We start from the raw sequence: 57671 nt of genomic DNA, 5'->3' as shown, positions 1-57671 counted from the left end.
AGCTGGTTTAGTTGCAGAAGGCGAGACCGTTGTTGGTAAATTAACCCACTTGGACCGAGGTTACTATCGTTTTCATGAGAAATTAGCTGCTTTAGGTGCAACGATTGAACGTGTGAGTGGAGAAGATGAAAATGGATAAGGATAATCTTAGCTATGTTGGTAAAAATTTAATCTTAGTAGCAGTTGTTTTGTTGATTGCTATTTTGGTGTTTATTTTAGGATTAATGGTTGGTTACGGTGTCATAGGAGATGGAGACAATGTATTTGCGGTGTTGTCACCAGCTAAGTGGCAAGAACTAATCGGTAAATTTACAGGAAAGTAGGCTGGACCTGCTTTTTTGATGGAGAGAAAATGGCGAAGAAAAATGTAAAAAAACAAGCGATGAGTCTGCTCAGCTTATTGGCTACGATTGTTGTAGTAGCGGGTGGTTATCTTTTAAGTGATAACAAGAGCAGTAACGTTGCTAATTATTCCTATTATGTCAATCAGTCTAAGGCAAGCGAGAGCACACCTAGTCAGGAACTGGCTAGTTCTGTATTGACAGAAGATGTAAAAAAGCAACTGGGGAATTCGATTGACTGGAATGGAGCGGGTGCTTTTATCATCAACGGAAATAAGACTGATTTAGATGCTTCAGTCTCTAGTAAGCTCTATGCGGATAATAAGACAAAGACTGTGCAGGGAGAAACGGTTCCAACAGTGGCAAATGCCCTTTTAGCCAAATCAACGCGACAGTATAAGAGTCGTGAAGAAACAGGAAATGGTTCGACTTCATGGACTCCACCTGGCTGGCATCAGGTACAGGATTTGGATGGATCCTATGATCATGCGATTGATAGGGGGCATCTGCTGGGCTATGCCTTGATTGGTGGTTTAAAAGGCTTTGATGCTTCAACCAGCAATCCTAAGAATATTGCAGTTCAAACAGCTTGGTCCAATCAGGCAAGGGCTGAGGATTCGACGGGGCAAAACTATTTTGAGAGTCAAGTTCGTAAAGCTTTGGATAAGAACAAACGTGTTCGTTACCGCGTGACCTTGATTTATGCTGATGAGGATGATTTGGTTCCAGTCGGAAGCCATCTAGAGGCAAAAGCAGCAGATGGTAGCCTAGAGTTCAATGTGTTCGTTCCAAATGTGCAGAGCGGTCTCAGTATCAACTATCATAGTGGAGAAATTGCAGTAAATCAATAAATAGTCAGACGAATTCTCTCTCGCCAAATCAAATATATCAGACGATTTTCACGTAAAATCGTCTTTTTTTGCGTATAATTAAAAATATTTACAAAAACTGTTGACAAATCATCAGACGAATATTAGAATATAATTATAGAAAACGCTTACGACTTTGTCGTAGAAAAATTTAGGAGGACTTTCCGATGGAAAAACATGTTGAGAAACGTGTCGAAGACGTTACGTATAACAAAGCCAAGCTATGGCAGATTATATTGTTTGCGATGAATAATTCATCAACCAACATTTACCTAGTTGCCTTCACTTTCGTGACTTATTTATCGACAGGTGTACTTGGACTGGCAGCCCTATTTGTTAGTCAGCTCATGGGATATATTCGTATCTTCGATGGATTCATCGATCCGTCAATTGGAGTTATCATTGATAAAACGGATACTAAGTTTGGTAAATATCGTCCTATCTTGGTTTTGGGGAATATCATTACAGCAGCTTCTCTTTTTATGATGTTAGGTTTAAGTGGAGTTAGCGAGAGTCTCCGTCTTCCTCTATTCATCCTTGTTTTGATTATCCATAAAATTGGATATTCACTTCAACAGACGATTACAAAAGCAGGACAAGTTGCGCTTACTAATGATCCAAAGCAACGTCCAATCTTTAACATTGTTGATGGTATAGCCACAACTGTATTGATGACAGGTAGCCAAGTGGTCGTGTCAGGAACCTTGGTTCCAAAACATGGTGGGTTTACCCCGGGATTCTTTCAAGAGTTATTCCTTGGTGTAGTAATAATTTCAGCTGTACTGGGTATTCTTGCTATTATCGGTATTTGGGAGAAAGACAATAAGAAATACTTTGGTCTTGGTGAGAAGACACAAGAAACGAAGTTGAAGGATTACTGGAAAGTCATCAAAGGAAACAAACCTTTGCAGGTTCTTTCAATTTCTGCAGCCTTTGTAAAATTTGTTGCCCAACTGTTTGGTGATTCCGTTATCGGGGTTATGCTGTATGGTATTATCTTCGGTGACTATGCTCTTTCTGGAAAAATGTCTATGCTTTTGATTTTGCCAGGTATTCTTGTAACAGTTGGTGCAGCGCAATTGGCTCGTCGGAAAGGTTTGCGATTTGCATATGTAACGGCCCTTCAACTGGGAATTACAGGTTTGATTATTCTTGCTGTTATGCTTCTTTCTGCTGAACCTGGAATGTTGAATTTGACAAATTGGAATCTCTACACAATCGGTTTCTTTGTAGTTTATATCATTGCTCGCTACGCATCTAGTGCTCCATCTGGTTTGGTATTGACCATGGGTGCAGATATTACAGACTATGAAACTTCAGTATCTGGTCGTTACTTGTCAGGAATGATTGGGACTATCTTCTCATTGACGGACTCGATTGCTTCTTCATTTGCTCCGATGGTGGTTGGTTTTGTATTAGCAGCTATTGGATTTGGCAAAGAATACCCAACCGTTGAAACAGCCTTCTCTATAGATTTGAGAATGGCATTGATTGTCCTATTGACAGTGATTCCAGTAGTAGTTTTGAGTCTATCCTTGTTCTTGATGAAATTCTACAAACTAGACCGTGAAGAAATGGCACGTATTCAAGAGAAAATCCATGTTATGAAAGCGGCAAAAGATGAAGAACGTGTGCGTGCAATCGCGAAAAATGTTCCATTATCTGATATGGATTATGTAGATGTAACTCAATATAAGGTTGACCAGTACGATGAGTAACTAATATCGAAAAACTGACCTAGTTGGAGGATTCCAGCTGGGTCTTTCATCTAGGAGGCGGTATGAAAAAAATATTAGCGTTTGGAGAAGTTTTATTGCGGCTATCTCCTCCTCAATATCAGACCTTAACACAGGCTACCAGTTTAGATTGTCAATTTGGTGGCTCAGAGTTGAATGTCTTGGCCAGTTTAGCACAGCTGGGGCATTCAGTTGAGTTGGTGACGGCACTTCCTGAAAATGAAGTGGGAAAGATGGCAGAACACTTTCTTTTTGCACGGCAGATTGGACAGAAGCATCTGATTCGAAAAAAAGGAAGGCTTGGACTTTATTACTACCAAAAAGGTTTTTCGCTCAGGCCTAGTCAGGTGACCTACGACCGTGATTATTCTGCCTTTAGCTTATCCAAGGAAGAAGATTATGATTTGGAAGGCATGTTTGACGGTGTCGATTGGTTTCATGTCAGTGGTATAACGGTCGCTTTGAATCCAGATATTTATCGACTGGCCTTTCGCTTAATGGAGATGGCAAAGGAGCAGGGTGTAAAGGTTTCCTTTGACTTGAATTATCGCGAAAGTTTGTGGTCTTCTTTTGAAGAAGCAAGGGAGAAATTATCTCCTTTTGTAGGTTTAGCAGATATTTGCTTTGGTCTAGAGCCTATTCAACTCTTCAATGAATCTGGAAAAGATGTGAAGGATGAATTGGGTCTGAAGCGCCCTTATGAAAATAAAGAAGTCTTGTTGACGGTGGTTAAAGGTCTGGCGGAGACTTATTCTTTGCAAAGTCTTGCTTTTACCCAGAGGGAAATGACCTACAATAATGAATATTTATTGAAGGCATACTTGTATCAAGATGGTATTCTATATGAAACGGAAAAAGAATCCATTCAAGTTTTGGACCGAGTTGGGACAGGAGATGCCTTTACAGCAGGAATTATTTTGGGTTATTTGCAGGAAAAAATGCCACAGGAAATAGTAGATTTGGGGATGGCTAGTTTTCAATTCAAACATACCATTGAAGGGGATGTCAATATAATCAGTCAATCAGATATTGATTTGTTATTGAAAAAAGGGTCACGTGAAATAAAACGATAGAAAGAAGGAAGAAATATGTTATATCCAATTCAAACAAAAACACGTTCAGTTTATTCTTTAAATGGAATATGGAAATTTAAGCAAGGGAACAATGATGTTCATACTCTGTTAGATACAGATGAAGTAATGGTTGTACCAAGTTCATTTAATGATCTTGTTGTTGATAAGGACAAACGTCGTTTTGTCGGAGATAATTGGTATGAACTGATGGTAGCTCTTCCAGTAGTAGCTGATGATGAGGAGTTGATTGTGCGCTTTGGTTCGGTGACACATCAGGCCAAAGTCTATGCAGATGGTCATTTAATCGGGGAGCACAAGGGTGGTTTCACGCCTTTTGAATGCTTGATTCCATCAAACTTATACGACGCTGAGCAATTCCGTTTGACAGTCTGTGCCAATAATGAGTTGAATTACACAACCCTCCCTGTAGGGAATTATAGTGAAGAAGTGGATGAGAATGGCCAAATTGTGAAGACCGTCAAGGAAAACTTTGACTTTTTCAACTATGCTGGTATCCAGCGGACGGTTCATCTCTATAAACGTCCCAAAAATAGGATTGAAGATATTGTTATTCGGACGGAACTAAATCAAGATTTGACTCAGGCGGTAGTGAATGTTGATGTGAAGACAGTTGGGCAATATGATTCCATCCGTATGTCTATTTTAGATCAAGAGGGACAGGAAGTGGGTCTTCTCGACAATGGACAAATGGTCATTGAACATCCACGCCTTTGGGAGGTCTTGGATGCCTATCTCTATACTGCAAAAGTTGAATTATTTGACGGAGAAAACTTACTAGATACCTACTCAGAACAATTCGGCATTCGTAGTGTTGCGGTTGAAAATGGGCAGTTTTTCATCAATGGAAAACCTTTCTATTTCAAGGGATTTGGTAAACATGAAGATACCTTCATCAATGGGCGTGGTTTCAATGAAGCAGCCAATCTGATGGATTTGAATTTGCTTAAAGATATTGGAGCAAATTCCTTTAGGACATCCCATTATCCCTATTCTGAGGAAATGATGCGACTGGCAGATCGTTTGGGAATTGTCATCCTTGATGAAGTGCCAGCAGTTGGCCTGTTCCAGCTTTTCAATGCAGCCTTGAATTTGACAGGGGATTCTGAAGAGGTAAAAAGCACCTGGGAAGTTATGCAAACCGAGGAGGCTCATGAATTGGTGATTGATGAATTGATAGCACGTGACAAAAATCACCCATCTGTAGTGATGTGGGTTGTCGCCAATGAGCCAGCAGGGCATGAAAAAGGCGCGCGTGCTTACTTTGAACCTTTGATTCAGCGCATGAGGGACAGAGATCCTTCTAAGCGTCCTGTGACCTTGGTCAATATCATGATGGCAACGCCTGATAAGGATGAGGTTATGGATTTGGTCGATGTTGTCTGTCTCAATCGATATTATGGCTGGTATGTTGCTCATGGTGACTTGAAGATGGCAGAAAAGGGACTTCGTAAGGAATTAGAGACTTGGCAAGAGCTATATCCAAACAAGCCGATTTTGATTACAGAATATGGTGCAGATACTCTTCTAGGTTTGCATTCGATGTGGGATATTCCTTATACAGAGGAATTTCAGGTGGACTACTACGATATGAACCATCGAGTCTTTGACACTATTCCGAATTTAGTTGGTGAACAGGTTTGGAATTTTGCTGATTTTGAAACTACAGTTGGTATCATTCGCATTCAAGGAAATCACAAAGGATTATTCTCAAGAAATCGACAACCCAAGCAAATTGTAAGAGAAATCAAGAAACGTTGGACTGCCATTCCAAACTACCATTATAAGAGGAAATGAGCTATAATAGTAGCAAATAGAAAGTTGTAATGGAGGACCAAGCACATGGCGAAACCCTTGGTAGAAAAAGCATCAGAACGCTTATTGGAATTGATTTTGGAAAGAGGATATGAAGTTGGTGATAAGCTTCCAAATGAGTATGAATTGGCCCAAGATTTAGAAGTTGGACGTTCGACTGTTCGTGAAGCTGTTCGGAGTTTGGCTACTCGAAATATTCTGGAGGTACGCCAAGGGTCGGGAACCTATATCAGCTCTAAAAAAGGAGTATCAGAGGATCCCCTAGGTTTTTCTTTGGTCAGAGACCGTGTGAAGTTGACGACAGATTTGTTTGAAGTGCGGTATTTGCTTGAACCGAGAATTGCGGAGCGTGTTGCACAGTTTGCCTCGGATGAAGATATTGCAAGGTTGGAAGATATTGTCGTAGCTATTGAAGAGGCGGTAGCTGCTGGAGATTCGAAGCATCTGGAATTGGATGTACAATTCCACTGTATGTTAGCTGAGATGAGTGGGAATCTGGCTATGACTAGTCTCATGCCTGTCATTAATCAATCTATTCATCTGATCAATGAAAATTATTCAAATCGTCAGATGAAATCGGATAGTTTACAGGCCCATAGGAATATCTTAATGGCTATCAAACAACGTCACCCTGTTGCAGCATATGATAGCATGTTAGCACATATTATATCAGTAAGACAGGTTGTTTTAAGCGAATGGTTCGATAAAGATATGACCTTGCATGGTCTCAACGATCATAAATAGAAATATGAAATAGACAGCCTGGAAGAATTCTTCTGGGTATTTTTTGCTTTTTTATTGACAAATCATCTGACGAATTGTATACTATAGCTATAAATGACAACGCTTTCTAATTGGAGGTCAAGATGTTAAAGCAATTAAAAGAAAATTACTTTTTCGCAGTAATTCGCGGAAAAGATGAAGAAGATGCAAAAGAAATCGCTCGCCATGCGATTTTGGGAGGTATTCGAAATATTGAAATTACATTTTCGACTCCAAATGCAGCGACAGTTATTAAAGAATTACAGGAAGAGTTCTCAGATGATTCTTCTGTAGTCATCGGGGCGGGAACAGTAATGAATCTTAAGTTGGCACAAGAGGCAATTGACGCTGGTGCTAGTTTCCTGGTTAGTCCCCATTTTGATAGGGAGATTCAAGACTTAGCGAAAAAGGTTGGAGTACTCTACTTCCCAGGCTGTGCAACTGCAACAGAGATTGTCACAGCTAGTCAGGCGGGATGTCCAATTATCAAGCTTTTCCCTGGTGGTGTCTTGGGTCCTGGATTTATCAAGGATATTCACGGGCCAGTGCCCCAAGTGGATTTGATGCCTTCTGGCGGAGTTTCGGTTGAAAATGTTGCAGATTGGAAGAAGGCAGGTGCTTGTGCTGTTGGAGTCGGTTCGGCTTTGGCAAGTCGAGTACAGGCTGAAGGCTATGAAAGTGTAACGACGATTGCTCGCAGTTTTGTTGCAGCTTTGGAGGGATGAAATGAGTTTTAATGACAAAAACTTTATGCTAAAAAACGAGCCTGCTAAGGAGCTTTACGGGAAAATAGCAGAGCTTCCTATCTATGATTTCCATTGCCACTTGGACCCTAAGGAAATTTTTGAAGATAAGGTTTATGAAGATATTGTTGATCTGTGGCTGGGGGGGGACCATTATAAGTGGCGCTTGATGCGGGCTAATGGTATCTCAGAAGAAGAAATCACAGGTTCAGCAGGTAAACTAGATAAGTTTAAGGCCTGGGCAAGAACCTTGGAACGGGCTTTCGGAAATCCTCTCTATCATTGGAGTCACTTGGAATTGCGACAGGTTTTCGGTGTTGAGGAATTGTTGACCGAAGAAAATGCAGAGCGACTCTATCATCAGCTCAATGCTTATTTGCAAGAACATCAAGTTAGTCCACGTAAGCTGATTGCGGATGCTAGGGTGACCTTTATTGGGACAACTGACCATCCTCTTGATAGCTTGGAATGGCATAAGCGCTTGGCTGAGGACTCAACTATAGATACTGTAGTGGCACCGACTTTCCGCCCAGATGAAGCCTTTATCGAGCATCGAAATTTCAATCCATTTATTAAACGCTTGGAGGAGGTAACAGGGGTAGCAGTAAGAGACTTTGCAAGTTTTGTAGAGGCACTAGGTCAGCGCGTTTCCTATTTTGCTCAACACGGTTGCCGAGCAAGTGACATCAGTTTTACGGCTGTTTCCTATGAAGAGGCTACCCTCGAAGAGCTTGATGATATTTTACTAGCAAGACTTGCAGGTAAAGAGGCTGGCCAATCCAGTATCAATAAATGGCAGACTGCCATCTTTAGAGAATTGTGCCGATTGTACAAGAAATATGGCTTTGTGACACAAGTTCACTTTGGTGCCTTACGGAATAACCATACCGGACTGTTTGAAAAACTAGGAGCAGATGTAGGTGTGGATTCGATTGGAGACCAGACATGTCTGACTGTGAATTTGAATCGTTTGTTAGATAACTTGGTCAAGGAAAATGCCCTTCCAAAAATGATTTGGTACAATCTCAATCCAAGTTACAACATTGCTCTAGCCAATACTTTGGCGAATTTCCAGTCCAATGAGGAAGGGCTTCGTAGTCAGTTACAATTTGGTGCCGGTTGGTGGTTCAATGACACCAAGTTGGGCATGATTGACCAGATGAATGCCTATGCAGAACAAGGTATGCTTGCTAATTTTGTTGGTATGTTGACAGATTCGCGTAGCTTTTTATCTTATCAACGGCATGATTATTTTAGACGGATTTTAGCGACTTATGTCGGCCAATGGATTGTTGATGAAGAAGTGCCTGAAGATTACAATCGTTTAGGGCAGTTTGTAGAAGCCATATCCTATTACAATGCCAAAGAATTTTTTGAACAATAAAGGAGAGTAAATCATGAAAATGTCATTTCGATGGTACGGGAAAAAAGATCCTGTGACACTGGAAGAGATTAAAGCAATCCCTGGTATGCAGGGAATCGTAACGGCAGTCTACGATGTACCAGTTGGTCAGGCATGGCCCCTTGAAAACATTCTAGAGCTGAAAAAAATGGTCGAAGAGGCAGGACTTGAAATTACTGTTATTGAATCCATTCCTGTCCATGAAGACATCAAACAAGGGAAGCCAAATCGTGATGAGTTAATTGAAAACTATAAAACTTCCATCCGTAATGTTGGGGCTGCAGGTATTCCAGTTGTATGCTATAATTTCATGCCTGTGTTTGACTGGACCCGTTCAGACTTGCACCACCCACTTCCAGATGGTTCAACTTCTTTAGCTTTTCTTAAATCTGATTTAGCAGGTGTTGATCCTGTGGCGGATGATTTGAACTTACCAGGTTGGGACTCGTCCTATTCCAAGGAAGAAATGAAGGCTATTATTGAAAATTATCGTCAGAATATCTCTGAAGAAGATTTATGGGCGAATTTGGAGTATTTTATCAAAGCGATTCTGCCAACGGCTGAGGAGGCTGGCGTCAAAATGGCCATTCACCCTGATGACCCTCCGTATGGAATTTTCGGATTGCCACGTATTATTACTGGTCAAGAAGCCGTTGAACGATTTTTGAATCTCTATGATTCAGAGCACAATGGAATTACCATGTGTGTCGGATCCTATGCTTCTGATCCGAAAAATGATGTCCTTGCCATGACGGAATATGCTCTCAAACGCAATCGTATCAATTTTATGCATACGCGCAATGTGACGGCAGGTGCTTGGGGATTCCAAGAAACTGCACATTTGTCACAAGCTGGTGACATTGATATGAATGCTGTTGTTAAATTATTGGTAGACTATGACTGGACTGGTGCCTTGCGTCCAGACCACGGTCGTCGTATCTGGGGAGACCAGACCAAGACACCTGGTTATGGTTTGTATGACCGAGCCCTTGGAGCAACCTACTTTAACGGTCTCTATGAAGCCAATATGCGAGCAGCGGGTAAGACACCAGATTTTGGAATTAAAGTAAAAACAGTCGGAAATAAGGAGAGCTAGTATGACACGTGTTATTGAGTTTAAGGATAAGGTTGTTGTTATTACAGGTGCAGGAGGCGTTCTTTGTGGCTATTTGGCAAAAGAATTTGCTAAGGCAGGCGCAAAGGTTGCGCTTTTGGACTTAAATGAAGCTGCGGCTCAGGTCTTCGTTGATGAGATTGCAGCAGCAGGAGGCGTAGCAAAAGCCTATAAATCTAACGTTCTTTCTAAGGAAAATTTGGAAGAAGTTCGCCAGCAAGTCCTAGCAAATTTTGGTCCTGTAGATATTTTAATCAATGGTGCAGGAGGCAATAATCCCAAAGCGACAACGGACAATGAATTCCATGAGATTGGACTGCCAGCTGATACCAAAACTTTCTTCGACTTGGATGAGGCCGGTATCAACTTTGTATTCAATTTGAACTATTTGGGAACCTTATTGCCAACACAGGTCTTTGCGCAGGATATGCTTGGTCGTCCAGGTGCCAATATTATCAATATTTCCAGCATGAATGCCTTTACTCCTTTGACAAAAATTCCAGCCTATTCAGGTGCCAAGGCTGCTATTAGTAATTTTACCCAATGGTTAGCAGTCCATTTTTCAAAAGTTGGCATCCGTTGTAATGCCATTGCGCCTGGATTCTTGGTTACCAACCAAAACCGTGGCTTGTTGTTTGACGAGTCAGGTCAACCGACCGCACGTGCCAATAAGATTTTGAACAATACGCCAATGGGACGGTTTGGTGAAGCGGAAGAGTTGGTCGGCGGAGTCTTCTTCTTGGCAGATGAGAATTTGGCAAGTTTTGTCAACGGTGTTGTTTTACCGATTGACGGTGGTTTCTCAGCCTATTCAGGAGTTTAATGATGAAAACGGATTACGTATTTTGTGTGGACTCTGATGGCTGCGCCATGGACACCATGACCTACAAACATAAACGCTTTTTCGGCCCCTTGGCTGCGGAAGTTTTTGGTGTTGAAGATAAAGAACCATTTTTAACTGAATGGAACCGAGTTAATCTCTACTCACGAGAACGTGGCATTAACCGCTTTGTAGGCTTGGTTAAAGGTCTAGAATTTGCAGGTGTAACTGGTATAGATAACTTGAAAAATTGGGTTGCTACAACAGATTCTTTGTCAAATGCTTCTCTAGAAAAGTTGATAGAGGAGACGCCATCAAAGGACTTGGAATTAGCCTTAAAATGGTCCAATCAAGTCAATCAAGCCATTAAGAAGTATAGTGGACCAGTTTTAGCCTTTATCGGCGTTCACAAGGGTTTGGAAAAACTGAGCCAGTTAGGAAAAGTCTACGTAGTTTCTTCAGCGAATAAGGAAGCAGTAGAAGAAGAGTGGACAGACCAGGGTTTGATGGAGTTTGTTACAGAATTGTACTGTCAAGACCGTGGCAAGAAAGAAGATGTCATCAAACTGTTAATAGAGGAAGGGTATTGTCCTGATAAGATTATGATGATTGGTGACTCGCCAGGTGATTTGAAGGCGGTGGAACTCAATAATGTCCACTTCTATCCTATTTTAGTAGGACAAGAGATGCAATCTTGGGCGGATTTGACAGAAACGATTGCAGATGAATTTGCTCATCAAACATTCACAGGTGAGAAAGAAACAGAATTGACACAGGCATTTTGGAATAATTTAGACGACTAGAGAAGGGCTAGAGGCGCTATGCCCTCTAGCTTTTTTGGAGGCAAACATGACACATTTAGTAGATTTACGGAAGAAACCTTACAGCCTTGATGAAGAGGCTATTTCTTGGATTGAAGAAACCATTGCTCAGATGACCTTGGATGAAAAAATCGGTCACCTCTTTGTCAACATGGGGAGCCAGCGGACAGAAGACTATCTGACTGGAGTATTAAATGATTATAAGATTGCTGCTGTTCGTTACAATCCTGGCCCTGCTGCAGATATTTGGGAGCAAAACTATATTTTGCAGACCAAGTCTAAGATTCCCCTTTTGATTGCAGCCAATACCGAATCTGGTGGGAATGGCGCCGTTACGGACGGAACGAAAATTGGGGATGAAATCAAGATTGCTGCGACAGCCAATCCCCGCTATGCTTATGAAATGGGGAAAGTTGCAGGACTTGAAGCAGCTGCAGTAGGCTGCAATGCCTCCTTTGCACCGATTATGGACCTCAGCCGTAATTGGCGCAATCCAATCATTGCAAACCGAACATGGGGAGCAAATGTAGACCAAGTCATTGAATTATCCAAAGAATACATGCGTGGGATTATGGAACACGGCATTGTGCCGTTTGCTAAGCATTTCCCAGGCGATGGTATTGATGAACGTGACCATCATCTCTCTTTTGCTTCGAATCCCATGACCAAGTCTGAATGGATGGAAACATTTGGACGGATTTACGGTGAGATGGCTGATGCAGGTCTTCCAGGTATCATGGCTGGACACATTCATTTGCCAAATGTTGAGAAAGAAATGCATCCAGAACGTGAATTGGATGACATGTTGCCAGCTTCGCTGAATAAAACCCTCTTGGATGAATTGCTTCGTGGAGAGTTAGGTTACAATGGAGCCATCGTCACAGATGCCAGTCACATGATCGGTATGACAGCCTCTATGCCACGTCGTGAGCTATTGCCTACAGCTATTGAGGCGGGATGTGATCTGTTCCTTTTCTTCAACGATCCAGAAGAAGATTTGCAATGGATGAAAGATGGATTGGAAAATGGTCTGCTTTCTGAGGAACGTCTACATGATGCCCTTCGTCGTACCTTGGGCTTGAAAGCTAAACTCGGTCTTCACTTGTTTGAAGGTCGTCGTCAGGAAATCATGTTGCCAAAAGAAGAAGCACTGGCTTTGATTGGTAGAGATGAGGCGAAACAGCTTGCAAAAGAAGTAGCTGACAAGGCGATTACCTTGGTAAAAGCCAAACAAGAAGGAATTTTCCCAGTCAGTCCAGAACGCTACGAACGGATTTTATTGGTCGAAGTGGATGGCTATAAGGGTGGTTTTGGTGCCATGATCAATGCTGGCAAGAAGAGAGCAGCCGATACGCTGAAAGAACTATTAGAAGCTCGAGGTCACCAAGTATCTATCTGGGAAAATACAGAAGCACGGATTGCCAAATTGCCAGAAGAAGAAAGACCAGCTGCGATTGCAAATGTCTATGCTTCCAAGCGTCCAATTGCCGAAATCACAGATAACTATGATTTGATTATCAATTTAGTTGATGTCAACTCAGGGGGAACAACTCAGCGGATTATTTGGCCAGCTGCCAAGGGAACACCAGACCAGCCTTTCTATGTTCACGAAATTCCAACCATAGTTGTCTCTGTTCAGCACCCATTTGCACTTGCAGATATGCCACAGGTTGCAACCTATATCAATGCCTACGATGGCTTACCTGTCACTTTAGAAGCCTTGGTTGCTAAACTAGCAGGAGAGTCAGACTTTACAGGAGTATCGCCTGTTGATGCCTACTGTGGTTTGCTAGATACACAGATTTGGCGCGGAAAATAAGGAGGAAAGAATGCCTAAATTGGTTGATTTGCGGAAGAAACCCTATTGTTTGAATGATGAGCAGATTACCTGGGTAGAAGATACCTTGGCTCATCTGACTGATGAAGAAAAAATCGGTCAATTGTTTGTTAATCTATTCTTCTTCGGAGGGGATGCCTTTAGTGGAAATAATCTGAGTAATCAGGAATTGATGAACCGATACCATATAGGTGGTGCTCGTTATATGAACGGCAGTCCAGAACAGGTACAAGGACTGATTAACGAGTTGCAAAGCTATTCAAAAGTACCACTTTTGGTTGCAGCGAACTGTGACTCAGGAGGAGATGGAGCTGTAAAAGGAGGAACCTACATTTCCTCAGGGGCTCAATCGGAAGCCAGTCGGGATCCTCGTATTCCCTACTTAGCAGGTCTCGTATCTGCGCGCGAGGAGACTGCATTAGGTGTAAATGTCAACTTTGACCCTTGTGTGGATATTGTTCAGAACTGGCGCAATACGATTGTCAATACCAGAGCCTACGGCACAAATGCGGATGATGTGATTACCTATACCAGTGCCTATCTAGAAGGATTGACTGCTGAAAGAGATGTTATTCAATGCATCAAGCATTTCCCAGGAGATGGTACAGAAGAACGTGATCAGCATCTAGTCCTCGGTGTCAATGAGCTCTCTCCAGAAGAATGGGACAAGAGTTTTGGTCGTGTCTATCGTCATCATATTGAAGCTGGTGTTGAGATGATTATGGCGGGTCATATAGCCTTGCCATATTATCAACAACGACTCAATCCAACTTTGAAGGACGAAGACATTTTGCCTGCAACACTGGCTCCTGAATTGATTCAAGATTTATTGAAAGAAAAACTGGAATTCAATGGTTTGGTCATAACAGATGCCAGCCACATGTTGGGGATGACAGCAGCCATGCGTCGTGAAGACTACGTACCTGCAGCCATTGCTGCGGGTTGTGATATGTTCTTATTCTTCAATAACTTAGAAGAAGATTTTGAATTTATGCTCAATGGCTACCGCAAGGGAGTGATTACTGAAGAACGCCTTCATGATGCTCTCCGTCGCATTTTAGGTCTGAAAGCCAAACTCAATCTGCATATCAAGCAAGCGGAAGGAACCTTACTAAAATCAGCTGATGAATTGGCTATTATTGGCTGTGAAGAACACTTGGCTTGGCAACGTGAAGCAGCAGATAAAGCAATTACGTTGTTGAAGGATACCCAGAAAAATCTTCCAATTAGTCCAGAAACCCACCGCAGAATCCGTTTGTATTACCTAGAAGGTGAAAAAGAAGGGATTATGGCGGCAAGTACAGAAGTGGTTGATAACCTTAAAGCTGCCCTAGAGGCGCGTGGTTATGAAGTGACCGTCAATGATGGTACGACTCGTATCAAAGGAAAAACGCTGCAATACAGAGAAGAAGTTGATTTAGCCTTGACTGTTGCCAATGTCATTGGATATGGAGCGCAGAATAATTACCGTATCCAGTGGAAAACGGCTATGTCCAATGAAGTTCCTTGGTATGTACATGAAGTTCCAACCATTTTCGTTTCACTAAACTATACGACCCATCTTCACGATGTTACCATGGTCAAAACTGCTATCAATGCCTACCATCATAATAAAAACACGATTGAATCTCTCCTTGATAAATTGGAAGGAAAAGATGACTTCTATGGTGTGCCAAATGAGAATGTTTGGGCCAATAAATGGCAGGCAAAACTATAAAACTAAACTCCTTTCTATCCTAGATAGAGGGAGTTTTTCTAGCACGCCAAACGCATGAAGAAAATTTCGTTTTCGGAAATCATATTTTCAATATTTACATCAGTTTTTTATTAAAAAAAGTGATATAATAGCTTTGAAAATGAGGGATTACCCCCGTTAAAGTGTAAGTTTTATGGAAATATTTTGAAAAAATGCATGTAACTAGAAAATAGTTGCATGCATTTTCTTCATGCGTACGGCGTGTTTTTCTAGGGATATTTATTGCCAAACTTTCTTATTTTTGATAGAATATTCTTAATTGAATAGAAGTCTGTGAGACTAGTACACCTATGGAAACTGTCCAGGGAGTTGAGCCGTGACTGCAAGCTCAATCAGTGAAAGTTGGTCGAATTCACTCACACAAGGACTTAGAAACAAGGTCTGCCTTGCAGATGAAAACGGATGGTACCGCGTGACAACGCTCCGATACGAGTGGTGTCATGCGTTTTTTTTTTTTTTGGAGGAATTATGTCAAACATTGAACAACAGTTGGTGGAATTACGCCAAACAACACTTGAAAAGCTAAAAGAAATCCAGCACCAAGGCGAAAAAGAATTGCAAGATTTGCGTGTTGCGGTTTTGGGTAAAAAAGGGTCCTTGACTGACTTGTTGAAAGGTTTGAAAGACCTATCTAATGAAATGAAACCAATCGTTGGTAAACAGGTCAATGAAGTGCGCGATGTGCTGACAGCTGCCTTTGAAGAGACAGCTCAGAAGGTTGCAGCCGCAAAAATTCAACAGCAATTAGCATCCGAAACTATTGATGTGACCTTGCCAGGTCGTCAGGTTAAGGTCGGAAAACGTCATGTCTTGACCCAAACTTCTGAGGAAATCGAAGATATTTTCTTGGGCATGGGCTTCCAAATCGTTGACGGATTTGAAGTGGAAAAAGACTACTACAACTTTGAGCGCATGAATTTGCCAAAAGATCATCCAGCGCGTGATATGCAGGATACCTTCTACATCACAGAAGAAATCCTTATGCGGACCCATACGTCGCCTGTTCAAGCACGGACTATGGACCAGCATGATTTTTCTAAAGGTGCCTTGAAGATGATTTCACCAGGACGTGTTTTCCGTCGTGATACGGACGATGCGACACACAGCCACCAGTTCCACCAGATTGAAGGTTTGGTTGTTGGTGAAAATGTATCCATGGGCGATCTCAAAGGTACGCTTGAAATGATTATTAAGAAAATGTTTGGTGAAGAGCGTCAGATTCGCCTGCGCCCATCATACTTCCCATTCACTGAGCCTTCTGTTGAGGTGGATGTTTCCTGCTTCAAGTGCGGTGGTGACGGCTGTAACGTATGTAAGAAAACAGGCTGGATTGAAATCCTCGGTGCCGGCATGGTCCACCCACAAGTATTGGAAATGAGTGGTATTGATGCGACCAAGTATTCAGGCTTCGCCTTCGGTCTTGGTCAAGAACGCATTGCCATGCTCCGTTACGGTATCAACGATATTCGTGGATTCTATCAAGGCGATGTACGATTCTCGGAGCAGTTTTAACGTAGCACTACTTAAGGCTGACAAAGCCAGCTCTTAAGTAGACGGGAATCGCTATTCTGCGACTTCCCTAGCTACCTTACTAGGATTTCAAGCAAAAAATATCGTTTTGCTTGAAATCCGTCGTGATTTAGTAAGTTTGTCAGGTTGTTTAAGGTGAAAAACGGTAGCCACTATGGCGGTCTACCTACTCCCCTCACTAGTTCTAAGGTTGAAAAAGTATCGTTTTCAACTCTAAAACGTCGTAATCCGATACTCATAAATGGTGCTAAAGCACCTATTTATGAGACGACAGTCGCTATGGCGAACTGTCTAATCGTCTCACTAGCTCTAAGGTTGAAAAAATGTCGTTTTCAACCTTAGAGCGTCGTAACTCCGCACGAGTAAGTGAAGGGGAATCGCTATTGAGCGATTTTCCTAGCTACCTTACTAAGATTTCAAGCGAAAAATATCGTTTCGCTTGAAATACTGTCGTAATACGATAAAATTAGTAGATTGTTGATTGAGAGAAAGGGTAGCCGCTATGGCGGTCTACCTACTCCCCTCACTAGTTCTAAGGTTGAAAAAATGTCGTTTTCAACCTTAGAACGTCGTAACCATGGACGAATAAAGTGAGGGGGAAATCGCTATTCTGCGACTTTCCTAGCCCAGTTAGAAATGAGAGGTAATGAAATGCAGATTGACCCTATACGTTTAGAGGAGGTTTCTGTTTTGCAGGAGCTGGCTAAGCAGACTTTTGCAGAGACCTTCGCTCACGATAATGACCCGAAGGAACTGGAGGCATTCTTTGAGGAGTCTTATTCCTTGGAGGTCTTGACTAGTGAGTTGTCGGACCCCAATTGCCAGCACTATTTTTTAAGAGTTGATAAACAGATAGCTGGTTACCTCAAACTCAACCAAGGTCCTGCCCAGACAGAACAGGAATTGGAAAATGCCTTTGAGATCCAGCGGGTCTATCTCTTGCAGGCCTATCAGGGTCGTGGTCTTGGGAAGGTCTTGTTTGAATTTGCTTTGGAAAAAGCAGAGCAGTCTAGTTGTGACTGGGTCTGGCTGGGAGTCTGGGAACATAATTACAAAGCTCAGCAATTCTATGCAAAATACGGATTTGAAAAATTTGGCCAGCATGAATTTGCGGTCGGTGATAAGATTGATGTGGATTGGCTACTGAAACGGCCTTTGCACCAGAAAGGATAATATGTTAGTAAGTTACAAATGGTTAAAAGAACTGGTTGACTTTGAAGCGACAAGCCATGACTTGTCTGAAAAAATGTCAACAACAGGAATTGAAGTAGAAGGTGTTGAGCAAAAGAGTGCTGGCCTTTCTAAGTTGGTTGTCGGTCAGGTTGTGTCTGCTGAGCCAATTCCAGATACCCACCTCAACATCTGCCAGGTCAATGTCGGTGACGAAATCACGCAAATCGTTTGCGGTGCTCCAAATGTCAAGCCAGGTATCAAGGTGATCGTTGCTCTGCCAGGTGCTCGTATCGCTGGCAACTACAAGATCAAGAAAGGCAAAATCCGCGGGGTTGAGTCCTTGGGCATGCTCTGCTCATTGAGCGAAATCGGCGTGTCCGACTCTGTGGTGCCAAAGGTCTATGCGGATGGAATCTACCATTTGCCGGAAGATGCAGTCGTGGGTGAGCCAGTCTTTTCATATCTTGACCTCGACGACGAGATTATTGAGTTGTCCATCACACCAAACCGTGCCGACGCCCTCTCTATGCGTGGTGTGGCTCACGAAGTGGCAGCTATCTATGACAGCAAGGTCAACTTCAAGCCTGTTGTCTTGGAAGAAAGCGACAAGAAAGCCAGCGAAGTGATTGAAGTGGCCATTGAGTCAGACAAGGTGACTGCCTACACGGCCCGTGTCATCGAAAATGTGACTATCGCACCAAGTCCACAGTGGTTGCAAAACCTGCTCATGAACGCAGGTATTCGCCCGCTCAACAATGTGGTGGACATCACCAACTACATCTTGCTCTACTTCGGTCAGCCAATGCACGCCTTTGACTTTGACAAGTTTGATGGCAAGAAAATCGTGGCTCGTCAGGCAAAAGAGGGTGAGAACTTGGTAACTCTTGACGGTGAAGAGCGTGACTTGATTACCGATGACATCGTCATTTCCGTTGGGGACAAGGCAGTTGCCCTCGGTGGTGTCATGGGTGGTGCCAACACAGAGATTGACAACAACTCTAAGACCGTTGTGCTGGAAGCTGCCCTCTTTGACGGCAAGTCTATCCGCAAGACCTCAGGTCGCCTCAATCTTCGCTCTGAGTCTTCTTCTCGCTTTGAAAAAGGCATCAACGTAGCAACTTTGACGGAGGCTATGGACACAGCGGCTGCTATGATTGCGGAACTGGCTGGCGGTCAGGTCCTGTCTGGTATCGTTGCTGCGGGTAGCGTGGATACTTCGGACATCCCAGTCACAGCAACCATTGATTACGTTAACCGCTCGCTTGGGACCAACCTCGACTATGCCCAAATCGCAGATATTTTCCGTCGTTTAGGTATGGAAACAACTGGCGATGCAAGTCAGTTTACAGTAGCAGTACCGCGTCGTCGTTGGGACATTCGCATTCCAGCAGACTTGGTAGAGGAAATCGCTCGTATCTATGGTTACAATAATCTGCCGACCACTCTTCCGAAAGAGGACGGAACAGCAGGCGAGTTGACCCTGACCCAGAACATCCGTCGCCAAGTACGTAGCCTGGCTGAAGGTGCAGGTCTGACAGAAATCATTTCCTATGCCTTGACAACGCCTGACAAGGCTGTGGAGTTTGTGGCTCGTCCAACCACAGTCACCGAACTCATGTGGCCGATGACAGTTGACCGCTCTGCCCTCCGTCAGAACATGGTGTCTGGTATGTTAGACACAGTGGCCTACAACGTGGCTCGTAAGAACAAGAATTTGGCTCTTTACGAAATCGGTAAGATCTTTGAACAGTCTGGCAATCCAAAAGAGGACCTGCCACAAGAAATCAACAAGTTTGCCCTTGTTTTGACTGGTTTGGTTGCTGAGAAAGACTTCCAGACACCAGCTGTACCAGTTGATTTCTTCCATGCCAAAGGGATTTTGGAAGCTATCTTTGGTCATTACAAGTTAGCAGTTGACTTTGTGGCGACTAGTGAGATTGCTGCCCTGCACCCAGGTCGTACAGCTGAAATCCATTTGAATGGGGCTGTGATCGGCTTTGTCGGTCAGGTACACCCTCAAACGGCTAAGGACTACGGTATTCCTGAAACTTATGTGGCTGAAATCAATCTGGATGCGATTGAAGAAGCCCTCCAGCCTGCTCAGCCATTTACCGACATCTCTAAATTCCCAGCGGTTAGCCGTGATATTGCCCTGCTTTTGAACAGCGATGTCAAACATCAGGATGTCCTGGATGCCATTGCTGGTGCTGGCGTGAAACGCTTGACTAAAGTGACACTCTTTGATGTCTATGCGGGCAGCAATATTGAGGCTGGTAAGAAGTCTATGGCTTACAACCTGACCTTCCAAAATCCTACGGATAGCCTGACAGATGAAGAAGTGGCTAAGTACATGGAGAAAATCAGTAAGGCTTTGGTTGAGCTTGGTGCTGAAATTCGTTAAACTTTTGTCTTTCATTTTATCTTTTATTACTTAGACGTATGAGGAAACTCCGTTTCCTTATCTCCAAGTTCAAATAATTTCAGATTATTTGAACTCGCTTTGTCGCACTCGACAGCTGTGACTTGCTATCGCAAGTAATATTTCCAGCCTTGCACAGACTGTTGGTCTGTGCAAGCTATCTGCAGCTTGAGATGCGAACTTTATTCGCTCTATTTCCGACCTCCAAAGGTTTCCCAAACCTTTGGAGCTAGTACAAAAGCAAACTGAAAGACTATACTACTAAATCCTAGTCAGCGGGCTAGGATTTTTTGGAGGGAAGTATGAACACTCAAGATATTCAAGAAAAATTTTTCCGAGATGGGAAGTTACTTGTTATTCCTAAGAAGTTGAAAAGTAAGCAAGTTTTATTTGCCTACTTACAAGAAGAATTAGCTAAGAAAGGCTCGACATTCACCGAAAAAGAGGTTAATGCCTTTCTAGCTGAGATTTATGATGACTATGCTATATTGAGACGATACTTGGTGGATTATGGCTACTTATCGCGTGATCAGTATGGTTTGGAATACAGAATAGAAGAAAAGAGATGATTGCGGTCATCTCTTTTGTCTTACAAAATAAAGGGTTCAATCTTCAACTCCACCCTATCGCTGTACTTGGCTAGTAAATCGTCTGCCAGGGGATGATAGAGTTCTCGTAGTTGTTCGATCTTGTCAGGGAATTGTTTCCCGATATAGTCAAACTTGCATTCGATTGTTAAGAAAAGTTGGTGGAAGAGTTCGTTAATCTCATTCAAGCGGGTAATCATTTCTTTATCCTCTTTGAGAAAATCAGGGATTTCTGAGCGATTGTTGACAAAACCGTCAATGAGTTTTACAGGGAATGAGCCGTATTCTAGGACAAATTCATACATGGGGTTCTCCTTGCCTTACTATTGATAGGACTATTGTAGCATAGATTAGAATGTGACAAAAGAATTTCAACTTTATTGCAGTTTAAGTTTTGTTTAATTTTATTTTCAGTTTCATTTAAAGCTTGGTCGGTAGACTATATCTTGTAAACAAGACAGGGACCTGTCAAAATTTAGGATAGAAGAGGCACAATAATGAAAACAAGAATCGTACAAAAACAATTTAAGCGTAAAGAGACTAAATATATCGTTGATAAAAAAACATTTGAACTTTTAGAAAAGGAACTTCGTCAGTACATGATGGCAGATGAGTTTGCGACATCAACGATTACCAATATCTACTTTGATAATGAAGATTTTGATATGATTCAAGATTCACTTGCCAAAAAGAATGGACGTGAGAAAATTCGTATGCGTGTCTACGATTCTAAACCTTCTGAATCGAGTCAAGCCTTTCTTGAAATTAAGAAAAAAGAAAATAAAATTGGCTATAAATACCGTTTAACTTCAAACCCTGTTTCTGTAACAAACTATATCGAAAATGGAGTGATTGATTCCACAATTAAGGATGATAAGGTAACCTCAGAACTCGAAATGTTGAGAGAACGCTATGGTACTATTAAGCCGAAGATGTATATCTACTACGATCGCGTATCCTACAAAGGAATCGAAGACAAAAAGGTTCGTCTCACAATTGATAAGAACTTACTTTATCGAGACTACGATGTGGATGCAATGGAAGGTAAATTTGGTAAGGACCTTTTGGATCCAACAAAAGTCATCATGGAAGTAAAAGTTCCAGAAGAACGACCAGACTGGTTGGTAGCCCTGCTCGAAAAATACCAGATCGAAAAGCAATCATTTTCAAAATATGGCAATGCCTATAAGCTTGCCCACAACATTACTGGAGAGGAAGTAAGCAAACATGCAGTTGTTTAATAGTATCTTTTCAACGGCCAATAGCAGTATCACCTTAGCGCAAATGTCCATGGTTTTTGGAGTTAGTCTGTCTATGGGGGTGCTCTTAGCAGCTGTTTATAAATATAAATCCAATTATACAAAGGAATTTGTCATCACACTAAGTTTAATGCCGGCATTGATTGCAGTAATCATAGCATTGGTAAATGGTAACTTAGGAGCGGGAGTTGCGGTAGCAGGGACCTTTAGTCTTATTAAATTCCGTTCAGCGGCAGGTTCATCAAAAGAAATGCTTGCAGTCCTCTTAGCGATGGCTATTGGTCTAGCGACAGGAATGGGCTTCCTAGGTTTGGCTGTCTTTATGACGGTCATCCTATCTGCTTGTATTTTGATTTTTGAAAATATCAGCTTTGCTCAAGTCAATCAAAATCGTCGTCATCTCTTGGTAACAGTGCCAATGAATTTTGACTACGACCAATTTTTTGAAAATCAATTTGGTAAATCTTGCAAGCAAGCCGACTTGATTTCCCTCAAGTACAAGAAGAAAAAAGAAGCACTGATCTTAGAATATCAAGTTCTCCTTGATAAGAAGATTACAGACAAACGTTTGGTAGATACGGTATTATCAGCCGGTCCTTTGGATGTCGTATTGAACAAGCAAATGCCTAAGAAGAAGTATTTGTAATATCAAAGAGGGAGTGGGAAAGAACTCGACCATTCATAGAAGAGTTCGTCAACAAGTCCTTATTTCCAATTGTTGAGCTGAAACAGTCTATCCCCAGACTGTTTCACTCCCACCCCCGCATAGCTCCAACAGTCAGAGTAGTGACTGTTGGAGGTTGGAGATAGAGCGAACAAGGTTCGTTACAAAAAGGTTCAGTGAACCTTTTGAGGTTGGAAATAGAGCGAACTTTGTTCGCAACAGTCGTAATGGTCAGATTTGGAGTGTAAAACACGAATTGCTGAGATTTGCTTCGCAAATACTATCTCCAACCTTTAACAGTCCACTGGACTGTTAAAGCCAATCAACCACTGCGTTAAGATATTGACACTAACGTTGAGAAGCGGTGCTGGGCTTGAGCTCAGCCTTTTTCGTTTTTTATTAGCTTATTCTTCATAAAAATCAACGCTATAATCAAGCAGTTTGTCCCCATCATAGCGGAAGCAAGCGGAAAAGAAGGGTTTGTTCTCTAATAGCCATGCTTGAAAATGGCGATCGCCTTCCCAAGTTGGTTTGGAGAGCACTTGGTCATAAGGAACCCATTCTAAATCGCCTTCGTTGCAATCAATCAAACTTCCTTCAAAACCAGTTATCTTAAAGACATAGGTGTACCAGTCTGTATTTGGAGTAAAGTCTGGGAAGGTTATCACTCCTTTTAGAGCATGCTTCGTTACAGTAAGCCCAGTTTCCTCAAAGACTTCTCGAATGGCACAAGCCTGTGGTGTTTCGCCAGATTCTAGTTTACCACCAACTCCAATCCATTTTCCTTGATGGACATCGTTTTCTTTCTTGTTTCGATGAAGGAGAAGAAATTCCTTACCATTATCAATGTAGCAAATCGTAGCGAGTTGGATGGTTTTTTTGGTCATAAAGGCTCCTTGTAGTTGATTTATCCTATTATACCACAAAGGTGGTAGTAGGGACACCTGCTTGGTGCTCTGGTAGGGGACAGTTTTGGGATTAGAATACTGAAAGCCCTTTTCTGAAAACAGTTTTTGAGGTATAATAAGAACATCAAACTATTTAGGATGCACTATGTCAAAACAAGAACAAATCGAACAAACAATTTATCAATTATTGGAATTATTGGGTGAGGACCCAAATCGTGAAGGTTTATTAGATACGCCTAAACGGGTCGCTAAGATGTATTTAGAAATGTTTAACGGCCTAGAAGAGGATCCCAAAGACCAATTTACAGCTGTCTTTTCAGAGGGACATGAAGAGGTTGTTTTGGTAAAGGATATTCCTTTTCATTCTATGTGTGAACACCATCTTGTCCCATTTTATGGTATTGCACATGTAGCCTATATTCCGAGTAAAGGGCGTGTGACAGGTCTTAGTAAATTGGCGCGTGCAGTAGAGGTGGCGAGCCGTCGTCCTCAATTGCAGGAGCGCTTAACTCATCAAGTGGCTCATGCACTTCAAGATGCCCTTGAACCAGAAGGCGTTTTTGTCATGGTCGAAGCAGAGCATATGTGCATGAGTATGCGTGGTATTCGCAAGCCAGGTAGTAAGACAGTGACCACAGTTGCCCTTGGCAAATACAAGGAAGATGCCATCTTGCGCCGTGAACTCTTGTCCATGATTCACAATAAATAGGAGGTTCTATGTCAATCGAACAGTTAGCGAATCAAGTAACCATTATGGGGATTCTCAATGTGACGCCAGACTCATTTTCAGATGGTGGTCACTATAATGAGGTGGAGTCTGCCTTGGTACAAGTAGAAAAGTTGTTGGCTGAGGGTGCTACCGTCATTGATGTTGGTGGGGAGTCCACTCGTCCAGGTGCAACATTTGTGTCTGAAGAAGAAGAGATTGCTCGTGTGGTTCCGATTATCCGCGCTATCAAAGAAAACTATGACTGTCTTGTCAGCGTCGATACCTATAAAACAGGAACTGCACGTGCAGCCTTGGAAGCAGGCGCAGATATTTTAAATGATGTCTGGGCTGGACTTTATGATGGAGATATGTTAGCCCTGGCTGCGGAGTACAAGGTACCAATTATTCTCATGCACAACCAGAAAGACGAAAGCTATGCGGATGTTGTTGGAGAAGTCAAAAACTTTCTAGCTGAGCGTGCTCAAGCAGCACTTGATGCTGGTGTTTCCGCAGACCAGATTTGGTTGGATCCAGGATTTGGCTTTTCAAAGAATGTCCAACATAACCTAGATCTCTTACAAGGTCTGGAACAGATTACTGCCCTTGGTTATCCTGTTCTATTTGGAATATCACGTAAGCGCGTGGTAGATTATCTGCTTGGGGGAAATAGTTTACCAACTGACCGCGATCAAGCAACGGCAGCCTTGTCTGCCTGGGCAGTCCAAAAAGGCTGCAAAATGGTCCGTGTTCACAATGTCGCTGCCAACCGTGACATCGTTAAAGTTTGGGACCAATTGACTTCTGGAGGTCAACATGGATAAGATTTCACTTAATAAATGCCGTTTCTACGGCTATCATGGAGCCTTTAAAGAAGAACAGGTTCTTGGTCAAATTTTCACAGTTGATTGTGATTTGTTTGTTGACCTGACAGCAGCTTCACAAACTGACAATTTAGAAGATACGGTTCATTACGGTATGGTCTTTGAAACCATTAAAGCAGTTGTGGAAGGCAAGCCCTACATCCTTATAGAAAAGGTAGCAGGTGTTATTTGTCAGGAGATTTTTGATCAATTTCCAAAGGTTGAAAAGATTCGCTTGGCCATTTACAAGGAGAATCCACCCATTGCTGGACACTATGATTCTGTCGGAATTGAATTGGAGCGTGAACGACCATGAAGCATCTAGCCTATCTCAGTATCGGAGGAAACATGGGTGATCGGCAAGCCTATTTACAGGCAGCTCTAGACAAATTAGCCAGTCATCCAGGTTGCCAGCTTGGCTTAGTTTCCAACATTTATGAAACACCAGCTTGGGGCAAGACAGATCAGGCTGATTTCCTCAATCTAGCCTGTCAAGTGTATACTGATTTGTCTGCTCAGGATTTTCTAAGCGTTTGCCAGAAGATCGAACAAGAGTTGGACCGAGTACGGATTGAAAAATGGGGTCAACGGACCATTGATTTGGATATTATTTTTTGGGATGAGCAAGTGATAGACGAAGAAAATCTCATCGTACCACATCCTTATGCACATGAGAGGGCATTTGTTCTTTTACCACTGGCTGATATTGCAGCAGATTATCGACATCCTGGTCTTGGACAAAGGGTAGAAGTGCTAGTAAGTAATTTAGGAGATACGTCAGACATTAAAAAAATCTCCCTTGACTAGGAAGGGAAAATAAGGAGAACTATGGAAATTTTAGCAATTTTAGGAGTTTTACTGGCCGTTGTGGCCATTATTTATTGGACTACAAAGAATCTACATGTCATTGTTGCAGCGCCATTGGCTAGTTTAATCATCATTCTGACCAATCAGATGAATGTTTTGGAAGTTATGTTGGGCAAAGAGCAGTCTTATATGGCGGGCTTAGCAGGTTTTTTGATTAATAATTTTGCCATCTTTATGTTGGGGTCTATCTTGGCACGTTATATGGAGGCAAGTGGAGCCACGCAGACGATTGCCAATAGCATTTTGAAAGTAATGGGAAAGGATAGTCCCTATAAGGGCTTGTTAGCCATCACTTTGATTGCTTCCATTCTGACCTATGGTGGTGTCAGTATTTTTGTAGTTATTTTTACCTTGCTTCCCCTGTCACGACCACTTTTCAAAGAATTGAATATTAACTGGGCCCTTTTTCCAATTCCTGTCTTTTTGGGAGCCGGTACTTATACGATGACAACTCTTCCTGGGGCACCTTCCATCCAGAATGTTATTCCGACAAAAGTTTTGGGAACTAGCTTGACCGCGGCCCCCATTATCAGTTTGGCAGCCAGCTTGACGCTATTAGTATTTGGCTTGCTCTACATGGCCTACTGCCTCAAGAAAAGTCTAGCAAATGGAGAGACGTATACAGAAGAAGAGGATGAAACTGCAGTAGTGGTAGCTGATAAGACACCAAATCTATTTTTATCAGTCTTGCCTCTATTCAGTCTTATTGGGACGATTTTCCTAATGAGTAAAACTCCGAATGTACTAGCAATCGGTTTGCTTGTTTCAATTCTCATTTCAGCCTTGATTTTTTATCCATATTTGCCAAATCAAAAAGATATTTTGAATGCCGCGACAACGGCATCCATAGTGCCTGCTTTTGCAACTTCTAGTACAGTAGCATTTGGGACGGTGTTAACCTTGTCAGCAGGTTTTGCAGTCATTCAAGAATGGATTCAACAAATACCAGGATCGCCGCTGATTAGTTTATCTGTTTCGACAGCATTGGTTAGTGGTATTATCGGTTCCTCTTCTGGTGCAGTAGGTATTGCTTCAAGTAATTTCCTTCCTGCCTATTTAGAAATGGGGATTAATCCAGAGTTGCTGCATCGTGTAGTAGTTGTTGCATCAGCTATCTTGACAGTTGTGCCTCAGTCTGGTGTGATGATTACCTTCCACAATCTATCGAAATTAAGTATGAAACGTGGACTCAAGTATTCGTTTATCCTAGTAACAGTTGGGCATTTGTTAGCATTACTTGTGATTTTACTGTTGGCACCTTTGCTATATTAGGATTGATTAACAAACAAATAAAGGCTCATTGTCAACTGTAGTGGGTAGACGAAAAGCTAACACCTAGAGAGGACGAAATTCGTTCTCTCATTTTTGATGTTCAAAGCAATATATATCTTGGTTTTAAAGTTCGTAAAGTTCCTGAAGCCGAACGCTTGCCTCTTGATGTCTTTGATGAGTTTATTGGTCGCTTCCAGCTTAGCGTTGGAATATGGAAGCTCCATGGTGTTCGTGATGTACGTTTTATACTTTAGAAACGTTTTAAAAACAGTTTTAAAGGTAGGATTGACAAGATCCAGATTGTCTTCTAGAAGCTCGAAGAAATATTTCGAGTTCATCTCTTGGAAATGGAAGAGAAGGATTTGATAGAGTTCGTAATAGAATTTCAGTTCCTCAGAGAAATTCAATGTCTTCTGGACAACCTCTCTCGGTGTTATTGTTTGCCCAAAAGTGCGAGAAAAGAAGCGATTCAGAGACAGTTTTCGACTATCTTTTTGGAGTAAATCAGTCCAGTGGAGTGATTTAGCCTGAGCCTAGAGATAGGAAAGCGAAGGGACTAGCCAATTTGTAGTAGGCGCTAAACATAGCATGGTCACGACCTTGACTGTTTCTCTAACCGACCTAGGATACTTGTAGAAATAGTTCTTGATGGTGCTTTGGCGGTTGTTGTCAAGAATGGTCACAATCGATCTCGTCTCAAAATCCTGAGCAATAAAGGCGAGCTTTCCCTTGTTCCGACTAAATTCATCCCAGCTTAAGACCATTGGTAATTTCATATAATCATGCTCAAATTGAAACTGAGCCGGTTTCCTCTGGATGACCGAAACGGAGATATATAGTCTCCTAGCGCTGGCTATATTGGTCATGTTTTCTGTATGGAGTTGTGTGACTTTCTCCCAAATAGGTTGGGAAATCAGACAGTTTTTCTCGACTAGAGCTGTCTCAGCTATGGTCACTTTTTGGCAAGATTTGCATTGAAACTGCCGTTTCTTAAGCAAGAGTAGGATCGGAAATCCCTAACGACTTTTGAAAGTCGTACTTGATGCATTTGCCTTGACAATGAGGACAACGAGGACTGTCGAAGTCTAGCTTTGCCCGGATTTCTAGATGGGTCTGATGTTTCAAAACGAAGAGAATTTTGATGTTTTTGTCTTTGATTCCAATTAGTTCTGTGGTATGATCTTCGCTTTTTTATTTCTAGGCTCAGGAATCCAGAGTCACTTCCCTGACTCTGGATTTATTCCATATGAGTCTTTCTAATGTGAGTGTGGTTGCTTTTCATTATAGGTTATATGGGACTTTTTGTATATATTCAAAAAGGCTCCATAATCTCTATGGTGGATTTACCCACTACAGAAATTATAGAGCCCAAATAAAAGCCCTGCCGAAGCAGGGCTTTTATGCACGAATAACAAGAAGTGGCTTAAGACCAAAACTTCTCTGCAATTTCTTGGCCTTGTTTAATCTTTGCCCACTGTTGCGGGATGGCCAATTCATTACCTGAATCACATGAAGCGAATCCACATTGATGTGACAAGTAGAGACGCTCTTTTGGAATAATCTTGCTTGCTTCCTCGAGTAATTTGTAAACACGTTCTTCATTATCCAAATCAGAAGTTTTACTTGAAAGTAGACCAAGAACGACTTCGACATTCTTATCACGCAAGCTTTCCAAAGCTTTTAAATCACCTGCACGTTCATCATCCCACTCAAGGAAGAATCGATCGTATTTTTGGTCACGCAGGAATTTTTCAGCAATAGCTTCGTAAGTTCCGCCAGCTGCAGAGCGGCTTTCATAGTTACCACGGCAGTTGTGCGTCCAGACGGTCAAGCCAATTTCATGTCCGTAATCAATAACAGCATTATTGATAGCAACAAACTCGTCAGCCAAAGCAGCCAATGCTTCAGAATCGTCTTGTGGCAAGAAAGGTACAGGGTTAGCAGGGTCGAATAATTCCCAAAGGCAGTCATCAAATTGAACGATTTGTCCACCAGCTTCCTTGTACTGGTCTAAAAATTCCTTATAGGCAGCGATGAGTCCGGCTTTTAATTCATCACGAGTCTTGTAGACCTGATTTGGTCCAACTTGACCATTGAAAATTGTCAATTCATTAAAGGCATGGGCTGGACCGAAAATAGTCTGTTTGGTTACAGTTTCTCCTGCTAATTCTTTCACTTGTTTAAAAATATCAATGAAATGGTGATTTTTTGCAGAAAGTGGAGCAGTAATACGCAATCCAATATCCTTACGTGTTTCAAAAATCTGTCCATCATGGTCTTTAAATGGATAACCATGCTCAGCAATGTAACGCTCGATACCATCGAAGCCCCAGAGAAAATCTAGGTGCCACATTGAACGACCAAATTCTCCATCTGTCACAATATCCAAACCGTTTTCTTTTTGTTCTGCAACAATTTTTTGGATGAGTAAAGCTTCAGTTTCTTTGTAACCATCGAAGTCATCATAGAATGGGTATTTGATGTCTTCACGAGCTTCGATTTGTCGTTTAAATTCTCCTAAGTTTGCTGGTCGAAGAAGTGAACCGACTAATTGGAATCTTGAAGTTGTCATATATGTATCTCTCTTTCTTTCGTTTTAGTGATGAACCTATTCTAACTCATAAGCTATCATTTGAAAAATAGTTATTTTCATGGCAAATCCATAGTTAAAAACTATAACTAGAAAAAATAGACGGAAATAACTTTCTATCATTTGTCAACTATGGTATAATCGAAAGTGCTGAAATCCGAACATTAGGAGACTTAGGAGAAAAATGAAAAAACAATCACCCTTTATAATTGCAGGAATCGTCATGCTAGGGGTCGTGATGCGTGCCCCCTTTACAGCTTTGCCTGCTATTTTGACAGATGTGGCAGCAGGACTGGGAGTAGAAGTGAGTTCATTAGGAATTTTAACCTCTATTCCGCTCATCATGTTTGCCCTCTGTTCATCCTTAGCACCGCGTCTTGCGGCTAAGTTTGGCATGGAAAAACTAATGGCCCTAGTCTTACTGGTTATGGTACTGGGTTCAGGAATGCGAGTTCTCAACTTACCAGCCCTTTACATTGGTACAATGCTTGTTGGTGCTACAATAGCGTTTATTAATGTTTTGCTACCAAGTTTGGTTGCGGCTAATTTTCCAAAGAAAATTGGTCTGTATACGACGATTTATATCACTCTCATGGGGGTGGCGGCAACAGTTGCATCCATGATTGCTGTTCCAATTGTATCCTCTAGTTCTTGGGAATTTTTTATTCTATTAATTACAGGATTGGTGTTTATGGCTTTCCTAATCTGGTTGCCTAATGTAAAAAATAACCATCGATTTGCAAGTGAGAATCAAGGAAACCAGAAATCATCTATCTGGAAAAATAAAGCAGCGATTGCCTTTTTGATATTTGGTGGACTACAATCAGTCCTCTACTATACAGAGATTACCTGGTTGCCAACTATTTCTCAATCAGTTGGCTTTAGTAAAGCAGAAGCAGGGCTAATGGCTGGCTTCTTCAATATGACAGCTATTCCCATGTCTATGATTATCCCTGCAGTTCTTGCTCGTCAGACAAAAGAAATGCGTCGAAATATCATGCTGGCTATTTCATCTGTTACCTTGCTTGGTTTGGTCATGATGGCATTGATTCCGACCAATCTCATTCTTTGGTCAGCGCTTCACATTATTTTAAGTTTTTCAAATGCAGCCCTCTTCCCTTATATGATGTTGAGCTTTACTTTGAAAACAAGCAACAGCCAGGCTACTGCCCAGTTATCAGGAATGGTGCAGACAGGTGGCTATCTCATTGCAGCATTTGGACCAGGCCTTCTCGGTTATAGCTATCCAATCTTCGGAAACTGGATGCCATTGATTCTTTCTCTGGCTATCGTCACACTTGCCATGATGTGGACTATTGTTCTCATTGAAAGAGAAGATATTATCTTATAAAGTATAATCCCTTAAGAAGGCTGGCATTTTTCTGTGAAAATGGCAGAGCTTCTAAGGGATTTTTTGTCAAACAAAAAAAGCTGGACATTTGCCCAATGTCATTAAGTTAACTAACCTATCACGTTTTGTGGTGGGTTAGTTTTTATGTTACACTAAAAATAAAAGGGGAAAAAGTCATGCTAGATCAGATTAAAGCTCATTTACTTGATAGTATTAACGACATCGTTTCTAGTGCCAATCAGTTTGTGCTTCATCCTGAAAAAGATTTTAGTCGGCAAAGTCAGCTAACGATGAAAACCATGATTCAAGCTATACTGACCATGGGGGGTAATACCTTAGCCAAAGAGCTACTTGATTTAGATTTGCCTGTCTCTCAATCTGCCTTTGTTCAACGCCGGTATCAGATTAAACACCAAGCTTTTAAAGCCCTGTTTACCAATATTACTTCTAAAATTCCAATCTCTGATAATCTCCCTATCCTGGCTGTTGATGGCAGTGATGTGATTCTACCAAGAAATCGTTTTGATAAAACGACCTCTTTTCAAACTGGACCACATAACACTCCTTACAATCTTATTCATATCAATGCTCTTTACAATCTTGAACAAGAGATGTATCATGATTTACGGATCCAAGATAATCGAGAGGTTGATGAACGTGCGGCTTTTATTGATATGATGAAGAACTCTTCTTTCAAACAAGCTCTGGTAATAATGGATAGGGGGTATGAATCCTACAATGTCATGGCTCACTGCCAAGAAAGAAATTGGTCCTATATTATTCGTATTCGTGACGGGAATCATTCTATGAAATCAGGATTTAACCTCCCTGACACCCCTTGTTTTGATGAAAAATTTGACCTAAACATCTGTCGGAAACAGACCAATGAGATGAAACAACAGTATCAAAATTTTCCTAATCACTATCGCTGTTTACCTAATCACACACCCTTTGACTTTCTACCAAGCTCTAGCCGAAAAAGTGATCCAGCCCAGTTTTACGAACTTCATTTTCGGATGGTGCGCCTCGAAATCAAGCCAGGTTTCTTTGAAACTTTGGTGACAAACACCGATTATTCTCCAGAAAAATTAAAAGATCTCTATGCCTACAGATGGGGCATAGAGACCAGTTTTCGTGACCTAAAATACAGTATCGGTCTGACTCATTTTCATGTAAAAAAGAAGGAAGGGATTCTCCAAGAAATCTACGCTCGTTTTATCAATTTTAATGTTTGTAAATGGCTAACCTCACACGTTGCTATTAAAACATCAAAGTTAAAACAGGCTTATAAAATTTGTTTTTCAGACGCTGTTTATGCCTGTCGAAAATTTCTTAGAGACAAACTCACTTCCTTCCAATTGGAAACCTACATTGCCAAACATTTATCCATCATCCGACCCAATCGAACGTTCCAAAGAAAGATAAAAAGCAAGGCACCTGTAAGCTTCACTTATAGAGTAACATAATAGTTGAAAAATAGGGTTAAAAAACATCCTTTTTGTGCGCCCTAAATACAAAAACTATTCCCGTTTGGTCATGAACTGCTCAGACGAGAATAGTTCCTTTAATTGTTTAAATGCTTAACTTAATGACATTGGGACATTTGCCAGCTTTTTAATGTGCCACACGTTTACGAGCAGCTTTTTTACGATTTTCCTCAATGAAGGCTTCTTTCTTTTCTTCTGGTTCAATGATTGTTTTGTGAACAGTGAAGACTGCACCTGCTGCAAGAGCAACTGTAGAAAGAACACCTGTCAAGAAACCTTTACCAAAACCTTTAGCCATAGTTATTTCTCCTTTACTTGTGTTATAATAGATTTTAGCGAAAAAACAAAATATTTTCAAGGAAAAAGATGAAAACTAAAGTTATTGTGGTCATTGGACCGACAGCGGTAGGAAAAACTGCCCTTGGCATAGACTTGGCCCAGCGCTACAATGGAGAGATTATCAGCGGTGATAGCCAGCAAGTCTATCGCAAACTAGATATTGGTACAGCAAAAGCTAGTCCTGAAGAGCAGGCTGCTGCGGTTCATCACTTGATTGATGTCCGAGATGTGACCGAGGGCTATTCGGCTTATGAATTTGTAGCAGAAGCCAAGGCCCTGATTGCTGACATTAAAAGTCGTGGCAAGTTGCCTATTATCGTGGGTGGGACAGGGCTTTACATTCAGAGCTTGCTTGAAGGCTACCACCTGGGCGGTCAAGTTGACCAGGAGCAAGTTCTTGCTTATCGGGCGGAACTCGACTGCTTGTCTGACGAGGATTTGGAAACAATGGCAGAGCAGGCAGGTTTGACGGTCGAGGGAAACAGCCGACGGAGAATCATTCGTGGGTTGGAGTTGAAAAAATTTGGCAAAAACTTAGAAAATACAGAGTCAGAATATGTGCCTCTTTACATCTGCCTGACGGATGACAGACAGGTCCTCTACGACCGCATCAATCAGCGAGTGGATAAGATGATGGCGGCGGGTTTACTAGATGAAGTTAGCTGGCTCTACCAAGAACACCCTCAAGCCCAAGCCGCTATGGGGATTGGCTACAAGGAATTTTTCCCTTATTTTGCAGGTGAGCTTTCGCTAGAAGAAGCGGTTGATAAGGTCAAGCAAAATAGCCGCCGCTTTGCCAAACGCCAATTAACCTGGTTCAGAAATCGCATGCAGGTTCCCTTTTATTCAGTAGGCGAGCCAGATTACAAGTCGCAGATTTTCAACGCCGTGGAGGAATTTTTAGATGATTGAAACCCAGAAAGAACAAGAACGCACCCTCCTGGTTGGAGTGGAATTACAGCAGACGGACAACTTTGACATGTCCATGGAGGAGTTGGCAAGCTTGACTAAAACAGCAGGAGCCCTCGTCAAAGGAGTGTATACCCAGAAACGAGAAAAATACGACAGCAAGACCTTTGTCGGCTCAGGGAAACTAGAAGAAATTGCCCAGATGGTTGAAGCTGAAGAGATTGATACTGTCATTGTCAATAACCGACTGACACCCCGTCAGAATGTCAATTTGGAGGAGATTCTGGGGGTTAAGGTCATCGATCGCATGCAGTTGATTTTGGATATTTTTGCCATGCGGGCACGGAGCCACGAAGGGAAATTGCAGGTCCACTTGGCCCAGCTCAAGTACATGTTGCCACGCTTGATTGGACAAGGTATCATGCTTAGCCGTCAGGCAGGTGGTATCGGCTCTCGTGGACCAGGTGAAAGCCAGTTGGAGCTCAACCGTCGAAGTATTCGCAACCAGATTCACGACATTGAACGCCAACTCAAAACGGTGGAGAAAAACCGAGCGACTGTCCGTGAACGCCGCCTGCAATCAGGTGTCTTCAAGATTGGCTTGATTGGCTATACTAACGCTGGTAAGTCCACTATCATGAATGCCATGACGGACAAGCGACAGTACGAGGCGGACGAACTCTTTGCCACACTGGATGCCACGACCAAGCAGATTAACTTGGCGGACAAGTTCAACGTGACCTTGACCGACACGGTTGGTTTCATTCAGGACCTGCCGACTGAGTTGATTTCGGCCTTCAAGTCCACCTTGGAGGAGTCCATGAACGTTGACCTCTTGCTCCATGTTATCGATGCTTCTGATTCCAATCACAGTGAGCAGGAGCAGGTGGTCTTGGACATTCTCAAGGACTTGGATATGCTGGACATTCCCCGTCTGGCTCTCTACAACAAGCTGGACAAGACTGATGACAGCTTTACCCCCAGTCAGTTCCCTCATGTCATGTTGTCAGCTAAGGATGACAATGCCAAAGGCCATATTCAGATGATGGTCTTGGCCAAGATAAAGACCATGTTTGAACGATTTGAGGTCAGGGTTCCACTTGCTGAATCTTATAAATTGCATGATTTGGCAACTCTGGCTTTGATAGAAAATCGGACCTACGAAGAGGATGTGGAAGTGGTATCAGGCTATATCGCCTCCAGCAATAAATGGAAGTTGGAAGAATTTTATGACGGATTATCTTGATTTGGCAATCAAATACGGTGGCTTTACCAGTCTGGACAAGGTCTATCTGGCGAATAAATTAGCCGATTTGACTGACCAACAGAAGTTGGATTACATCACGCCACCGCCTTCAGTTATCAATGCCTATTTTGCGGAAATCTACCAGAAACAAGGGGCAGAAGAGGCGACTGACTACTATCTCACTTTATCTCAGCAGCTGAGCCTTTTTCCAAAAGAGCCCAGCTTTGCTGAAGACAAGCCCTTTGTCCGCCTGAATTTATCTGGTAAGTCTTTCGGCTTTGCCTATGTGTCGGCTGACGGTCTGGCTCAGGTTTTTTCGGAAGGTGTAGAGGAAGTGACGGATAGCTTGCTCTTTGAAATCGCCCAAGTCTTTCCCCACTATGTCGTCTTTGTGGAGGAGGGCAAGATTTTCATGAAAGCCAATCCCTTTGAGGAAGCCGAGTTAGAGGAAGTTGAAACAGACTACCTCCTGACTCAAGTGGCAACCGGAGAAGGCTTGGTCAAGATTTCAGGCTTTAATCAGGAAGAAGTGCTGGAAGTGGCGGAAGCCTATCCTGGTCAGCCTTACTACGTCTGGTCGGGTCGCTCTGCAATTTTATATATAAAACATTAGAAAGTAAACAATGCAAATTCAATTTTTAGGTACGGGGGCTGGTCAGCCCTCCAAAGCTCGAAATGTATCCAGTTTGGCCTTGAAACTCTTGGACGAAATCAATCAGGTTTGGCTATTTGACTGTGGCGAAGGAACTCAAAATCAAATTTTGGAAACGACTATCCGCCCACGTAAGGTCGCAAAAATCTTTATTACTCACCTACATGGAGACCATATTTTTGGACTGCCAGGTTTTTTGTCTAGCCGTTCTTTCCAGTCTAGCGAGGAGCAGACAGATATTGATATTTACGGTCCTGTTGGCATTCGTTCCTTTGTCTTGGCAAGTCTTAAAGTATCAGGGACACGCTTGCCTTATCGCATTCATTTTCATGAGTTTGATGTTGATACGGTCGGTCAGGTCCTAGAAACGGACAAATTCACGGTATTCGCTGAAAAGTTGGACCATACCATTCCTTGTGTCGGCTATCGTGTCATCCAAAAAGATTTGGAAGGAACACTGGATGCAGAGGCTCTGCGCGCGGCAGGTGTACCATTTGGTCCCCTCTTTGGAAAAATCAAAAATGGTCAAAACGTGACGCTAGAAGATGGGACTGAAATTATCGCGAGTGACTATATTTCTCCTCCTCGGCCTGGTAAAGTAGTGACCATTCTAGGCGATACACGCAAGTGTCATGCCAGTGTCCGTCTGGCTGTCAATGCCGATGTCTTGGTTCATGAGGCGACCTACGGAAAAGGCGATGAGAAGATTGCTCGCAAGCACGGGCATTCGACCAATATGGAAGCCGCTCAGGTTGCCAAGGATGCTGGTGTCAAGCAACTCTTACTCAATCATATCAGTCCACGATTTTTATCCAAGGATATTAGTCAACTACGGAAAGATGCAAGTACTATTTTCGAGCAGGTTCATATTGTCAAGGATTTAGAGGAAATCGAAGTATGAGAACCATTCTAATCACAGGTGCTTCTGGTGGCTTGGTACAGGAAATGGTGCCCTTGCTGAAAGATGATTTTTTGATTTTACTAGGTCGTGATGTGGCAAAAATTGAGCAGCTCTATGCTTACCATGAAAAAAAGGCTGTCTTTGATGTAGACATCCGAGATGAAATAGCTCTGACGGCATTTTTCGATGAACTGGATAGTCAGTTTGGTCAGATTGATATTTTAGTCAATAATGCTGGCTATGCCATTTATGATGATTTTGAGAATTTTTCCAGCCAGCAGGTGCAGGCTATGTTTGACATCAATACTTTTGCACTGATGACCATATGCCGTTTAGTAGGTAAACGGATGAAGGCCAGACGGAGCGGGCAGATTATCAATATTATTTCCATGTCAGGCTTGATTGCTTCAAGCAAGTCATCGGTTTATTCGGTGACCAAGTTTGCGGCTATGGGTTTTTCCAATACCATTCGCTTGGAATTAGCTCAGTATGGTGTGACAGTTACAACTGTTAACCCAGGTCCAATCGCAACCAGCTTTTTCGACCAAGCAGATCCAGACGGAAGCTATCAAGAGAGCGTCAAGGCTTTCTTGCTGCAACCAGACTATGTTGCCAAGAAGATTGTGGCGGCTATGGGGACGAAGAAACGAGACATCAATCTGCCTTGGTCTCTAGCAGCTGCTCATAAACTCTATACACTCTTTCCAAGAATAGCAGACTACTTGGCTAGTACAGTTTTCAACTATAAGTAAGGAATCTGGCCAGTACGGTCTTTAATTTGAAATAAAGAAAAGTGAACACATAATATGACCTAGATGGATTAATGCCATTCTAGGTTTTTTTGATCTAATCGGTTGACATTTTTTGACTACAAGTGTAAACTATAATTGTAAATCGATTACAAATGTAGACAGAAATAGGAGTTATCTTATGAACCATTCAAAAGAAAATAAGCAGGAACACCAACATATGATGCATTCTGAGGAAGTTGGTCAGACCAGCCATCATTCTCATCAGCAGGAGCATCCTCATGAAGAGGGGGTTCACGCCAATCATCATTCTGACCATCACGTCCATCACGACCATCATCATGTAGGGGGCTCTGACGTCAGTCATCATTCTCATCATTCTCATCATACTCATGATGCTCATCAGCATCACCAAGGGCATGACCATGACATGATGGAGCATGGTGGGCACATGATGCACATGGGGGATATGAATACAAAACTCAAAGTCGCAGTGGCAGTCATGATTCCCCTACTTGCCATTTCTCCAATTGCAGGTTTCACTCTTTTACGTTTTCCGGGTGTTGAACTTGTCCAGCTGATATTAGGTTCTATTATCTTCTTCTACTCAGGAACACCTTTCTTTAACGGAGCTAGAGGGGAGTTGCAAGCTAAAAAACCTGCAATGATGACCCTGATTTCCATGGGGATTATTGTTTCCTATCTTTACTCCGTTTATGCAACAATTTTAGCGCTATTGGGACAAGAAAGCATGAACTTTTGGTTTGAGTTGTCTACGCTGATTGTCATTATGCTGATTGGGCATATCATTGAGATGAAGGCGGTTATGGGAGCAGGCGATGCCCTGAAAGACTTGGCCTCTCTCATTCCGAAAAAAGCCCATCTCAAGGATGGGACAGATGTTGCGGTAGAGGACTTGCAGATTGGGGATTTCCTCTTAGTCAAGGAAAATGAAAAAATTCCGGCTGACGGTAAGATTTTGAGTGTTGCTCATATTGATGAATCCATGATTACTGGGGAATCTCGAGCTGTCAAAAAAGAGGCAGGAGATAGGGTATTCGGTGGTTCGCTCAATCAAAACACGCCCTTTGAAATGGAAGTGACCAGTCTTGGTGAGGATAGCTTTTTGGCGCAGGTGACCGAAATGGTCCGTCAAGCGCAAAACCAGAAATCCAAGCTTGAAAATATGGCTGACCGCGTAGCCTCTTGGCTCTTCTATGCAGCTTTAATTGTGGGGATTTTGGCCTTTATTTATTGGACCATGACGGCTAATCTTGCCTTTGCCTTGATGATGGCAGTTTCTGTTTTTGTCATTGCCTGTCCGCATGCCCTTGGTCTAGCCATTCCCCTTGTTGTGGCGCGATTGACCACGATTTCTTCAAAAAATGGTCTTTTGGTTCAGAACCGAACAGCTCTTGAACAGGTTAACCAGATTCGGTTTGCCTTGATGGATAAGACCGGAACCTTGACCGACGGAAAATTTCAAGTTCGCCACAGTCAAGATTTGGTTCAGGGAGCAGATACGCTGGCCAAAATGGCAGCGTTAGAAGTTCTTTCAACCCACCCAATTGCCCTTTCGATTGTGGAGGCGGCAGGTCCACTTTTCTATCAAGCAGAACGGGTTGAGAATATCCCTGGTAGTGGGATTCGAGGCGTCTTGGATGGAAGGATTTATGAAATTATGTCCTACAAAGGTGTGCAGGAAATAGGTTTGTCAGTGGAGCAGGACGTGATTGCACCTTATCTTGATTTGGGACTTACTTTGAGTTTTTTGGTGGCTGATCGTGTAGTCTTGGGATTTGTAGCCTTGGGCGACCAGATAAAAGAAGATGCTAAAGATTTTGTAGCAGGCTTGAAAGCGCAGGGTATTAGTCCTGTGATGTTAACGGGTGACAATCCAGCTACCGCACAAAAAGTAGCCATTCAGTTGGGCATAGAGGATTATCGAGCTGAACTTAAACCAGAGGATAAGGCAAAACTGGTCAAGGACTATCAGGCGCGTGGGGCAGTTCTTTTCATCGGCGATGGGGTCAATGATTCGCCTGCTCTAGCGACGGCAGATTTAGGCTTTGCCATTGGCGCAGGAACTTCTGTTGCCATCCACTCTGCAGACGTGGTCTTGGTTCAATCCAATCCATCAGCAGTCTTGGATATGTTGAGCATTGCCAAGACAACCATCCGCAAAATGAGGCAAAATCTCTGGTTTGGGGCAGGATACAACATCATTGCCATTCCTTTAGCTGCTGGAATCCTTTATCCAAGCATGGGCATTATGGTGGATCCTTTATTGGCGGCCGTGCTCATGAGTCTATCGACGGTTATTGTCGCTATCAATGCTATGGGTTTACGTTACGGTAAACCGTAGAAATTTTGACAGATAATATATATAAGTAAAACACCGGTCTATGTCGGTGTTTTATGATGTAGGAGATAGGGGTGCTGTTTTCAAGTAAGAACTGCGAGAAATCTACTGCGATAATTAGTAGGATATTTGACTATAATCTGGTATAATGGGAAAAAACATCGTGAGAGTGTAGTATGAAAAAATTGTGGAAAATTATTTATAGTCGGGTTTTTATAGTTCTTGCCCTTTTATTATTGACAGTCTTTGCGATATTTTGGGTGGTTGGCTCACTTGCAGTCTATGTCCCAGCTATCTTGACGGCATTACAAGTTTTTTCTATTATCGTAGCCATTTCCATCATTAACCGGCCCATGAACGCAAGTTTTAAGTTAACTTGGATTATCTTTGTCATTGGTGTTCCGATTTTTGGTGCCCTCTTTTACTTTATCCTCCAGTCCAACATCGAAACCCGTCGTTATCGGAAAAATTTCAAGCGGCAGTCGGCGATTTTACGGCAGTTTAGCCATACTTCAGAAAAGGTTATGAAGGGGCTGGCACGGGAGGACAAGGAGCAACTCAAGCTGGCCCACTACATGAGTGAGTATGTCGGCTATCCCCTGCACACCAACACAGACGCGGTTTATTTTCCGTCGGGGGAGGCCAAGTTTGAGGCACTCTTGGAGGAGTTGAAAAAGGCAGAGCAGTACATCTTTATGGAGTATTTCATTGTCGATTTTGGCTATATGTGGGAGTCTATCCTGACCATTCTCAAGGAAAAAGCAGAGCAGGGAGTGGAAGTGCGGTTTATGTACGACGGCATGAATTCACTCAGTTTGCTCCCCTATAATTACTATAAGACCCTACGTTCTTACGGCATCAAGGCCAAGGTCTTTTCGCAAATTATCCCAGCCCTGTCAACCGTTCAGAATAACCGTGACCACCGTAAAATTACTGTTATTGACGGCAAGGTTGCCTTCACAGGTGGGGTCAACATCGCAGACGAGTATATCAACCAAAAAGAACGATTTGGTTACTGGAAGGATGCAGCCATTATGGTCAAAGGCGAGGCTGTTGCCAACTTTACCAATATGTTCCTACAAATGTGGAATTTCGATGAGCGAAAGGAAAATGACGACCTCGCCTATCTCCGAGCTCATAAGGAATCCGAATCAGATACGGTTGCAGGAGAGGGGTATTTCCTAGCTTATGGTGAAAGTCCCTTTGACAATGATGAAGTAGCCAAACGAGTTTATCTGGATATGATTCAGTCTGCAACCGACTACATTTATATTATGACTCCCTATCTAGTCTTAGACGATGAGATGATTGACAATCTGACCTACGCAGCCAAGCGCGGTGTACGAGTCAAGGTACTATTACCTCATATCTACGATAAGCAGTCGGCCTACTTGGTCGCTCGGACGGATTTCAGAACTTATCTGGAAGCAGGCATTGAAATTTACGAGTTCACACCAGGATTTGTGCATTCTAAGGTAGTCTTAGTCGATGACAAAAAGGCAACCGTTGGTACTGTCAATATGGACTTCCGCTCTTTTTATCTTAATTTTGAGTGTGGTCTCTATATTTACAATCACTCGACAGTTTTGGCAGCTATTAAGGATGACTTTACTCAGTCCTTCAAAAAATCACAGCAAATTAACCTTCTAACCTTCCATAAAACGTACTCTTGGTATAAGCGTTTGGGAGGAGCCCTACTGCGAATTATTTCGCCGTTATTATAAATTGCAATATTCGTTCTTCATGGAGCAAGGGATCGACATTCTGTTTCGGTCTTACCTTGCTCCATTTTTCTTGGAAAATGATATAATAGAAAGATAGTTTATACTCGGAAAAGTTACAGGTTACTTGTGATTTTGAGTATTAAGGAGTGAAAAAACGTGATAAAACCTAATTATGACTGGCAATTATTAACCGGTTTTTCTGATGAACAATTTATCAAAATTGCTAAAAAAGAAGGAGTAGACCCGGTAGCGGCTAAGTTGCTGTATGAACGTGGCATCCATTCGGCGGAAGAATTGCATACTTTCTTACAACCAAGCTTAGAAGACCTTCACGATCCCTATTTACTACATGATATGGACAAGGCGGTAGAGCGGATTCGCCGAGCAATCGAAGATTACGAACAAATTTTGATTTATGGAGATTATGACGCAGACGGCATGACCTCGGCATCTATTCTGAAAGAAACTTTGGAGGAAATGGGGGCAGAAGTCCAAGTTTATCTTCCCAATCGTTTCACAGATGGTTATGGTCCCAATCAGTCGGTTTATAAGTATTTTATCGAGCAACAGGGGATTTCTCTTATTGTGACGGTGGACAATGGCGTAGCGGGTCATGAAGCGATTGCCTATGCCCAGGAAATGGGTGTCGATGTTGTCGTGACAGACCACCATTCCATGCAGGAAACCCTTCCCAATGCCTATGCGATTGTACATCCAGAGCATCCCGATGGAAATTATCCCTTCAAACATTTGGCGGGCTGCGGCGTGGCTTTTAAATTGGCCTGTGCTCTTCTTGAAACGGTTCATGCAGACTTGCTGGATTTGGTCGCAATTGGCACCATCGCTGATATGGTTAGCTTGACCGATGAGAATCGTGTCATGGTCAAATATGGTCTCTCGCTTCTCAAACAGACTGAGCGAGCAGGTTTGCAAGAGTTGATAAAGATAGCTGGTATTGACATAGACAGTATTGATGAAGAAACAGTTGGTTTCCAACTTGCTCCGAGGTTGAATGCCCTTGGTCGACTCGACGATCCTAATCCAGCCATCGAATTACTGACTGGTTTTGATGACGAAGAGGCCCATCAAATTGCCCTCATGATTGACAGTAAAAATATAGAACGCAAAGACGTCGTCCAAGCAATTTACGATGAAGCAAAAACCATGCTCCGTCGGGATAGACCTGTTCAAGTTCTGGCTAAAGAAGGTTGGAACCCAGGTGTTTTAGGGATTGTAGCAGGACGCCTACTAGAAGAATTGCAGCAACCTGTTATCGTCTTGTCTATTGAAGATGGTAAGGCAAAGGGGTCGGCTCGTTCTGTTGAAGCAGTTGACATTTTCAAGGCCCTTAAAGATCATCAGGACCTATTTATCGCCTTTGGTGGTCATGCTGGTGCAGCAGGTATGACCTTGGAAGTTGACAAACTTGAAGAGCTTGCTCTAACCTTGACAGACTACATTATCGAAAATAAATTGGATTTATCCAGCAAGTCTTCGCTGGTCTTAGATGAAGAATTGGACTTGGAAGAATTAACTCTTGATACGCTAAAGTCCTTTGAAAAATTAGCACCCTACGGCATGGATAATAAAAAGCCTGTATTCTACATCAGAGACTTTCAGGTGGAATCAGCAAGAACCATGGGGCAGAATAATGCCCATTTGAAACTACGCATTACGAAAGGTGCTGCAGGATTTGATGTCGTTGCTTTTGGTAAGGGCAATCTAGCCTTGGAATTTTCACAGGCCAAGGGCTTAGAACTAGCTGTCACCTTGTCTGTCAATCAATGGAATGGCAATACCAGTCTTCAGCTCATGCTGGTTGATGCCCGTGTAGAAGGTGTCCAGCTTTACAATATCCGTGGCAAACAGCACAATCTGCCAGAAGGAGTGCCCGTTTTGGATATGACTGACTTGTCCAATCTAGCAGGTGCGGATTCGCTTGTCTTAGCCAATTTACCCGAAAATCTATCGGACCTCAAACCCGTTTTCCAAAAACATGATTTTCAGGCTATTTACTTTAAGAATGACATCAAGATACCTTATTATCTAGACGGTTATGGTAGTCGGGAGCAATTTGCCAAGCTCTATAAGACCATTTATCAGTTTAAGGAATTTGATGTTCGCTATAAACTGAAAGATTTGGCTGTTTACTTAAAAATTAAGGACAGTCTATTGGTTAAAATGATCCAGATTTTCCAAGAATTAGAATTTGTCACGATTACGGATGGGGTCATGCGGGTCAACAAAGAGGCACAGAAGCGAGAGATTTCAGAAAGTCAAATATATCAAGAATTGAAAGAAACAGTTATCCAACAAGAGTTGATGGCGCTCGGCACCGTTCAGGAAATTTATGAATGGCTATGTGGTCGCGTTTGATGACAGTAGAAGCTCTGGTTGTTGTTGGAGTAATTGGAACGCTTCTCTACGCTCATTGGTTTATCAGGCAGAAAAGCCTGTTGAAAAATCTTGAACAGATAACCGAAATAAAGCACGCACTGATTGAATTACGGCGAGTAGGATGGTCAGAAAGAGCTATCAAAAAGGTTTTCCTGAAACAACTGTTGCCTCTAAAACAAGAAGACATCCCAGCATTTGTTCAAAATTTCATAAAAGAAGCTACTATTTTTGCCTCAACTAGCTTTTATCAGTTGATAAGAGTTGACAGTCGCTCTTTAAGCCAAGAGAAAGCGACGACTTTATTGGAGCAAAGTATGAATATGTTAGATTTTCCTGAGGAATTAAGTCATGGGATATTACCTGAACTTTTGCAGAAGATGGATGTGAATTGTCCTCCACACCATCCGTTTTGGGGGTACTTTGCTAAGCTAGTTGATAAGGCTTTTCCAGTTCGGGAATTAGAAGTTAAACGGCCGTTAAACAGACAGGTCCATCAACTGCGTTACCTTATTTCCTATCAGCAGGCTTTTTGGGTGCGTCAGTAGTGTGGAAAAGGAAAAACAGATTGGCAGGCTCTGATAGCCTATTTACGTAGCCTACCTCGGTGGTCTTACCGCTTACGAGAATCTGCCCGCCTACACAATAAACAACTGTTCGGCAAGAAAAATCAGAAGATTTTGCCAGTCAATATGAAGATTTTGATTCATTTTCACAGCGAATTTATCCTAAATCAAGATGGACAATTTGCCTTGATTTTAGAAGAACGACCACATGTCAATGGCGTGGTAAACAGGGCTTCCTTTAATTATGCCAGAGCTAATAATAAGCGCCATAGACAACTTGATATGGCTCCAGTTGGCAGACTGGATCCCGTTTTTCGGAAAGAATTGCTACGCTCAAAGATGGGAGTCTATTTATCGCCTACTCGCTTTCGTCGCTACCAAAAAGGAAGAAATGAGGTTGGCTGGGAGCAGTCTTACTTTAATCAGCAAGGAAGCTTTTCCTATGGTGGACATAGTAGGGCAGCTTGTGTGGCGAATTTGAGGAGACGATTTGCTAAAGATATAGGTCTGAAATGTACCAAAAAACAATTTCATGGTATAATGAAGAGTAAAAATTATTTTTAAAAAGAGAGAGACAAATGAACTTAAAAGATTACATCGCAACAATTCCTAACTATCCAAAAGAAGGTATCGAATTCCGTGACATTAGCCCTTTGATGGCAGATGGAAATGCTTATAGCTATGCAGTACGTGAAATCGTTCAGTATGCGACAGATAAGCAAATCGATATGATTGTTGGGCCAGAGGCGCGTGGTTTCATCGTTGGATGTCCAGTTGCCTTTGAATTGGGAATCGGTTTTGCACCAGTTCGTAAGCCAGGTAAGTTACCACGTGAGGTTATCTCAGCTGATTATGAAAAAGAATATGGTGTCGATACATTGACGATGCATGCAGACGCAATCAAACCAGGACAACGTGTCTTGATTGTCGATGACTTGTTGGCGACTGGTGGTACTGTAAAAGCAACGATCGAAATGATTGAAAAGCTTGGCGGTATCGTTGCTGGCTGTGCCTTCTTGATTGAGCTAGATGATTTGAAAGGTCGTGAAGCAATCGGTGATTACGACTACAAGGTTTTGATGCACTATTAATCTAAGGTTATAGCCAAAACTTATAACTGGTCCTATTTTTATTCTAATTGAATTGCATAGCAACCTGTCTTATAATAAATATAAGAAAATTGGGAGGTTGCTTATGCCAATTAAAATTGAAAAATCATTACCAGCAGTTGAAATTTTGAGAAAAGAGAATATTTTTGTGATGGATAGTGACCGAGCCAGTCATCAGGACATTCGTCCTATCAAAATCCTTATTCTCAATCTCATGCCACAGAAGATAGTGACGGAGACTCAGTTGCTCCGTCTTTTGGCTAACACTCCTTTACAGCTAGAGGTTGAATTTCTCTACATGGCTAGTCACGAGTCCAAAAATACACACTCGGACCATTTGAAGCAGTTTTATAAGACTTTTGAGCAGGTCAGGGATAGCTATTTTGATGGGCTCATCGTGACAGGAGCACCAGTTGAAAACTTACCTTTTGAGGAAGTTGATTACTGGCAAGAACTTACTCAAGTTTTTGATTGGTCAAAAACACATGTTTATTCAACATTGCACATTTGTTGGGGTGCACAGGCAGGTTTGTATGCACGCTATGGTGTACCCAAACACAGTATGTCTCGAAAACTATCAGGCGTATATTGTCAAGAAGTGACTAATCCAACTAGCCCTCTTATGCGTGGATTTGACGATGAATTTCGTTCACCACACTCCCGTTATACGGAAGTAAGGGAGGCAGATATTGCCCATCTGAGTGAGTTGACGATTTTATCACAAGGTCCAGAAGTTGGCCTATCCATTTTAGCCAGCAAGGATTTAAGGGAAATTTATAGTTTTGGACATTTAGAGTATGATAGGGATACACTAGCTAAGGAATACCAACGTGATTGTATAGCTGGAAAAAATCCCCATTTACCGGAAAATTATTTCAAAGAAGATGACCCTACAAGCAAACCATCTCTCTCTTGGAATTTACCAGCAGCACAATTCTTTACCAACTGGGTGAATTATGCTGTCTATCAAGAAACTCCATACGACTGGCATATCTTTGAACAATCAGCCCAGTCAGCTAGTCTTTAAAGAGGAAGTATGAACTATTCACAGCAATTTCGTCAGGGACATTTGGTCCTGCCAGCAGCAATATTATTCCACTATCAAGAGCTTTTTCCGTCGGCAGATGATTTTTTGATTTGGCAGTTTTTCTTATATCAAAATTCTTCAGCTATCGAATCATTAGCGCCTAGTGAGATTGCTCAAGCTACTGGTAAAACAGTTGCTCAGGTCAATCAAGCTATTGAAAATCTCCAAGATGCTGGACTCTTAGAATTTAAGACAATCAGTATTGCTGGTGAAATTGAAATGATATTCGATGCGCTTCCTGCTTTTGAAAAATTGGATGCTCTGTTAACTCCAAAACAGGCAGTTGAGATTGTGCAGCCAGAGAATGATTTGAAGACCTTGGTGGGTGATTTTGAGCGTGAATTGGGCCGCTTTTTATCGCCGTTTGAAATCGAAGATTTGCAGAAGACTATTGAGGATGATAAAACTTCGATTGATTTGGTTCGTGCAGCCTTGAAAGAAGCTGTTTTTAACAACAAAACAAATTGGAAATACATCCAAGCTATTCTACGAAACTGGCGCCGTGAGGGAATTACTACAGTTGCGCAAGTAGAAGCGAAAAATGCAGAAAGAGAAATTCAGACTCCTAAGAATGTGACTGTTTCAAGTGACTTTCTTGATGCAATGGATCTCTGGAAAGATTGATATGGAAACAAAATTATCTAAAAGGCTGGAAACAGTCGCAAGTTTTGTCCCACAAGGGGCACGTCTAGTTGATGTAGGGAGTGACCATGCTTATCTCCCTCTTTTTTTGGTAGAGCAGGGGCGTATTGATTTTGCCATTGCGGGGGAAGTCGTTCAAGGTCCCTATCAGTCAGCGCTCCAGAATGTAGAGCAGGCGGGACAAACAGAAAAAATTCTAGTCCGTTTAGCAAATGGCTTAGGTGCGTTTGAGATGTCTGACCAGATGACTGCCGTGACCATAGCAGGTATGGGAGGACGCTTGATTGCGGAAATCTTAGAAGCAGGAAAAGAAAAGCTTGCGACCATTGAACGGTTGATACTCCAGCCAAATAATCGTGAAGATGATGTGCGTCGATGGTTGGAAAAAAATGGTTTTAGATTGGTTGCTGAAAAGATTCTGGAAGAAAATGGCAAGTTGTATGAAGTCCTCGTTGCAGAATCAGGACAGATGAGATTGTCAGAAGTTGAACATCGTTTTGGTCCCTATCTACTAGAGGAGGCTTCTCCAGTTTTCGTCAAAAAGTGGAGAAGAGAACTTGAAAAATTAAGTTTTGCTTTGGAACAAGTTCCATCTGAACGCCAAGGTGACCGCTTTGCCATTTCCCAAAAGATCCAACAAATTCAGGAGGTAGTCCATGTTAGCTAGTCAGGTTATTGATCGCTATCAAGCCTTTTGTCCCCCTTCTTTGGCTATGGAAGGCGATGTCAAAGGGCTGCAAATCGGTACCCTTAATAAAGAGCTTCAACGTGTCATGGTGGCTCTGGATATTCGTGAGACAACAGTGGCAGAGGCGATTGATAAAAAGGTGGATTTGATTATCGTCAAGCACGCTCCGATTTTTCGTCCAATAAAGGATTTGGTGGCTGACAATCCGCAAACTAAAATGTATCTTGATTTGATTAAGCATGATATTGCAGTCTATGTTAGTCATACAGATATTGATGTGGTTGAGGGGGGGCTCAACGACTGGTTCTGTGAACTATTAGAAATTCAAGATACTACCTACTTGATTGAAACTGCCGAGGGGCAGGGGCTTGGCCGTGTGGGGACAATAGCAGAGCAGACTTTGGAAGAATTGGCTTTGAAAGTCAAGTCTGTCTTTGGTCTAGATGCTGTCCGTCTAGTGACCTATGGGCACCAAGCTCAGCAGTATGTCAGCCGTGTAGCCATCTGTGGAGGCAGTGGTGGGTCTTACTACCATGAGGCTCTGGCCAAGGGAGCAGATGTTTACATCACGGGCGATATTTACTACCATACTGGGCAGGACATGCTGACTCAGGGCTTACTGGCTATTGATCCAGGCCATCATATCGAAGCCTTATTTATCAAGAAAATTGCAGTTTTACTGGAAACATGGAAAGCAGAAGAGGGCTGGGATGTGGACATTATGCCTTCAACCGTTTCAACCAATCCATTTAGGCATTTGTGATAAATTAATCAGCACTTGATTGTGGAAAGACCAAGACGACATTTAATGTAGTTTTAGGTCTTTTATTTTTTAGATATTTTCTTATTTATTTAAGTGAAAAAGCTTGAATTTTATAATAAATTAGGGTATCTTAATTCATAGGATATGCAAGATTAAACAGGATAGGATGTTAGTTATGACTTGGTTTACTAATCAGTCTGTAGTTCTACAGGCTTTGCTAGGTGGTTTATTCACATGGTTTTGTACGATTGTGGGGTCTGCCGTTGTATTTTTCTTTAAGACAGTTAGTCGTCGTTTGCTAGATACCATGTTAGGCTTTGCAGCTGGTGTTATGATTGCGGCTTCTTTTTGGTCTTTATTAGCCCCATCGATTGAGTATGCTGAAAGTTCATACGGCAATCTGGCTTGGATACCAGCAGCAGTAGGTTTTGCAGCAGGTGGTATTTTTTTACGCTTGGTAGATGCCTGGGTTCCGCATTTGCATTTGGGAAATGATAAAGATAAGGCAGAAGGTGGTGGTGAGAAGGATAGAAAAAATCTATCCAAAACAGCCCTGCTCTTCTTAGCCATTACAATTCACAATATTCCTGAAGGCTTGGCGGTCGGTGTGACATTTGGTGCACTTGCTTCTAACTATAGTCCAGCAGCTTTTATCGGCGCAATCGGTCTTGCTATTGGAATTGGTATACAAAATATTCCTGAAGGGGCAGCCTTGGCTATTCCAATTCGTACAGACGGCGCATCTAGGTGGAAAGCTTTTTACTGGGGATCAATGTCAGCAATTGTCGAACCGATTGCAGCAGTCATCGGGGCTTTTGCGGTCACCTTTATGACACCTATTTTACCTTATGCCCTCTCCTTTGCGGCAGGAGCCATGATTTTTGTCGTCGTAGAAGAGCTCATTCCAGAATCGCAGACAAACGGCAATACTGATATTGCAACTCTGGGCTTAATGGCTGGTTTTATCATCATGATGATTTTGGATGTTGCCCTAGGATAATTTGTTAAAGTCTGTCGTCACAGGCTTTTTTCTTATGACAATGTCTTTAAAAATATGGTATAATGAACTGATATTAATTTAGGGAAGGTACTCTTATATGAAAGGTATTATTCTAGCAGGTGGTTCAGGTACACGCCTTTATCCTCTGACACGTGCGGCTTCAAAACAATTGATGCCTATCTATGACAAACCAATGATTTACTATCCATTGTCAACACTTATGTTGGCTGGGATTAAAGAAATTTTGATTATCTCAACGCCACAGGATCTTCCTCGTTTCAAGGATATGTTAGGAGATGGTTCTGAACTTGGAATCTCACTTTCATATGCAGAACAACCTAGTCCAGATGGTTTGGCGCAAGCCTTCATTATTGGTGAAGAGTTTATCGGTACGGATAGTGTTGCCCTTATTTTAGGTGATAATATTTACCACGGAAATGGTTTGACCAAGATGTTGCAACGTGCTGCTAGCAAAGAAAAAGGCGCGACTGTCTTCGGTTACCAAGTCAAAGATCCAGAACGTTTTGGTGTGGTAGAATTTGACGCAGACATGAATGCCATTTCCATCGAAGAAAAACCAGAGGTCCCAAAATCAAACTTTGCGGTCACTGGTCTATACTTCTATGACAATGATGTTGTGGAGATTGCTAAAAATATCAAACCGTCCCCTCGTGGTGAGTTGGAAATCACAGATGTCAACAAGGCTTACCTTGAACGTGGTGACTTGTCTGTGGAGCTCATGGGACGCGGATTTGCTTGGTTGGATACAGGTACGCATGAAAGCTTACTAGAAGCTGCTCAATACATCGAAACGGTTCAACGCTTGCAGAATGTTCAAGTAGCTAACTTGGAAGAAATCGCCTACCGCATGGGCTACATTACCAAAGAACAAGTACATGAATTGGCACAGCCACTTAAGAAAAATGAATACGGACAATACTTGCTCCGTTTGATTGGAGAAGCCTAATGACAGAAAACTTTTTCGGTAAAACACTAGCCGCTCGCCCAGTTGAAGCTATTCCAGGAATGTTAGAATTCGACATTCCTGTTCATGGCGACAACCGTGGCTGGTTCAAGGAGAACTTCCAAAAGGAAAAAATGCTGCCACTAGGCTTCCCCGAAAGCTTCTTCGCAGAAGGAAAATTGCAGAATAATGTTTCCTTCTCTCGTAAAAATGTTCTTCGTGGTCTTCACGCAGAGCCTTGGGATAAATATATCTCTGTAGCAGACGGCGGTAAGGTTTTGGGAACTTGGGTCGATCTTCGTGAAGGCGAAACCTTCGGTAATACCTACCAAACCGTTATCGATGCTTCAAAAGGTATCTTCGTTCCGCGTGGCGTAGCCAATGGTTTCCAAGTTTTGTCAGACTTCGTGGCTTACAGCTACTTGGTTAACGACTACTGGGCTTTGGAACTCAAGCCTAAGTATGCCTTCGTCAACTATGCTGACCCTAGCCTCGACATCCAGTGGGAGAACCTAGAGGAAGCGGAAGTTTCAGAAGCAGATAAAAACCACCCACTCCTCAAGGACGTTAAGCCTTTGAGAAAAGAGGACCTCTAATGTTTCAAGCCTTTTTGGAAATAGCAGAGCAGTTAAACAAGTTAGGGATCACTCCCTTGTTAATGGGCTCAGTTGGTTTAGAAAGGCGAACAGGGAGGGACTGGCAGGCAGGAGATTTAGATATTCATGTTCCAAGTGATCCACGTGGCTGGGAAGCCCCAGACGACGAACGGATTTACCGTGCAGATGAGTTGATTGCCATGATGAACCAACTCGGCTATGTCCTTGTTGATCGTCACGAACATGAATTTCATAAAGATGGCTTATCTGTTGAATTCGGAGGCCTGCATTCACTGCCTGAATTTGCTGGTGTAGAGCTAGAAGATTTGGAAGAACTAGAAACAGCTGGTGTTCGCTATTACCTACCGACGCTTGAACAATACCTAAAAACCTACCAATCCTCTTCAAAAGATTCCTACCGGGCAGAAAATAACAATCAAAAAGACTTTGCTAAGATTGCTTACTTAAAAGAAGTATTGAAGTAGTCTGGCAATCTAAGAGGGCGAGCAAAGCGAGCCAATAGCGATAGTTTCCGCCGTAGTGAAAATAGGAACCTGCATTCATAGTTCAGTACGTTCATCTAAGGCTATTTTTCCAGCTACTCATCGTTAGTTTTTTTCAGAATACAGTCAGTATTCCCTCAAAAAACTGCCTTGATTAGCGAAAAACTATCTCTTATATAAAAGCACTTCACTTGTGAATACAGGTTCCGAGATTACGTTTTACGTAATCTTGCAGGGAAATTTTGAAACCTTAGGTTCAAAATTTAGCCATGAAACCGAAGGTTTGCTGGCGTCCCCACTACCCAAGGAAACTATCAAAATAAGAAAAAATTCGGAGAAAAAAATGTCTCAATTTAAAAATATTATCGTCACTGGTGGAGCTGGTTTCATCGGTTCAAACTTTGTACACTATGTTTATAATAATCATCCAGACGTTCACGTAACTGTTTTGGATAAACTTACTTATGCTGGGAACAAGGCTAACTTGGAAGCTATTCTTGGTGACCGTGTTGAGCTGGTTGTTGGTGATATTGCAGATGCTGAATTGGTTGACAAATTGGCTGCTAAGGCAGATGCAATCGTTCACTACGCAGCAGAAAGCCACAACGACAACTCTCTCAACGATCCAAGCCCATTTATCCATACCAACTTTATCGGTACTTACACTCTTCTTGAAGCGGCTCGTAAATACGACATACGTTTCCACCATGTATCAACTGACGAAGTATATGGCGACCTTCCTTTGCGTGAAGATTTGCCAGGTCATGGTGAGGGTCCCGGTGAGAAATTCACTGCTGAAACCAATTACAACCCGTCATCACCATACTCATCAACCAAGGCTGCTTCAGACTTGATTGTAAAAGCATGGGTGCGTTCATTTGGTGTTAAAGCGACTATTTCAAACTGTTCAAACAACTACGGTCCCTACCAACACATCGAGAAATTCATCCCACGCCAAATCACCAACATCTTGGCAGGTATCAAGCCAAAACTGTACGGTGAAGGTAAAAACGTCCGTGACTGGATTCATACCAACGACCACTCGACTGGTGTTTGGGCAATCTTGACAAAAGGCCGTATGGGTGAAACTTACCTAATCGGTGCTGACGGTGAGAAGAACAATAAAGAAGTGCTTGAATTGATCCTTGAAAAAATGGGTCAACCAAAAGATGCTTACGACCACGTGACTGACCGTGCAGGACACGATTTGCGCTATGCTATTGACGCAAGCAAACTTCGTGATGAGCTAGGATGGACACCACAATTCACAGACTTCTCTCAAGGTTTGGAAGAAACTATCCAGTGGTATACAGATAACCAAGACTGGTGGAAGGCTGAAAAAGAAGCTGTTGAAGCCAACTATGCTAAGACACAGGAAGTTATTAAATAAGACTATTAAAGGCTAGGGCTCTTGCTCAAGCCTTTCTTGAAATAAGGAGCAAATATGATTTTAATTACAGGTGCAAATGGTCAGTTGGGTACAGAATTGCGTTATCTCTTGGATGAGCGTGGTGTTGAGTATGTGGCCGCTGACGTAGCAGAAATGGATATCACGGATGCAGAGAAAGTAGATGCTTTCTTTGAAGATGTAAATCCAAGTGTTGTTTACCACTGTGCAGCCTACACAGCAGTTGATATGGCTGAAGACGAGGGTAAGGAACTCAACTACAAGATTAACGTAACAGGTTCTGAGAATGTTGCCAAGGCAGTAGCCAAATACGATGCGACCCTTGTCTATATCTCAACAGACTATGTCTTCAATGGTGATTTGCCAGTCGGTCAAGAGTGGCAAGTTGATGACCAGCCAGATCCACAATCTGAATATGGTTGTACCAAGCGCTTGGGTGAGGAAGCAGTTGAGAAATTTGCTGACAAATTCTACACTGTTCGTACAGCTTGGGTCTTTGGTAACTACGGTAAAAACTTTGTTTTCACCATGCAAAATCTTGCGGAAACTCGCGATACTTTGACGGTTGTCAATGACCAACACGGTCGCCCAACTTGGACACGCACACTTGCGGAATTCATGGTGCACTTGGTGGACACCAAGCAAGCATTTGGTTACTACCATTTGTCAAACGATGCAGCAGAAGATACGACTTGGTTTGACTTCGCGACGGAAATCCTCAAGGATACCAACACCAAGGTATTGCCAGTGGATTCTAGCCAGTTCCCAGCCAAGGCAAAACGTCCATTCAACTCAACCATGAGCTTGGATAAGGCAAAGGCGACAGGTTTTGTCATCCCGACCTGGCAAGAAGCTTTGGAAGCATTCTATAAGCAAGAAAAGAAATAATCTACAGGAGATGTGTATGAAAAAGAAAGCGATTGTTAAGCCGTTGTTGACGTCAGCAATCCTTCTTGCTTTACTAGGAGGTGCTATATTACCGTACGGATCTGTTCCAGTTGTAGTAGCAGAGACAAGTCAAAGTACGACCTATCATTTAACTGATGATGAAAAAGTTGCCGTACGTGAATATATTCAAGCTAAAATGACTATCGATATGCAAGAATATAGATTGGCGTTTCTTGAGGGAATGATGGAAGAAATGGCTTCGGGTAGTGCTGAAGTTGCATGGGATGAAGAAATTGCAGACTTGAAGGCAAACTTAACAGCAGAGCAAGTTGTTGTTTTAGATGAACTCAAAGCAAATTTAATTGGTAACATAGCCCAACATTACCATTACTTATTTGAGACACTTACAGTCGCTGGAAAAAGTGGAAGAGAAGAAGCGACGGCTATAGTTTCTAAGTACGAGTCTGAAGATGATGCAAGTACTCTTGAAGTCGAGTTGGCTGCATTGAAATACGCTAGAGAAGTTATCGTTGAACTACTGAATAAAGAGTCGGTAGCGATTGATAATTATATTGCTTATGCAGAAGCAACTGGACAAGAATTAGCTGGATTGTTGGAAAGTGGAAACTCTAATTTAGAAACTATTACATCTGCAACTATAGGATATGGTCAAGCTCTTGCAACTGCTTCGCAACCAAAATTTCCGTATGACTTTTCAGAAATGGACCGACAGATTGCAGAACTAACTGCTAGTCTACAATCAAAAGTTGAGGATAAAAGTACAGCTAAGACTGAAAATACCGGGGTACAAACAAGTCAAAGCGCTACAAATGGCTCAAATGATTTGCAGACCGTTCCAGGTCAAGGGGGCGGTCAGATTTCTGATGTAGCTATAGGCAAAGGCAATATTTCTGAAGCAGGTCAGAAAAAGGTTATACCAAATGATAAAGCTAAAGTATTACCAAAAACCTCAGGGAAATCTAGTCTTCCATTAACTGTACTAGGACTCATAACAATTTTTGCTGGTTGGTTATTGACAAAGAAGCAAGAAGAAAAATAGAAGATTAGTGTAATTACATCTATTTTGAGAAATATAGTTGTTTTTACATGTGAAATACATAAAGGAGATATTTGTGAAAAAAAGAACGTTGTTATTTCTTTCTTTGTGTGCATCCGCGTTGAATGCTCAGCTTGTTCAAGCGGATATGGTAAATGCCCCATCTAGTCAAGTTTCTTCATCTCAGGTTGCTGAAACTGGCGGGCAGCTATCTGTCGTTGATGAGGCTGGTCAGATTAAAGCTATTCTGTCGAACATTCAAGGGGAAATTATTGGTGTTACAGCCCAGTTTAGCTCTGAAACAAATAGCGGCATTACTGTCACATTCTCAATGGATGAGCAGGGTAGATACGTAGCGGTTTTGGATCGGTCTGCATTTGCGGAGGAAGACCAAGTCTTTTCGCTGAAGTTAACAGCACAATTAACAGATGGAAGTTTTCAGACCTTATCAGATTATAGTTTCGAGTGGAAGAAGGATGTCGTAAGCACGGCTGAGAAGCCTACTGCTTTGAATAATAGTGATGCAACTCCGTCTAAAATTGAGGAGGAAGCAACTTCGGCTACTACAAGCTCAACAGTTAATTCTAGTTTGACAGCAGGTGCAACAAGTAGTACTTCGAATTCACTGACAAGAAGTTCTTCAAATACGATTGCAGGAAGTTCGAATGGTTCTACAAGTGTTCCAAGTGCTCGAGTCAGTACAGCTTCCAGTTCGGTCAATGTTACACAACCTACAGGCACCATCACAATTGAAAATCGTAACGATGCCCAAGGTACCTTCGATGTTCGTGTTACTAATGTTTCATCACCGAAAGACATAGCGAGTGTTATCTTACCCACTTGGTCACAGACGGATGATTTACGTTGGTATGAAGCAAAGCGTCAAGTAGACGGAAGTTATAAATTAACTGTCAATAAGAAAGATCATAAATACCGCACAGGTATCTACACGGTTCATCTATATTATAAGGATTCAAATGGTGGTTTGACAGGTGCAGGTGGAACAACGACTCATTTATCAGAAGTGAAGCCGACAGGCACCATCACAATTGAAAATCGTAACGATGCCCAAGGTACCTTCGATGTTCGTGTTACTAATATTTCATCGCCGAAAGATATAGCAAGTGTTCTCTTACCTACCTGGTCCCAGTCAGACGATATACGTTGGTATGAAGCAAAGCGTCAAGTAGACGGAAGTTATAAATTAACTGTCAATAAGAAAGATCATAAATACCGCACAGGTACCTACACGGTTCATCTATATTATAAGGATTCAAATGGTGGTTTGACAGGTGCAGGTGGTACAACGACTCATTTATCAGAAGTGAAGCCAACAGGTACCATCACAATTGAAAATCGTAACGATGCCCAAGGTACCTTCGATGTTCGTGTTACTAATATTTCATCGCCGAAAGATATAGCAAGTGTTCTCTTACCTACCTGGTCCCAGTCAGACGATATACGTTGGTATGAAGCAAAGCGTCAAGTAGACGGAAGTTATAAATTAACTGTTAATAAGAAGGACCATAAGTATCGTACAGGTACCTACACGGTTCATCTATATTATAAGGATTCAAATGGTGGTTTGACAGGTGCAGGTGGTACAACGACTCATTTATCAGAAGTGAAGCCGACAGGTACCATCACAATTGAAAATCGTAACGATGCCCAAGGTACCTTCGATGTTCGTGTTACTAATATTTCATCGCCGAAAGATATAGCAAGTGTTCTCTTACCTACCTGGTCCCAGTCAGACGATATACGTTGGTATGAAGCAAAGCGTCAAGTAGACGGAAGTTATAAATTAACTGTTAATAAGAAGGACCATAAGTATCGTACAGGTACCTACACGGTTCATCTATATTATAAGGATTCAAATGGTGGTTTGACAGGTGCAGGTGGTACAACGACTCATTTATCAGAAGTGAAGCCGACAGGTACCATCACAATTGAAAATCATAACGATGCCCAAGGTACCTTTGATGTTCGTGTTACTAATGTTTCATCGCCGAAAGATATAGCAAGTGTTCTCTTACCTACCTGGTCCCAGTCAGACGATATACGTTGGTATGAAGCTACTCGTCAATCAGATGGCAGTTATAAGTTAACTGTTAATAAGAAGGACCATAAGTATCGTACAGGTACCTACACGGTTCACTTATATTATAAGGACTCAAGTGGTGGCCTAACAGGTGCAGGTGGTACAACGACTCATTTATCAACCCCGTCGATACAGCGCTCCTACACAGTCTATATTGACCCAGGACATGGAGGGCGAGACTCAGGAGCTTCTTATGGAGGTATACATGAAAAAAATCTTGCATTGTCTGTTTCAAATAAG

At 42.3% G+C, this 57671-nt stretch carries 53 protein-coding genes and 2 pseudogenes (2 of these 55 running past the window's edge); 49 read left to right on the top strand and 6 right to left on the bottom strand.

Annotation, left to right across the window (positions count from 1 at the left end; genetic code table 11):
• The 18 genes from murA to CWM22_08055 all read left to right on the top strand — a co-directional run.
• Positions 1 to 139, top strand: partial view of a UDP-N-acetylglucosamine 1-carboxyvinyltransferase gene (gene murA, locus CWM22_08140; protein AUC91865.1) — the 3' portion only. It extends 1145 nt beyond the left edge of the window; 139 of the gene's 1284 nt are visible here — the last part of the coding sequence; its start codon lies off the left edge, out of view; it ends in the stop codon at positions 137 to 139.
• Positions 132 to 323 (top strand): DNA-directed RNA polymerase subunit beta, encoded by a 192-nt coding sequence (locus tag CWM22_08135; protein ID AUC91864.1) that lies wholly within the window; start codon positions 132 to 134, stop codon positions 321 to 323. The genes murA and CWM22_08135 overlap by 8 nt, the downstream gene beginning before the upstream one ends.
• A 29-nt stretch (positions 324 to 352) precedes the next feature.
• On the top strand, positions 353 to 1192 hold the full coding sequence (locus CWM22_08130) for a DNA/RNA non-specific endonuclease (protein AUC91863.1): 840 nt from the start codon (positions 353 to 355) through the stop codon (positions 1190 to 1192).
• 185 nt (positions 1193 to 1377) lie between these two features.
• Positions 1378 to 2928, top strand: a complete 1551-nt coding sequence (locus CWM22_08125; GenBank protein AUC91862.1) for a glucuronide permease — start codon at positions 1378 to 1380, stop codon at positions 2926 to 2928.
• Positions 2929 to 2990: 62 nt separating this feature from the next.
• Positions 2991 to 4019: a sugar kinase gene (locus tag CWM22_08120; GenBank protein ID AUC91861.1), complete on the top strand. Its 1029-nt coding sequence runs from the start codon at positions 2991 to 2993 to the stop codon at positions 4017 to 4019.
• A 15-nt stretch (positions 4020 to 4034) separates the two neighbouring features.
• Positions 4035 to 5834 (top strand): beta-glucuronidase, encoded by a 1800-nt coding sequence (locus tag CWM22_08115; protein AUC91860.1) that lies wholly within the window; start codon positions 4035 to 4037, stop codon positions 5832 to 5834.
• A gap of 45 nt (positions 5835 to 5879) precedes the next feature.
• Positions 5880 to 6596, top strand: coding sequence for a FadR family transcriptional regulator (locus CWM22_08110; GenBank protein ID AUC91859.1), 717 nt, complete (start codon positions 5880 to 5882; stop codon positions 6594 to 6596).
• 122 nt (positions 6597 to 6718) lie between these two features.
• Positions 6719 to 7339: a 2-dehydro-3-deoxyphosphogluconate aldolase gene (locus tag CWM22_08105; GenBank protein ID AUC91858.1), complete on the top strand. Its 621-nt coding sequence runs from the start codon at positions 6719 to 6721 to the stop codon at positions 7337 to 7339.
• Between the two features lies 1 nt (position 7340).
• A complete protein-coding gene (locus CWM22_08100) occupies positions 7341 to 8741 on the top strand; it encodes a glucuronate isomerase (GenBank protein ID AUC91857.1) in 1401 nt (466 codons plus the stop codon).
• A 13-nt stretch (positions 8742 to 8754) separates the two neighbouring features.
• A complete protein-coding gene (locus CWM22_08095; protein ID AUC91856.1) occupies positions 8755 to 9855 on the top strand; it encodes a mannonate dehydratase in 1101 nt (366 codons plus the stop codon).
• A gap of 1 nt (position 9856) precedes the next feature.
• Positions 9857 to 10696: a D-mannonate oxidoreductase gene (locus CWM22_08090; GenBank protein ID AUC91855.1), complete on the top strand. Its 840-nt coding sequence runs from the start codon at positions 9857 to 9859 to the stop codon at positions 10694 to 10696.
• Positions 10696 to 11496, top strand: coding sequence for an HAD family hydrolase (locus CWM22_08085; GenBank protein AUC91854.1), 801 nt, complete (start codon positions 10696 to 10698; stop codon positions 11494 to 11496). The genes CWM22_08090 and CWM22_08085 overlap by 1 nt, the downstream gene beginning before the upstream one ends.
• Positions 11497 to 11542: 46 nt before the next feature.
• Positions 11543 to 13333, top strand: a complete 1791-nt coding sequence (locus CWM22_08080; protein AUC91853.1) for a beta-hexosaminidase — start codon at positions 11543 to 11545, stop codon at positions 13331 to 13333.
• Positions 13334 to 13343: 10 nt separating this feature from the next.
• Complete coding sequence (locus CWM22_08075; protein AUC91852.1) at positions 13344 to 15068, top strand: glycosyl hydrolase; 1725 nt, start codon at positions 13344 to 13346, stop codon at positions 15066 to 15068.
• Positions 15069 to 15575: 507 nt separating this feature from the next.
• On the top strand, positions 15576 to 16619 hold the full coding sequence (locus tag CWM22_08070) for a phenylalanine--tRNA ligase subunit alpha (GenBank protein ID AUC91851.1): 1044 nt from the start codon (positions 15576 to 15578) through the stop codon (positions 16617 to 16619).
• A gap of 669 nt (positions 16620 to 17288) precedes the next feature.
• Entirely contained in the window at positions 17289 to 17810 is a 522-nt protein-coding gene (locus CWM22_08065) for an N-acetyltransferase (protein ID AUC91850.1), read from the top strand.
• Between the two features lies 1 nt (position 17811).
• Positions 17812 to 20211 (top strand): phenylalanine--tRNA ligase subunit beta, encoded by a 2400-nt coding sequence (locus CWM22_08060; protein AUC91849.1) that lies wholly within the window; start codon positions 17812 to 17814, stop codon positions 20209 to 20211.
• Between the two features lie 320 nt (positions 20212 to 20531).
• Positions 20532 to 20798 (top strand): DUF2087 domain-containing protein, encoded by a 267-nt coding sequence (locus CWM22_08055; GenBank protein ID AUC91848.1) that lies wholly within the window; start codon positions 20532 to 20534, stop codon positions 20796 to 20798.
• Positions 20799 to 20818: 20 nt separating this feature from the next.
• Here CWM22_08055 and CWM22_08050 read toward each other — a convergent pair whose 3' ends face one another.
• Positions 20819 to 21121, bottom strand: a complete 303-nt coding sequence (locus tag CWM22_08050) for a hypothetical protein (GenBank protein AUC91847.1) — start codon at positions 21119 to 21121, stop codon at positions 20819 to 20821.
• A gap of 192 nt (positions 21122 to 21313) precedes the next feature.
• Here CWM22_08050 and CWM22_08045 point away from each other — a divergent pair, with 192 nt between their 5' ends.
• Both CWM22_08045 and CWM22_08040 read left to right on the top strand, forming a co-directional pair.
• Positions 21314 to 22057: a transporter gene (locus CWM22_08045; protein ID AUC91846.1), complete on the top strand. Its 744-nt coding sequence runs from the start codon at positions 21314 to 21316 to the stop codon at positions 22055 to 22057.
• Positions 22044 to 22721, top strand: a complete 678-nt coding sequence (locus CWM22_08040; GenBank protein AUC91845.1) for a DUF4956 domain-containing protein — start codon at positions 22044 to 22046, stop codon at positions 22719 to 22721. The genes CWM22_08045 and CWM22_08040 overlap by 14 nt, the downstream gene beginning before the upstream one ends.
• A 103-nt stretch (positions 22722 to 22824) precedes the next feature.
• Here CWM22_08040 and CWM22_08035 read toward each other — a convergent pair whose 3' ends face one another.
• Together CWM22_08035 and CWM22_08030 are read right to left on the bottom strand one after the other, a co-directional pair.
• The gene (locus CWM22_08035) at positions 22825 to 23016 is read right to left on the bottom strand and encodes a hypothetical protein (GenBank protein ID AUC91844.1); all 192 of its coding nucleotides are present in this window, start codon (positions 23014 to 23016) and stop codon (positions 22825 to 22827) included.
• Between the two features lie 127 nt (positions 23017 to 23143).
• The gene (locus CWM22_08030; protein AUC91843.1) at positions 23144 to 23626 is read right to left on the bottom strand and encodes a DNA mismatch repair protein MutT; all 483 of its coding nucleotides are present in this window, start codon (positions 23624 to 23626) and stop codon (positions 23144 to 23146) included.
• 166 nt (positions 23627 to 23792) lie between these two features.
• On the opposite strand from CWM22_08030, the gene folE reads away from it, so the two are divergent.
• The 5 genes from folE to CWM22_08005 are packed head-to-tail and all read left to right on the top strand — an operon-like array spanning position 23793 to position 27355.
• The gene (folE, locus tag CWM22_08025; protein ID AUC91842.1) at positions 23793 to 24356 is read left to right on the top strand and encodes a GTP cyclohydrolase I FolE; all 564 of its coding nucleotides are present in this window, start codon (positions 23793 to 23795) and stop codon (positions 24354 to 24356) included.
• Positions 24357 to 24364: 8 nt separating this feature from the next.
• Positions 24365 to 25177, top strand: a complete 813-nt coding sequence (gene folP / locus CWM22_08020) for a dihydropteroate synthase (protein AUC91841.1) — start codon at positions 24365 to 24367, stop codon at positions 25175 to 25177.
• Positions 25170 to 25532, top strand: a complete 363-nt coding sequence (folB, locus tag CWM22_08015; protein ID AUC91840.1) for a dihydroneopterin aldolase — start codon at positions 25170 to 25172, stop codon at positions 25530 to 25532. Before folP ends, folB begins: the two co-directional genes overlap by 8 nt.
• Positions 25529 to 26023 (top strand): 2-amino-4-hydroxy-6-hydroxymethyldihydropteridine diphosphokinase, encoded by a 495-nt coding sequence (gene folK, locus CWM22_08010; protein AUC91839.1) that lies wholly within the window; start codon positions 25529 to 25531, stop codon positions 26021 to 26023. Before folB ends, folK begins: the two co-directional genes overlap by 4 nt.
• 21 nt (positions 26024 to 26044) lie before the next feature.
• Positions 26045 to 27355 (top strand): GntP family permease, encoded by a 1311-nt coding sequence (locus CWM22_08005; GenBank protein AUC91838.1) that lies wholly within the window; start codon positions 26045 to 26047, stop codon positions 27353 to 27355.
• A gap of 56 nt (positions 27356 to 27411) precedes the next feature.
• On the opposite strand, the pseudogene CWM22_08000 reads toward CWM22_08005, so the two are convergent.
• Positions 27412 to 28519 (bottom strand): annotated as a pseudogene (locus CWM22_08000) (ISL3 family transposase).
• 259 nt (positions 28520 to 28778) lie between these two features.
• Positions 28779 to 29927 carry a 5-methyltetrahydropteroyltriglutamate--homocysteine methyltransferase gene (locus CWM22_07995; protein AUC91837.1) on the bottom strand — a complete coding sequence of 383 codons (1149 nt, stop codon included), beginning with the start codon at positions 29925 to 29927 and terminating at the stop codon, positions 28779 to 28781.
• Positions 29928 to 30129: 202 nt separating this feature from the next.
• On the opposite strand from CWM22_07995, the gene CWM22_07990 reads away from it, so the two are divergent.
• Positions 30130 to 31296: an MFS transporter gene (locus CWM22_07990; GenBank protein ID AUC91836.1), complete on the top strand. Its 1167-nt coding sequence runs from the start codon at positions 30130 to 30132 to the stop codon at positions 31294 to 31296.
• Positions 31297 to 31472: 176 nt separating this feature from the next.
• Entirely contained in the window at positions 31473 to 32762 is a 1290-nt protein-coding gene (locus CWM22_07985; protein ID AUC91835.1) for an IS4 family transposase, read from the top strand.
• A 148-nt stretch (positions 32763 to 32910) separates the two neighbouring features.
• Here the strand turns inward: CWM22_07985 and CWM22_07980 are convergent, their stop codons facing one another.
• On the bottom strand, positions 32911 to 33081 hold the full coding sequence (locus tag CWM22_07980; protein ID AUC91834.1) for a DUF3042 domain-containing protein: 171 nt from the start codon (positions 33079 to 33081) through the stop codon (positions 32911 to 32913).
• A 68-nt stretch (positions 33082 to 33149) separates the two neighbouring features.
• Between CWM22_07980 and CWM22_07975 the strand changes: the two genes are divergently transcribed.
• From CWM22_07975 to CWM22_07870, 22 genes and pseudogenes are all read left to right on the top strand, one after another.
• Positions 33150 to 34034, top strand: coding sequence for a tRNA (adenosine(37)-N6)-dimethylallyltransferase MiaA (locus tag CWM22_07975; GenBank protein AUC91833.1), 885 nt, complete (start codon positions 33150 to 33152; stop codon positions 34032 to 34034).
• Positions 34027 to 35277, top strand: a complete 1251-nt coding sequence (gene hflX / locus CWM22_07970) for a GTPase HflX (protein ID AUC91832.1) — start codon at positions 34027 to 34029, stop codon at positions 35275 to 35277. Before CWM22_07975 ends, hflX begins: the two co-directional genes overlap by 8 nt.
• Positions 35261 to 35890, top strand: a complete 630-nt coding sequence (locus tag CWM22_07965) for a cystathionine beta-lyase (protein ID AUC91831.1) — start codon at positions 35261 to 35263, stop codon at positions 35888 to 35890. The genes hflX and CWM22_07965 overlap by 17 nt, the downstream gene beginning before the upstream one ends.
• Positions 35891 to 35900: 10 nt before the next feature.
• The gene (locus CWM22_07960) at positions 35901 to 36830 is read left to right on the top strand and encodes a ribonuclease Z (protein AUC91830.1); all 930 of its coding nucleotides are present in this window, start codon (positions 35901 to 35903) and stop codon (positions 36828 to 36830) included.
• Positions 36827 to 37582, top strand: coding sequence for a short-chain dehydrogenase (locus tag CWM22_07955; GenBank protein AUC91829.1), 756 nt, complete (start codon positions 36827 to 36829; stop codon positions 37580 to 37582). The genes CWM22_07960 and CWM22_07955 overlap by 4 nt, the downstream gene beginning before the upstream one ends.
• Positions 37583 to 37760: 178 nt before the next feature.
• The gene (locus CWM22_07950) at positions 37761 to 39944 is read left to right on the top strand and encodes a copper-translocating P-type ATPase (GenBank protein AUC91828.1); all 2184 of its coding nucleotides are present in this window, start codon (positions 37761 to 37763) and stop codon (positions 39942 to 39944) included.
• A 173-nt stretch (positions 39945 to 40117) separates the two neighbouring features.
• Positions 40118 to 41665 (top strand): cardiolipin synthase, encoded by a 1548-nt coding sequence (cls, locus tag CWM22_07945; GenBank protein ID AUC91827.1) that lies wholly within the window; start codon positions 40118 to 40120, stop codon positions 41663 to 41665.
• A 156-nt stretch (positions 41666 to 41821) separates the two neighbouring features.
• Positions 41822 to 44041, top strand: a complete 2220-nt coding sequence (gene recJ / locus CWM22_07940; protein AUC91826.1) for a single-stranded-DNA-specific exonuclease RecJ — start codon at positions 41822 to 41824, stop codon at positions 44039 to 44041.
• A pseudogene (locus tag CWM22_07935) lies at positions 44020 to 45189 on the top strand (hypothetical protein). The gene recJ and the pseudogene CWM22_07935 overlap by 22 nt, the downstream one beginning before the upstream one ends.
• A gap of 14 nt (positions 45190 to 45203) precedes the next feature.
• Positions 45204 to 45716 (top strand): adenine phosphoribosyltransferase, encoded by a 513-nt coding sequence (locus tag CWM22_07930; GenBank protein ID AUC91825.1) that lies wholly within the window; start codon positions 45204 to 45206, stop codon positions 45714 to 45716.
• Between the two features lie 103 nt (positions 45717 to 45819).
• Positions 45820 to 46761 (top strand): homoserine O-succinyltransferase, encoded by a 942-nt coding sequence (locus CWM22_07925; GenBank protein ID AUC91824.1) that lies wholly within the window; start codon positions 45820 to 45822, stop codon positions 46759 to 46761.
• 9 nt (positions 46762 to 46770) lie between these two features.
• Positions 46771 to 47445 (top strand): DnaD domain protein, encoded by a 675-nt coding sequence (locus CWM22_07920; GenBank protein ID AUC91823.1) that lies wholly within the window; start codon positions 46771 to 46773, stop codon positions 47443 to 47445.
• 1 nt (position 47446) lies between these two features.
• Positions 47447 to 48130: a tRNA (adenine-N(1))-methyltransferase gene (locus tag CWM22_07915; protein AUC91822.1), complete on the top strand. Its 684-nt coding sequence runs from the start codon at positions 47447 to 47449 to the stop codon at positions 48128 to 48130.
• Positions 48120 to 48914 carry a Nif3-like dinuclear metal center hexameric protein gene (locus CWM22_07910; GenBank protein AUC91821.1) on the top strand — a complete coding sequence of 265 codons (795 nt, stop codon included), beginning with the start codon at positions 48120 to 48122 and terminating at the stop codon, positions 48912 to 48914. The genes CWM22_07915 and CWM22_07910 overlap by 11 nt, the downstream gene beginning before the upstream one ends.
• Before the next feature lie 175 nt (positions 48915 to 49089).
• Positions 49090 to 49914 carry a ZIP family metal transporter gene (locus tag CWM22_07905; GenBank protein AUC91820.1) on the top strand — a complete coding sequence of 275 codons (825 nt, stop codon included), beginning with the start codon at positions 49090 to 49092 and terminating at the stop codon, positions 49912 to 49914.
• Positions 49915 to 50011: 97 nt separating this feature from the next.
• Positions 50012 to 50881: a glucose-1-phosphate thymidylyltransferase gene (gene rfbA / locus CWM22_07900; GenBank protein AUC91819.1), complete on the top strand. Its 870-nt coding sequence runs from the start codon at positions 50012 to 50014 to the stop codon at positions 50879 to 50881.
• Positions 50881 to 51474 (top strand): dTDP-4-dehydrorhamnose 3,5-epimerase, encoded by a 594-nt coding sequence (locus CWM22_07895; protein AUC91818.1) that lies wholly within the window; start codon positions 50881 to 50883, stop codon positions 51472 to 51474. Before rfbA ends, CWM22_07895 begins: the two co-directional genes overlap by 1 nt.
• On the top strand, positions 51474 to 51959 hold the full coding sequence (locus CWM22_07890) for a phosphoribosylanthranilate isomerase (GenBank protein ID AUC91817.1): 486 nt from the start codon (positions 51474 to 51476) through the stop codon (positions 51957 to 51959). The genes CWM22_07895 and CWM22_07890 overlap by 1 nt, the downstream gene beginning before the upstream one ends.
• Before the next feature lie 361 nt (positions 51960 to 52320).
• Positions 52321 to 53367 (top strand): dTDP-glucose 4,6-dehydratase, encoded by a 1047-nt coding sequence (gene rfbB, locus CWM22_07885; GenBank protein ID AUC91816.1) that lies wholly within the window; start codon positions 52321 to 52323, stop codon positions 53365 to 53367.
• 54 nt (positions 53368 to 53421) lie between these two features.
• Entirely contained in the window at positions 53422 to 54273 is an 852-nt protein-coding gene (gene rfbD / locus CWM22_07880; GenBank protein ID AUC91815.1) for a dTDP-4-dehydrorhamnose reductase, read from the top strand.
• A 16-nt stretch (positions 54274 to 54289) separates the two neighbouring features.
• Entirely contained in the window at positions 54290 to 55333 is a 1044-nt protein-coding gene (locus CWM22_07875; GenBank protein ID AUC91814.1) for a cell surface protein, read from the top strand.
• A 37-nt stretch (positions 55334 to 55370) separates the two neighbouring features.
• On the top strand, positions 55371 to 57671 hold the 5' portion of the coding sequence (locus CWM22_07870) for an N-acetylmuramoyl-L-alanine amidase (protein ID AUC91813.1). It continues 507 nt past the right edge of the window; 2301 of the gene's 2808 nt are visible here — the first part of the coding sequence; its start codon is at positions 55371 to 55373; its stop codon lies beyond the right edge, outside the window.

Source organism: Streptococcus suis (assembly GCA_002831545.1).
Taxonomy (GTDB): domain Bacteria; phylum Bacillota; class Bacilli; order Lactobacillales; family Streptococcaceae; genus Streptococcus; species Streptococcus suis_P.
Note: the sequence above shows the minus strand (reverse complement) of the source record. Positions and strands in the feature narration are given on the sequence as shown.

Coding starts and splice junctions, on each gene's coding strand:
- CWM22_08135 (AUC91864.1), top strand. CDS start 132: ATGGATAAGGATAATCTTAGCTATGTTGGTAAAAATTTAATCTTAGTA.
- CWM22_08130 (AUC91863.1), top strand. CDS start 353: ATGGCGAAGAAAAATGTAAAAAAACAAGCGATGAGTCTGCTCAGCTTA.
- CWM22_08125 (AUC91862.1), top strand. CDS start 1,378: ATGGAAAAACATGTTGAGAAACGTGTCGAAGACGTTACGTATAACAAA.
- CWM22_08120 (AUC91861.1), top strand. CDS start 2,991: ATGAAAAAAATATTAGCGTTTGGAGAAGTTTTATTGCGGCTATCTCCT.
- CWM22_08115 (AUC91860.1), top strand. CDS start 4,035: ATGTTATATCCAATTCAAACAAAAACACGTTCAGTTTATTCTTTAAAT.
- CWM22_08110 (AUC91859.1), top strand. CDS start 5,880: ATGGCGAAACCCTTGGTAGAAAAAGCATCAGAACGCTTATTGGAATTG.
- CWM22_08105 (AUC91858.1), top strand. CDS start 6,719: ATGTTAAAGCAATTAAAAGAAAATTACTTTTTCGCAGTAATTCGCGGA.
- CWM22_08100 (AUC91857.1), top strand. CDS start 7,341: ATGAGTTTTAATGACAAAAACTTTATGCTAAAAAACGAGCCTGCTAAG.
- CWM22_08095 (AUC91856.1), top strand. CDS start 8,755: ATGAAAATGTCATTTCGATGGTACGGGAAAAAAGATCCTGTGACACTG.
- CWM22_08090 (AUC91855.1), top strand. CDS start 9,857: ATGACACGTGTTATTGAGTTTAAGGATAAGGTTGTTGTTATTACAGGT.
- CWM22_08085 (AUC91854.1), top strand. CDS start 10,696: ATGATGAAAACGGATTACGTATTTTGTGTGGACTCTGATGGCTGCGCC.
- CWM22_08080 (AUC91853.1), top strand. CDS start 11,543: ATGACACATTTAGTAGATTTACGGAAGAAACCTTACAGCCTTGATGAA.
- CWM22_08075 (AUC91852.1), top strand. CDS start 13,344: ATGCCTAAATTGGTTGATTTGCGGAAGAAACCCTATTGTTTGAATGAT.
- CWM22_08070 (AUC91851.1), top strand. CDS start 15,576: ATGTCAAACATTGAACAACAGTTGGTGGAATTACGCCAAACAACACTT.
- CWM22_08065 (AUC91850.1), top strand. CDS start 17,289: ATGCAGATTGACCCTATACGTTTAGAGGAGGTTTCTGTTTTGCAGGAG.
- CWM22_08060 (AUC91849.1), top strand. CDS start 17,812: ATGTTAGTAAGTTACAAATGGTTAAAAGAACTGGTTGACTTTGAAGCG.
- CWM22_08055 (AUC91848.1), top strand. CDS start 20,532: ATGAACACTCAAGATATTCAAGAAAAATTTTTCCGAGATGGGAAGTTA.
- CWM22_08050 (AUC91847.1), bottom strand. CDS start 21,121: ATGTATGAATTTGTCCTAGAATACGGCTCATTCCCTGTAAAACTCATT.
- CWM22_08045 (AUC91846.1), top strand. CDS start 21,314: ATGAAAACAAGAATCGTACAAAAACAATTTAAGCGTAAAGAGACTAAA.
- CWM22_08040 (AUC91845.1), top strand. CDS start 22,044: ATGCAGTTGTTTAATAGTATCTTTTCAACGGCCAATAGCAGTATCACC.
- CWM22_08030 (AUC91843.1), bottom strand. CDS start 23,626: ATGACCAAAAAAACCATCCAACTCGCTACGATTTGCTACATTGATAAT.
- folE (AUC91842.1), top strand. CDS start 23,793: ATGTCAAAACAAGAACAAATCGAACAAACAATTTATCAATTATTGGAA.
- folP (AUC91841.1), top strand. CDS start 24,365: ATGTCAATCGAACAGTTAGCGAATCAAGTAACCATTATGGGGATTCTC.
- folB (AUC91840.1), top strand. CDS start 25,170: ATGGATAAGATTTCACTTAATAAATGCCGTTTCTACGGCTATCATGGA.
- folK (AUC91839.1), top strand. CDS start 25,529: ATGAAGCATCTAGCCTATCTCAGTATCGGAGGAAACATGGGTGATCGG.
- CWM22_08005 (AUC91838.1), top strand. CDS start 26,045: ATGGAAATTTTAGCAATTTTAGGAGTTTTACTGGCCGTTGTGGCCATT.
- CWM22_07995 (AUC91837.1), bottom strand. CDS start 29,927: ATGACAACTTCAAGATTCCAATTAGTCGGTTCACTTCTTCGACCAGCA.
- CWM22_07990 (AUC91836.1), top strand. CDS start 30,130: ATGAAAAAACAATCACCCTTTATAATTGCAGGAATCGTCATGCTAGGG.
- CWM22_07985 (AUC91835.1), top strand. CDS start 31,473: ATGCTAGATCAGATTAAAGCTCATTTACTTGATAGTATTAACGACATC.
- CWM22_07980 (AUC91834.1), bottom strand. CDS start 33,081: ATGGCTAAAGGTTTTGGTAAAGGTTTCTTGACAGGTGTTCTTTCTACA.
- CWM22_07975 (AUC91833.1), top strand. CDS start 33,150: ATGAAAACTAAAGTTATTGTGGTCATTGGACCGACAGCGGTAGGAAAA.
- hflX (AUC91832.1), top strand. CDS start 34,027: ATGATTGAAACCCAGAAAGAACAAGAACGCACCCTCCTGGTTGGAGTG.
- CWM22_07965 (AUC91831.1), top strand. CDS start 35,261: ATGACGGATTATCTTGATTTGGCAATCAAATACGGTGGCTTTACCAGT.
- CWM22_07960 (AUC91830.1), top strand. CDS start 35,901: ATGCAAATTCAATTTTTAGGTACGGGGGCTGGTCAGCCCTCCAAAGCT.
- CWM22_07955 (AUC91829.1), top strand. CDS start 36,827: ATGAGAACCATTCTAATCACAGGTGCTTCTGGTGGCTTGGTACAGGAA.
- CWM22_07950 (AUC91828.1), top strand. CDS start 37,761: ATGAACCATTCAAAAGAAAATAAGCAGGAACACCAACATATGATGCAT.
- cls (AUC91827.1), top strand. CDS start 40,118: ATGAAAAAATTGTGGAAAATTATTTATAGTCGGGTTTTTATAGTTCTT.
- CWM22_07930 (AUC91825.1), top strand. CDS start 45,204: ATGAACTTAAAAGATTACATCGCAACAATTCCTAACTATCCAAAAGAA.
- CWM22_07925 (AUC91824.1), top strand. CDS start 45,820: ATGCCAATTAAAATTGAAAAATCATTACCAGCAGTTGAAATTTTGAGA.
- CWM22_07920 (AUC91823.1), top strand. CDS start 46,771: ATGAACTATTCACAGCAATTTCGTCAGGGACATTTGGTCCTGCCAGCA.
- CWM22_07915 (AUC91822.1), top strand. CDS start 47,447: ATGGAAACAAAATTATCTAAAAGGCTGGAAACAGTCGCAAGTTTTGTC.
- CWM22_07910 (AUC91821.1), top strand. CDS start 48,120: ATGTTAGCTAGTCAGGTTATTGATCGCTATCAAGCCTTTTGTCCCCCT.
- CWM22_07905 (AUC91820.1), top strand. CDS start 49,090: ATGACTTGGTTTACTAATCAGTCTGTAGTTCTACAGGCTTTGCTAGGT.
- rfbA (AUC91819.1), top strand. CDS start 50,012: ATGAAAGGTATTATTCTAGCAGGTGGTTCAGGTACACGCCTTTATCCT.
- CWM22_07895 (AUC91818.1), top strand. CDS start 50,881: ATGACAGAAAACTTTTTCGGTAAAACACTAGCCGCTCGCCCAGTTGAA.
- CWM22_07890 (AUC91817.1), top strand. CDS start 51,474: ATGTTTCAAGCCTTTTTGGAAATAGCAGAGCAGTTAAACAAGTTAGGG.
- rfbB (AUC91816.1), top strand. CDS start 52,321: ATGTCTCAATTTAAAAATATTATCGTCACTGGTGGAGCTGGTTTCATC.
- rfbD (AUC91815.1), top strand. CDS start 53,422: ATGATTTTAATTACAGGTGCAAATGGTCAGTTGGGTACAGAATTGCGT.
- CWM22_07875 (AUC91814.1), top strand. CDS start 54,290: ATGAAAAAGAAAGCGATTGTTAAGCCGTTGTTGACGTCAGCAATCCTT.